Here is a 40,616-nt window from a genome sequence, read left to right on the forward strand (position 1 = left end):
TCGACCAGAGTTTTCTTGCTCCCCAGGCTCCCATGCTCACATGGTCTTCCTGAAACCCGGATGTGGGAATCGAGTCGGCAGAGGCCGGATGCGCAAGGGTCTTGTTCTCTGAAGCCAGTGCGGCAGCCGTGTACTGCCAGATCATGTATCCGGAATTGAGACCTTCTTCTCCGTTTGTCAGAAAGGCGGGCAGATCATTTAGCTTTGGATTTACGAGTCTGTCTATTCTTCTCTCAATCATATTACCGAGGTCTGTAAGAGCTATTGAGAGGAAGTCTGCCACTAGAGCTACGGGCTCCCCGTGGAAGTTGCCTCCGGAAATCGCGTCCCCGTTTTCGAATATCAAAGGATTATCGGTCGCCGAGTTGATCTCGGTCTCAAGGACGGTTTCTGCGTATTCGATGGTATCCTTCACCGCTCCGTAAACCTGAGGGATAGTCCTGAGCGTGTATGCGTCCTGAACTCTATCGCAATCGAGATGAGAAGTCCTTATCTCACTTCCCTCGAGAGACTCTCTAAGCTTTTTCGCAACATATGTCTGACCGCGATGAGGTCTTGCTTTGTGAACTCTCTCGTCAAATGGAGAGGTACTGCCCATCAGCGCATCGACGGACATCGCAGCTACAAGGATAGCTTGATCGAGTAGCCTCGACGCAGTATAGGTTGAGCACCCGGCCAATCCGGCCATCAGGGCGGTTCCATTCAGAAGGCTGAGGCCTTCTTTGGCCTTCAAAACAAGCGGTTCAAGGCATTTGCTGGCAAGAGCCTGCGAGGAAGAAACGAGCTTTCCGTCAACGAGGCAGTCCCCCTCACCAATAAGCGTCATCGCTATATGTGCCAAAGGGGCAAGATCGCCGCTCGCTCCAACGGAACCCTTTGCCGGGACAATCGGTACGATTCCATTATTTAGCAGATCGAGAATTCTCTGAACCACACACTTTCTAACTCCTGAATAGCCCTTCAGGAGTGAATTGGCTCTAACCAACATTATCGCTCTGACATGTTCTTCTTTCAGTGGTTCGCCCACTCCGGCCGCGTGAGAGAGAACGATATTTCTCTGCAGTGCGTCCAGGTCTTCCGGGGAGATCCGATGATCGGCCATAACTCCAAATCCCGTATTCACGCCGTAAATCGTCTTCTTCATGCTATTCGTTTCCAGAGATTCTCTTCTTTCATCGAGGAGTTTGGCAGAGAGTTCATTGATTGAGCAGAACTCATTTCCGAATGCTACATTGTAGAGACCAGAGAGTGTCAAATGTTCTCCATCGATTTGCACCTACCCACCTCCAGAGAGAGTTATCAAAATTGAAGAGTATGTTCGATCTTTCATCATCAGGCAGTCTCCATCAGAAAAAGACTTACCACAATCGCTCTATCTAACCCACTCGAGGCCCGGAATTTCGACCTTCTTCTCGAGTATGCTGAAAAGCTTTGTGAAGAAGAGAACCACAACGAGATAAATAACGCCAACCACGAGATAGACTTCGAAAAACTGGAAGTTTCTAGAAGCTATGAACTTTGCCTGGGCCATAAGTTCCGGTGCTCCAACTATATAGGCTAGAGAGGTGTATTTCAGGAGGTATATGAACTCATTTGTCCACGCCGGGATAACTCTTCTAAACGCTTGGGGCATAATAATCTGCATTATCGCCTGCCACTTTGTCATTCCAAGGGATCTTGCGGCTTTCATCTGGTTCCCCGCAATGGACTGAATAGAGCCTCGCAAATACTCTGCTTGATAACATCCGCTGTTTATTGCGAAACCGATTATCGCCGCGGTGAAAGGCGTTAGGTTCATTCCAAGGGGCGGAAGGCCGTAGTACAGAATAAACAGCTGAACAAGCAGCGGAGTTCCCCTGATCACTTCAATAATCGCCGTAGAAATAGCATAGAAGAACTTGTTTCCATATACTCTTGCGATTGCAAGAATCACCCCAATTACAAAGCCTATGACCACGGCTATAAGAGTCATTTCCAGCGTTACGCCGAGCCCTTCAAGGAGTTTTGGCCAGTGGTTGACAACGATCTTCCAGATTCTCTCCAATTCATTCACTCCCCGTACAGCTCGTTGAGCTTAAAGAGGAATTCCTTTGTGCGAGGGTTCTTGGGGTTCTTGAACATCTCTTCCGGAGAACTCTGCTCGACTATGTGACCGTGCTCCATGAAGATGATCTCGTCCGAAACGGTTCTGGCAAATCCCATTTCGTGAGTGACTACCAGCATCGTCATGCCGCTTTCAGCCAGATTCTTCATGACTGAGAGGACCTCGCCGATCAGTTCTGGATCGAGTGCAGAAGTCGGTTCGTCGAAGAGGATAATCTTCGGTTGCATGGCAAGCGCACGTGCTATCCCGACTCTCTGCTTCTGACCGCCAGAGAGCTGAGCAGGATACAACTTCGCTTCCTTCTCGAGCCCAACTCTTTTCAGCTCCTCCATTGCAAGGTCCTTTGCTGCGCTCTTTTCCATCTTCTTGACTTTTGTCAGGCCGACCATAACGTTTCTGAGAGCTGTAAGATGATTGAACAAGCCGAAATCCTGGAACACAAACCCTATCTCCTGACGAATCTTGTTTATGTTCTTTGCAGAAGTGATCTCTTCATTTTCAAGCCAAATTCTGCCGTCGTTTGGAGAGACTAGCATGTTGATACAGGCCAGGAGAGTGCTCTTTCCGGTTCCGCTCGGGCCGATTATCACTTTGGTCTCTCCCTCTTTCATTTCGAAAGATACACCCTTAAGGACTTCATTATCGCCAAAGGATTTCTTCAGGTTCTCGACTCTTAGCACGACTTTATCGTTGGTCATCTTACCGTCTCCTTTATATCGAATCCGGGTACTGCAAGGCGTTTTTCCACGCTTCCCAAACTCTTGTTAATAACGATCGTAACGACGAAGTACATTGCGGCCACTGTGAGGTAGATCAACATGGGCTCATACTTCGTGGCAATAATGTATCCTCCCTGACGGAGAAGCTCTGTAACTCCTAGAGCGTATGCCAGCGAGGAGTCCTTCAGTACGATGGTGAACTCGTTTGTCCAGGGTGGAAGAGCGATCCTCACAGCCTGGGGAAGTACGACATTGATGAATCCATTAAAATTGGTCATTCCCAATGATCTCGCAGCTCTCATCTGAGTAGAACTTACGGAGTTTATAGCTCCCCTGAAGATCTGGGACTGATAGGCAGATGATCGGAAGCCAAGCCCGATTACGACCGCGGCAAAGGGAGAGAATCTTATTCCAATTCTAGGAAATCCGTAGAATATGAGAAAGAGGATCACAAGTTCAGGGATGCTCCGCAGAACCTTTTCGTAGACCGCGATGAATACCTTAAGCCATTTATTGCCGTACACTTGACCAAAAGAAATGGGGAGGGCCAGAATCAGGCCCAACCCCAGAGTTAGAAACGTTATTTGAAGTGTTACCCACAATCCTCTCAGAAGTGCGGGCAAAGAATCGACTATTAATCCGAGTTTATCTATGGCTACCTCCGCCCTTCAATCAGAAGTGCTTTAGATTAAGTTCGTTCAGTTTTCCGGATTCTTCGAGCCTGGAAATCCCTTCGTTGATAAGCTCAAGAAGCTCCTTGTTAGCCTTGTTTACTGCTATTCCGTAATCCTCGTAAGTCTTGATTATAGCCACGATTTTCACTGGTCTGACCTCAGCGAAGCTTTCAGCAACCGGTGCGTCCAGAACTATCGCATCTACATTCCTGTTTACAAGGTCAGTCATGGCGAGAACGTAAGTGTCGTACCTCTTGAAATCGCCTGTGAGGATCTTCGTTTCAACAAGATTTTCCTCTACCCAGATGTCTCCGGTCGTACCTGTCTGTACCCCTATGTTATGTTTGCCAAACAACACAGTGACGCTCATTTCGCTGTCTTCTCGAACGACTACGCTCTGATCTGCTGTCCAGTATGGCTTCGAGAAAGAGACAACCTCTTCTCTTTCATCTGTAATAGTCATTCCGGAGATAACGATATCGAGGTTTCCCGACACGAGCGCGGCAATAAGTGAATCAAAGCTCATATCTCTGATCTCGACTTCAAAGCCCATCTCCTCTGCAATAGCGTTGATTAGGTCGATGTCGAAGCCTACAAACACCCCGTTTTCCACAGACTCGAAAGGCGGAAAGTCAGCGCTCGTTCCGACAACGTATTTTGCTCCAAAGGCAAAGCCTCCCAAAATCACCAGAGCAAGCATTACTAGCAATGTTTTCTTCATGATACCCCTCCTTAAACTGAAGATGAATTGATTGTATATCCATTAGCTTTCAATACTGAGAACCTGACTTTCTTCTTGCGCTATGGGTTCAATACGAAATAGAACCACCGCAGTTGAAAATCGATCGCCCGGGCTTTCAAAATCCGTTTTCGAGCTCGACTGTTGTCATCAACGGGTACCGAAACGGTGCCGAAAATCAGAGTGCGCAGCGGATCGCTCATTGATATTATACTCTTTAGCAACACTTGAGCCAAAAAACAGCTGTTAATATAGAGATGGTGATTATCATGAAATTAGGTATAGCATTGAGCGGGGGTGTCGACAGTGCCGTCGCGGCCGCTCGGTTAATTAGACAGGGAAACGATGTAATTGGTTATCACATGATCGTTATTCCGGGCAGTTCACTCGATAACCCGGCTGTACAAGAGGCAAAAGGCGTTGCCGAACACCTCGGAATAGAGCTGGTGATCGTGGATCTAAGAGAAGAATTCGAATCGATTCTCGAATACTTTGTTTGTTCGTATATGAGGGGAGAGACGCCCAATCCGTGCGTGGTTTGCAACGATTCGATAAAATTCGGGTTGCTGCTGGAGAAAATGAGCTCGTTTGGAGTTGAAAAGATAGCGACCGGCCATTACGCGAGATTGGTCGCGCACGATAATGAGTTATTCATTGCGAGAGCTCTTGATAATTCAAAGGATCAGTCGTATTTCCTCTCGCGAATCAGGAAGAGCAAGCTCGGGAGAATTCTCTTCCCTCTAGGCGACACGACAAAAGTGGAAGTGAGGCAAGAAGCCAGTCGGCTTTCTCTTCCCGTTCATTCAAAGAAGGACTCTCAGGAGATTTGTTTCATACCTCACGGGGATTACAGAAGCTTTCTCAAGTCTCGTGGCGTGAAGGATGAACCGGGGCCTATTGAGGATGAAATGGGTAATCTTCTGGGAAGACACACCGGGCTTTTCGGCTATACGATTGGGCAGCGAAAGGGGATCGGCATTTCGAGCGAGGGACGCTATTACGTGAAGAGGCTCGATACTGATAAGAACAGGCTTGTCCTCTCACAGAGGGAGAGATTAGTGTCCTACTCTCTCACGGGAAGAGATCTTAATTGGTTTGTTGATCCGGCTGAAGCGTTTGATTGCGAGTGCAAGATTCGGAGCTCGATGAGGTCCGTTTCTGCAAGAGTATTCTTAATCGGTGACGATAGAGTCAGGGTAGACTTCCCCGAAGGAGTTTGGGCGGTTACACCGGGACAGCTTGCGGTATTCTATGTCGATGATTTAGTAGCCGGCAGCGCCTTTATTGAAGGAAATAGCGTTCTTGAAAGTGAAGACGACACGTGATAGAATTCTCGAGACAGGAAGTAGTTCAGTTGGTAGAACGCTGGTTTCGGGAACCAGAGGTCCGGGGTTCAAGTCCCCGCTTCCTGACCAGAGCAGGCCCATCGGGGTCTGTTTCTTTTTTGTGAGGACCAGGGGCAATCTCCTTACTCTCCAGATGATCGTTTGTTTGAGTTGATCTGCTAGAATGTTCTTACAGAGAGTAGTTCTCTTTGTCTTCTCCTCTGATCGATCGATCTGGAGGTGGAACAAATGAAAAGGATAGTGTTCCTATTTCTGTTATTCTCTCTTCTCTTAACCCCAACTGCTTATTCGAGAACACTTGAATTCAAAAGCTGGCAAATATGGGATTTCAGCTACAACGGCATTCATCAGGTTTGTTGCTCTGTCAGCGCCAAAGACGGCGATGTTCCGGTTACGGGACTCTCAATCGAAGACTTCGCAATAACCGAGACTCTCGTTGACGAGTTTGGGAATGTCTTGTCAAAAGCCGAAATTGCTCCGTATCAGAGAGAAGACCAGTTTGGTGGCATCGGATTCTGGGAAAGATCAGTATCTTCCTCGAAAATCGACCTGGTCTTCCTGATCGATAAGACGGGCTCAATGGCGGGTCAAATCGAGTCGATCAAGTCAGAACTGAAGGAATTCGTGAATCGACTCGAAGACGATTCATGTGATTTCAGGGTGGCGGTTTTGCTCTTTGAAGCATCGTCACTGGAAGAGCCTGGAAGAAAATCACCGGACCATCCGTTCCATGGAGTTATGGAAAGGGACGAACTCCTTCTCGCTATCGAGGAAATCGAAACGGCCGGCGAATGGCACATAAACACCTGGAGTTATGACGCAATACTCTTTGGCAGTCAGCTTGACTTCAGAGAAGATTCAAGGGCAGTTATCGTTGTGATTACCGGAAGTGCCGTAAAGCCCCTTGCTTCAGCTATGGGGATATAAGGCACAACCGATTAGAAAACTGAAGTTTTTCAATCGGCTTAATTCTTCTATTGGTATTAGATAGTGTAATATGGTCTAGTACATGTATGAACACTAAATTTAAGTCGAACAACAATGTTGTACACTCTTGCAAGTACCATATAGTCTGGTGCCCTAAATATCGTAGGAAAGTTTTGGTTGGTGATGTAGAACTACGATTAGAGGAGTTGATTGTAAGTATCTGTGCCGAACGTCAAGCAGAAATCATCGAAATGGAAATCATGCCTGACCATGTTCACTTGCTTGTCGAAGTAGACCCGCAATATGGAGTCCATAAACTTATTAAAGCAATTAAAGGACATACTTCACGGATACTCAGGCAAGAATTTAAACACCTGACGACGAAATTGCCTACACTTTGGACAAACAGTTATTTTGCTGCTACAGTAGGCGGTGCGCCACTTTCCGCAATTAAACAGTATATCGAAAGCCAAAAAACTTCGCAAAGGGGGTGAAAAAGTGCAAATCACCGTCAAAATTAAATTAGAGCCGACTAGAGAACAGGATACTCTTCTTCAAGCAACAACTCAAGAAACTCCTATCCTGGAGTTCCCCCTTTTGGCAACGAACTCTCCTGGCTAAATTTCAGATCGTCTCAATCCGCTTCCAGACGAGGCAAGTGAACAACTGAAGTTATGTGGCCTCTCGCTTTGCTTTTTTTTGTTTCCTCCAAAGTGCCGTGGAGAGGTTCGCATCGATTCGATGGAGGCCCGCGTTATGTGGAGCTTTCGAAAACAGGCTTATATCGAGGTCCTTAAAGTTTCTTGGCAGTCCTAGTGTTCGTCTGAGCAAATGAACACGCCAAAGGCAGCTTACTGTTTTCGAGGAAGGTTCTGAGCTCAGACTATTGGTTCATGCCGGCGGAATTACTCCGATCGAAGTCAATGGAAGCGGTGCTTTGTGACAGTGACTCGATTCGGAGGTCTTTTCATATGCTAATATTTACAGAGGAGGGAGAAAATGAGAAGGACCTTAATTTTGATTGTCTTGCTTGCCGGAGTGTTTGTATGTGCAAGTTATTCGATTTCCGAATTGGAGAGATTTCACAAAGAAGACCCACAAAACATCGATCTTGCCATCGAGCTGGGAATTGCTTACCACGATGCCGGTCTGGAAGGTGACAAAGATTCCGTCACGAAGGCTATCAGAATCCTCGAAGATGTTCTCAAAAGAAGAGACCTGGGACTGGCCAGAGCTTATCTTGGGTCCTCATTCCTCCTCAGAGCGAGAGATGACTGGAACCCCTTTGGAAAGCTGTTGAATCTGAACCAGGGGATCGATCACCTGGATAGGGCAGTGGAAGGGAATCCTGACGATATCTTAATAAGAGTCATAAGGGCTAACGCTTACGCGAATATACCGGCTTTTTTCGGAAAGCTAGATGTAGCCATTTCTGATTTTGAGATCATAGTTCAGGTTTTAGCTGAGGAAGGCTTGAGTATAGAGATACAGCTGAACGCGAGGCTTAAGCTTGTTCAGCTTTATATGCGCAATGGCATGAACGATAAAGCTGCAACTCATTACGAGTGGTTGAAGGAAAACGCGCATGATTCTCAAGCAACGATTATGGCTGGTGAGGAGTTGGAAAGATGATTAGGGAAGTAGAAATCAAGAACCTGCCTTCAAGATTTGCGGAGATCTTCTCCGAATGTCTGGGAAGACCGGAGCAGTCCGAAGAAGTATTGAAGATGTATCGGGCTCCAGAGAGAAGACTCTTTGCTATGAGGCAGGGAGAAAGCATAGTTGCTGTAGCCGGTTTGAAGCTCCATGAGCTTGAAGAGCCCGAGCTTCTACATCTTGCTGTCAGGAAAGACAAGCGAAGGAGAGGCTTCGGCCGCACTCTCAGAAAGACAATGATAGATGCCTTTATCATAGATACTCTTGCAGTGTGGACAGACGAGGATGCCGTCGGTTTTTATGAGAAGATAGGATTCAATATTGTGAATGAAATCCAGACTCTGAATGGACTGGTTCGCTACAAACTCCGATTTTCTCGCGCTAAATCCCGTGGGAGGCAAGAAACGTGAAGATCCTATTCCTAAATAGACTTGACAGATACTGGGAAGGAAAAGTAGATGAGCTTGCGAGAGCATTTCCCGAACATTCTTTCATCTCGTACTCCAGCAACAGTGATCCGAAATCCCATATTTCCGATGCCGAGGTAATAGTAAAAGGGAATCTTTCGCAAGCCGACCTTGATAAGGCTAGAAATCTCAGAATGGTTGTGGTCCCTNNGGCGTTGATGGTCTGCCTCTTGAGCGGTTAAGAGAACGTGGCGTCATTGTTTCAAACACCCATGAGAATGCCGAGGTCGTTGCTGAAAGAGCCGTAGCTCTGGCCTTAGCTGTTACGGGAAGAGTGGTCGAACTTCATAACGATCTTGCTCAGGGAGTGTGGTTGGGTCGGCCATCCAATAAGGAGGCGACCTGGTACTCCATCATCGGGAAGCGGTGCTCTATTCTCGGCCTAGGCAGAATTGGGCAGGCGATAGCAAAACTGATCAGCGGCTTTGAATGCGAAATAACGGGATTCAAGAGAACGCCTGGCAGCGGGTTCCCTTACGTGAAGAGAATAACAGACGATATTTACGATGCCGTTCGAGCCGGAGATCTTGTATTCGTTGCTCTTCCGCTGACGAAAAAGACGGCAGGGATCATCGGTTCCGATCTGCTAAGTCAGATGAAGGACAAGTACCTGGTCAATGTGAGCAGGGGAAGAGTAATTGAGGAGCAGGCTCTGTATGATGCTCTGAAAAGCGGAACTCTCGCCGGCGCGGCAATAGATGCCTGGTACGAGTATCCCTCAAGTGATCGGCCCGCAACACTTCCATCGAGATATCCAATTCATAGATTTTCCAATGTCGTCATGTCACCGCACGTCGGAAGCTGGTCGGTGGAGAGTATGCAGTCAATGGTGAATGGCGCGTTAAAGAACATCGAGAGTTTTCTTCTTAAAGGAAAGCCGGAGGAAGAGATCGATCTTGACGAATTGTATTAGCCGCTTGAAGAAGTGAAGTCGCGGTCTCTTCAAAGAGCACGTTGTGGCTGAAGAGAAATCCTGTGTTAAAATCTGGTTGAGAAAGTTTTTCGAAGAGGGGTGTCCATAAGTGCCTTTGATGAGAGGTCCCAGCTTTGGTCTTTCCAAAAGATTGGTTGGCTTTGCTGCTAAACTATCCGGTCTTGCCGTCGTTGTTATTTCTGTCGTTCTGATTCTTCTTATGGGTGTTCTGCTTTCATTTGCCGAGATAGCCAGGGGAAGAAGGGAGTTTTCGGACAGGCTTTTGAGACAGGCAAGATTTGTCCACAGCGGTCTCAATTTGGACGAGCTTTCGAGGCTTTCAGGGAGCATAGATGATCTGGACAGGCCTGAATACTGGAGACTCAAGAGCCAGCTGGAGCAAGTAAGTGCGCTATTTCCTCAATACCGCTTCATCTACCTAATGGGACAGAAGGAATCTGGAGAATTGTTCTTTTTCATTGATTCCGAGCCTCCCGGTTTAGGTGACGAATCTCTTCCGGGAGATATATACGCCGATGCTACTGAGTACGATTTTGAAGTCTTCAGGGAGAAGAAGGCCAGAGTGCTGCCAGTAATTACTGACAGCTGGGGAACATGGGTATCGGTAATGGTTCCCGTAATTGATGAAAATTCAGGCAGACTCCTTGCCGTACTCGGGATAGACGTTGAAGCCAACGACTTCCGGAAAGGGATTTTATCATATGCGATTAAGCCCGTAGTTTTCTCTCTGGTTCTGATATTGATGGCGATACTTTCGGGATTCTTCATCATCCGCAAGGACAAGCTGCCACAAGAGAAGAAGGAAAAGAGAGTTCAGAGGTACCTTGAGGCTATCGCCTTTGCCGCATTTGGAGTCGCTGTCACCATCATGGTCTCATCTCTAGTTCATGACAGACAGGAGGCAGCGCGAAATGACGCCTTTGCAGATCTGGCCGCGACTCATGTAACTTCGCTTTCCAGGGCGATGAAGAATATTGAAGACTTTCAGGTCGAGGCTCTTGCCAGGTTCTTTGAGTCAAGCAGCTTTGTTTACAGGCAGGAGTTCTTGAACTACGTAGGTTCACTCTCGAAAAACAACGAACTGATTTCATGGTTCTGGATTGAGAGGGTTTCGCCGGGCGAGATAGAGTCGTTCGAAGAAAGTATCAGAAGTGAAGGCTTTCCGGACTTCTTCGTCTGGGAACCCGGTGAATCTGGCGGAAAGGAAAGAGTTCTGGATCGCGAGTCATATTACCCGATACAGTACATTGAGCCTCTAGAGAGCAACAGAAATCTGCTGGGGTTAGACCTGGGATCTCTCGAGTTGGTCGGGGAAGCAATTGAAAAGGCAGCTGCTTCAAAACTGATGTGGGCAAGCGATCCTGTCGTCGTTCCGACGGACGAAGAGAAAGGTCTCCACTTCTTTGTCTTCAGACCGATTGTCGAGGAGAGACCGCAGGGTCAAACTGGATTCGTAGGGGCTATCTTTCATTCACAAGCGTTTCACAGTGCCGTTCCGATTCTCCCCAGTAATGGAGATCCAACAGTTATTTTGGGGCTTTATCAGATCGACTCGGACGGAAATCCAGTACTGCTGTTTTCCTCGGCGCAGGAATCTGGTTTACATGTACATGAGTCTGCGGAGGCTTCCATATGGCACTATCCGGAAAATGAACAAAACATCGCCCTTCCGGTAATGCTGTTCGGGCGGCTTTTCGTTATTGTTGCCCATCCAGGGCCGGATTTCAGCGTCGTGTACCCCATGAACTACTGGATCTTCATCCTCGCGATCGGACTGACTGTAACTCTGTCGCTTGCGGTTCTGATCGGGTCACTGGGTAATAGAAGCTTCCATCTTGAAAGAGAAGTCGGAAAACGTACCGAAGAGCTAAGAGAGAGTCTGGAGACTGTTTCAAAAACGATGGAGGCATCGGTGAACGTTCTCGCTTCGGTCGTAGATCTCAGGGACCCTTATACCTCAGGTCATCAAAGGAGAGTCGCAGAGCTTTCTGTTGCAATCGGCAAAAAGCTGGGATTCGAAGAGAACAGGCTTACGGGACTGAGGCTTTCGGCGATGATTCATGATGTGGGAAAGATACAGGTTCCCGCGGAGATACTCAACACACCAAGAAAGCTGACCAATCTCGAGTTCGATTTGATCAAACTTCACCCGACGGCGGGATGTGAGCTTTTCAAAGATATCGAATTCCCCTGGCCGGTGGCAGACGCAATCTTGCAGCATCACGAGAGACTTGACGGAAGCGGTTATCCCGAAGGAATCTCGGGGGATCAGATTATTCTCGAGGCTAGAATAATAGCCGTTGCCGATGTTGTGGAAGCGATGGCGTCTCACAGACCGTATAGGTCTTCACTCGGTCTTCAGGCGGCGCTTGATGAGATCAGAAGCGGTAAGGGAAAGCTCTATGATGCAAGAGTCGTAGATGCCTGTCTCGAGCTGTTCGATGAAGGGTTTAACTTCACTGAATGATTTCAACTCCGCATTGGTGTAATGCATCATAATTAAATCTACTCAAGAGAGAGTGGTATCGACTTTTCAAGCCTGTATGTTAATATATGAGAGCTTGGCACTTATGAGATACTCGACTCTTAAATAATCACAAGCTTCTTCAGGAGAAAAAGATGGTAGATCTAGCTATCGCGCTCAGAGTGATAAGAATAAGACACTGGATAAAGAACCTGTTCGTTTTTGCTCCGCTGATATTCTCTTCGAGTCTTGTCGACCCAAACTCTCTTCTGAGAGCTACGCTGATCTTCGTTGCATTTTGCCTCGTTTCAAGCAGCGTCTATATTTTCAACGACATCAAAGACCGTGAAAGCGACATGCATCATGCCAGAAAGAAGAATAGGCCGATTGCTTCCGGTGAGATCAGTGTGAGAGATGCAGCAACAGTCGCAGCAGTGATGAGTGTTGTTGCGGTCCTGATTGCTCTCTTTCTTCCATACCTTGCTCTTGTTTTCCTACTTCTCTATGTTGTTGAGAATATCTTTTATACTCTGAAGGGCAAGGAGATCGTATTGATTGACGCCTTCTGCATATCTGCGGGATTCGTGATAAGAGTAATGGCAGGGGCTTACGCTATCGATGCAACTCCTACAGGATGGATAGTGGTTACAACCTTCTTTCTCTCGCTCTTTTTGGGTTTTGGAAAGAGGAGAAACGAGCTGCTTTCACTTAAAGAAGAAAGCAACAATCACCGAAAGGTTTTGAGCGTTTACGACGACAGATATCTAGACTACCTTATGGTTGCTACGGCCTCTGTTACTATCATCGCCTATACTCTCTACTGTCTTGATCCGGCGACGATTGTGAAATTCAGTACTGATAAGCTTGTCTACACTGTGCCTTTCGTAACCTATGGGATGTTTAGATACCTCCTTCTCCTTTTCAAGAATGGAGAGGGCGACCCGACGGAAGTCGTAACAAGAGACAGAGGAATAGCGGTTACCGTTGTTTTGTGGTTAGTATCTGTTATGCTGGCAATCTATCTGCCAATCTGGTTGTAAAGAGGGACGAATTATGAGTTTTACTGAGGCCATGATACTTGTCGTTGCAATAGTCTTCAACGCCGGAGCAAATGTCCTGTTGAAATACGGGATGCAAAATGCGCCTGACATAAACACCGTTGGACTTAAGGGGATGCTTATAAATTCAATCACAAACATCAGCGTCTGGCTGGGACTTTTCTCATTCGGAGTTGCCTTCATTTTCTACAGCGTAGTTCTGACGAAGATGAAACTGGGAGTTGCCTATCCGATAATGACGAGTGCCGGGTTCGCGATCGTTACCGTTGCGGCGGTTTTCCTGTTTGACGAAAGACTCAGCGCAATGAAGCTCATGGGAATAGCCGTCATTGCGGTAGGGATTTGGTTGGTTGCGATAGCGAAATAGCGGAGGTAGAAGATGAAAAAGACGAAAGTTGCGATTTTAAAGACTAGACCGGAGACTGTCCTGGATGACTATAGAAGGCTTGCAAAACTTGCCGGTATGAAAGAGGCTTTGGACGTAAGTGCCACGACAATCTTGAAGGACAACATTTCCTGGCATCTTCCAATGCCAGGCGCCAATAGCACGCCGTGGCAGCTAGAAGGCGTGGTGCTCGCACTGAAGGATGAAGGCATGAACGACATCGTTTCGGTAGAGAATAAGACTGTGGTTACGAGGCCGAAGTACGGAGAGAAACAGAACAAGTATGACATCGTCTATGAAAAATACAATATCCCCGTCCTGTATAACTTCGAACCGAAAGACATGTCATGGATTGAATATACGCCAAAAAGCAAACTGACGGTTCTGCCTAAGATCTTTCCCGAGGGAGTGAAGCTTCCTGACTACTTCTTCGGCAAAAACATAATTCAGCTTCCGACGATGAAGTGCCACATCTATACGACGACCACAGGCGCGATGAAAAACGCATTCGGCGGTCTCTTGAACGTGAAGAGGCATTACACTCATTCATGGATACATGAAACTCTGGTTGACTTGCTGAAGATACAGAAGGAGATTCACACAGGGTTGTTTGCCTTAATGGATGGAACGACTGCGGGAAACGGACCCGGTCCCAGAACACTGATCCCGGTGAAGGCAGACTACATACTCGCCAGTGAAGACCAGGTCGCTATTGACGCGGTTGCGGCGAAGATGATGGGCTTCAATCCGATGGACTTGAAATACATAAGGCTGGCCGATGAAGAGGGCCTTGGGAACGGCAGGCCTGAGAACATAGAGTTGGTCGGGGACGATGTGTCTGGAGTGAACCTGCAATTCCATGTGGGAGACAATTTTGCCAGCAGAGTCGGTGATCTGCTCTGGTTCAGCCCATTGAAGGTCTTTCAGAAACTCTTCTTCCACACGCCGCTTGTAAAAGTCTTTGTGGCCGCTTCAGATACCTATCACGATAAGCACTGGTGGAAGAAGCACGGTGTTCGGATTTTCGAGGAGTGGAAGAAAGAGAGCCCCTGGGGCCGTCTGTGGGAGAGCTATTGATAGAGAATTCACTATGGGAATGAAAGCTTGAGTGGGGGAATCATGGCCGATTATCACTTGAAATTCGCCCTGAGTTCGAAAGCAAGACGAGGCGCAGTGGTTTTTCTGTTTGTCTTTGTTCTGTCATACGTTTTCACCTCTGTCAGTGTCTGGACGACAGACAGCAGATTCATAACAGTGTCGAGATTCATCAGGGTATACGGTCACGAAAATCTAATCAGGGGAACGGGTTACGCTCCGGAGCAATATCGCTTTGGTGGATTTTATCTTGTGGAATACTTCTTCAAATACATTCCTCTGAAATGGTATGACGTATATAACAGCAGTCTCTCCGATTTGCTTACGAGCGAAGAGACCTGGACAGAAGAGATGCAGAAAACCGTGGACAAATTCTTCCCCCAGGATGACAGGGAAGAGATGATTGGCGAGATTCAGAGGGTGATTGACGAGACTCTAGAATCCTTCTTCCCGGGCAATGCTTTTGTTCAAAATCTTCTGCGGGGTATGATAGACGGTCTGCAATGGCAGAGCTATTTGACGAATGTCGAAGAGACCCTGCTCACTCTCGGAGAGATGATACCGGAAAATATCAGGAATCATTTGCTTGAGGACAGCGAAGAAACAAGACTCGTGAACGGATATTTCACGTCGAGATTCTTCCTCTTCATGATCCTTCTGACGATCATCTACTTCCTGTGCAGAGAGTTCCTGAACCCCGGCCAAGCGCTCTTTGGGGTTGTTCTCTTCACTGCTCTTACGCCGTTTGCTCTTCAGGACTTTTTGCAGGCGGAGACTCTGCTTTCACTGTTGCTGTTTACAGCGATGATTCTAATAACAAAGAGAGACGGCAGCAGGCTCATTCTAATTCTGATAACAGTATTGTGCTGTACCGCAAGAACGGATCATGCGCTGTTTGGCGCTCTAATATACGCTTCGTTAAGAGGAATAGATTCGTTAAGAAGGAGGGAGTGGTCGAAGGCTGTCTACGCCGCTCTGCTTCTCTTCATCCCGCTTGTTGCGACAATTCTGATTAGCGGGCTTCTCTTTCCCGAGGCAGAGTACTATGTGGATGTCTTTCAGCTTGAGTTCAATTTGACGCATGTTTGGAACCTGGTTTTTCCTCTTGTCTTTCTTTTGCTGCCTTTTGCTTTCATCTATCAGATCAAAGAGTTGACGTTCTACAGGAGAACGTGGTTCTGGATGCCACTGTTTATCGGAATGAACTTTGTTGTTGGAAAGACTGCGGAAGTGAGGCTTTTTCTTCCGGTGATAATCTACTCCATTCCTCTTATAGTTAGGGGTGCAATGCTGGCAATCGGCGTTGATTCGGTTGGCTTTTCGGATTCTAGAGAGTCTTAGGGATCTGGACAACAACGCGCTTGATTAATGGAACTCTTGATACAGGTTTGAGCAGATAACTGAGAAGGACAAGCAATGTTTCTTACGATCGATGATATGATTTTGACATTGGCGATCTCCTTTTGGAAACGCCGTCGGGGGGATTAAGTGTGAAAGACAAGAGAACCATACAGCGAGGGATTTTTCTGTTAATTATCTTCGCGTTACTCTCCTACATTTTCACATCAATGACCGTCTGGACAACCGACGGGAAGTATTTGCTCGTATCCAGGTACTTAAGAATTAACCAGCATGACAGAGTGGTTTCCGGAGAGAATTTCGCGCCTGATCAGTATAGATTTGGCAGCTACTACCTTGTCGAGAATTTCTTCAAATACTTTCCGATCAAGTGGCTGGATGAAAACAGCGAAGAGCTTTCGAGTATGTTGTTGTCGGCCGATTATTGGACGTCTGAAAAGAAGAGCATGGTTGATGCCTATTTTCCACTGGATGAAAGGGAGAGCCTTGTCTCTGACGCTGAAAAGGCTATTGCCGAGTTCGTTGACTCCGTTGCAGGGAACAGCATTCTCCTGAGCAATGCACTCAAAGCAATGNNTTGCCGGGCTGAAGTGGCAGGAGTACATTACCGATCCTGCAACCGCGGCGCTTCTAATTGGAGAGAGACTGCCCGAAGATGTCAAAGCTGCACTAGATCCGTCTAGCGAAGCGAATCGTATTCTTAATGGGCACATCACGGCGAGATTCTTTTTCAACCTGTTAACGTTGCTGCTTCTTTATGCGTTCTGCCGAATCTTCTCTTCACCTGTAGCATCGTTACTGTCTGTGGTATCATTTCAGGCCATAATGCCGCTCACTACGATGTACTTTGGATGGGAGACTTTTCACGGCCTTGCTCTTTTTGTAGGCGGGTTGCTCGTAATTGCCAGAAACGGCAGATTCTTTCATTTGTGTTTGTTGATTACGCTGGGTTCTCTTTTCAGAGCTGACCATATGGTATTCCTCCCCTTGATATATCTTCTGTACAATTTCAGAGGCGACATCTCAGGCAAGATTAAATTGAGGCTTATGTTGAAAAGCTTCATTGCCGGCTCGATTCCTGTACTGCTTATGTATATATTCAGCACTGTTCTCTTTCCTGATGCCAAATACTCGGTCGATCTGATACAACTTGGCTATAACATTGGTTACTTCTGGTCATGGATCTATCCTCTTGTGTTTCTCTTCATTCCACTGCTATTCGTGAGAGAGATAAGAGATATCGATTTCTTCAAGAGAACGTGGTTCTGGGTACTCCCGTTTGTCGCTATGAATTTCGTGGTGGCAAGAACCGCTGAAGTTAGGCTATTCACACCAGTACTGGCGTTCATGACCCCTCTTGTAGGTGTTGGGTTGCTCAGACTTCTTGCTTCTGAGACCAGAGGTTCCGTTGAAACCGAATGAGGTATTCAGTCTTGGCCGGGACGATCTCCGCGGGTACTTCGCTTGGCTGCCGTAAAGGCTTTGTGTTTCAATTGCTTTTCGGAGAGTGAATTCCTATTCAGTCATGGCATAATTCATATATGAACAAAAGGAGGTTTGTCTGGATGAAACGACTTCTGCTTTGCCTCATGATAGTGGTTTCGGTTTTGCTTTCTGCGAATAGCGGTCTTTTCCTTGGTTTCTTTCCCTCCCTTTCTCTCAACAACTTTGCTGTGCACGACAGGGACTACAAACCTACCTTTGAAGATCTGCGGAACAACTTTTCTTATCCTCCGTTTGCCCTTGCGGGCATTGAGTTTTCCGGTGATTCATATCGCGCGCTATTCAGGCTTGATTTCAGGCAAGATATAACGTCGTTTCTTCGCGGCAGGAGTTGGTCGAATTTCCCCATCAGATACAATTCGAATACCCTGTATATAGATACCGATCTGCCTAGAGTTGGTTTCGCCGAGTTTCAAAACGATCTCTTGAGGTTTTCTGCCGGCAAGAGAAGCCTTCATATTGGTCCCGCTGCGTACAACTTCGTACTCTCCGATGCGGTGCCCTTTTTCGAGCACATTTGGATTGACTTCTCATCGGACGTACTGTCAGGGAAATACTTCTACAGCTTCTTCGTAATCTCTTCGGATCGTTCGATATTCGACAGTCCCCGGACTCTTATCGGCCACAGCATAGGGTATCATGGTGAGTCTACAAGAGTCGGTTTTGTCGAAACGAACCTCATCAGCAACACCTATCCAGACCTTAAAGACATGAGCCCTTTCGTCATATTCCACAACAACTATGCCAAGAACTCAAACGTTAATGCAGGGTTATTCTTCGAGAAGGGCATTGGAGATCTGGGCTTGTACGGAATGCTCTACACAGACGACATCCTTATTCCGGGAGATAGAACCAGCAATCCGACTTCTTTAGGCTGGTTTCTTGGTGGAGAGTATGGCATAACCGGTGGAGAAAACTATAAGGGACCTATGCTATGGGACAATCAGTATGCTCTCAGAGAACAGACTCTCTTTGAAGAGTCTGGGGGTATGAAGATAAGGTATGAGCACTACCATAGCACGCCTTATTTGTACAATAGGAGCTTCGAGGAAGGAAAGCACATCAACCCAATCCGTTTCAACGCTGATGATATTGAGGGCGGGGGTTATCTTGTGATTAATGGGTTCTTCGGTTTCCCATACGGACCTGACGTATCTCTGGACCTTATAGCTGTGACTTTCGAAACTCGCAGAGTGCTCTCAGAGCTTCGTCTTGAGTACATAAGACAAGGTTCTTACCGAATCGACGATTATTACGGCGAACCATTTGAATTTGATTGGTATAGACTTGCCGAACCGATTACCAGAAGTGCCAAAGTAAGTCTTGACTTTCATTACAGCCCGGATGAGAATCAGGAGATATTCCTCTCAGCGTCGGCTCTAATAGGTAACAAGAATGAGTTTTGCTTCAAGATCGGCTACGGAAGAGTTTTGCGCTTCCTTAGATTCTAGTTAATTCGGAGAGGCTCATTCTCTGCAAGAAGCAACTGAGAGCTTCTCGTTGTCTTTTGCAAACCAGTGTTCTTCGAAGATCCTCAGGTCGTCACATAGAGAAGATCTGAAGGCTTCGTCACAGGAGCCAAAGAAATCGATGGGGCTTACCGAGATGAACCCTTTGTCGACATTTACAAAGTCAAGGTCTTCATCGTGAGAATCGTGGAGGATCTCCTTTCGCATCCAGAACTCCTCCTCACCCCATTCATTTACTTTTTTCTCAAACCAGCGTCTCTTTATGAGACCACCAGGTCTTGTGCAACTGATTCCCCGGATCTTGTCTCTAGGTATCGCAGGCACGTTAACGTTAAGAACGGTATGCTTCGGAAGCTTCTTCCAGTCATACTCTCTTACGAAACTTTCAGAGAAGTCCACAGCTGCCAGAAAATCTGGATTCTCCTCGCTAACCACGGAGATTGCCATGGCAGGTATCCCATGTACCCTGGCTTCCAGTGCTGCAGATAATGTTCCCGAGTACCTGATGTCAACCCCAAGATTCTGGCCATGGTTTATGCCGCTTAGCACAAGATCAAACCTGTCAATGCCGCTGATCGTTGCAGCAGCAACCACACAGTCTGCTGGAGTTCCGCTCGTGCAGAAGGAGGAGACGTTCTCTATTGTTTCCCTCTCTCTTATCCGTACCGGCGTCAACCATGTAATTGAGTGACTTACGCCGCTCCGGTTGCTTTCGGGGGCAACTATTATCACTTCGTGAGACCTTGAGAGTCTCTTCGCGAGTGACCTTATTCCAGTCGCCTGGATTCCATCATCGTTAGTCAAAAGTATTTTCAAAAGAATTCACCACCATCTATATTGTATCGTAAATGAAGGATTCTTTCCTGAAAGCCGCGAGTGAAGCTCAGTCATATTCTATTCCCTGATCACGTAGATTCGAGCTGTAAATGAGCTTCAGTGAGCTTCTGAAGAAAAGAAGGAGAGGAATAACCCCGATTACCGAGGCCGCTCCGAATAAATTCCAGGAGGTGTAGAAGCTCCTTACTTCACCCACGTAACTGTAGATCTTGAGAGAGAAAGGCATGAGTTCCTGACTGTTTAGAAGGATTAGCGGCATGGAGAAGGAATTGAATGCTGAGACTAGAGTGTACATGAGTAGTCCGCCGATTATGGGCATTGAAAGAGGAATAAGAACTCTCAATAAGTAGCCGGTTTCCGATAATCCCTCGAGGAGAGAGACTTCCCGGAGCTCTCTCGGGACAGAAGAAAAAAAGCCGCCCAGCAGCAAAATAGTTAGCGGCATTGCCTGAATACATACAACCATCCCAACTCCGAACAAGCTGTTCACGAGGGCCAACTTGTCGAATACAAAGTACATAGGGAGTAACGTATGCATTCCGTTGTAGAGGCTTCCGAAGAGAATCACTGAAGCTACAATCCTCACAAATATGTTTCTCTTCAAAGAGAAGAGATAGGAAAAGGGAACTCCAGCCAGAAGAACGATCACAAAGGCCCAAAAAGCGATCTTCAGAGTATTGAATATGTTGCCCGGGAGTCCGTCGGAGATCACTTTGCCGTAGTTTGCCAGTGTCAGTTCGGAGATTGAAGGCACAATGTCCGAATCGGAAGCGAAGGAGAGAAAGAGTATGTAGATCACTATCACTGCGGTGGGAACCAGACAGACAATAAGAAGCGCTCTCTTAAGCCATCCGGGAATGGAAAAATCGAAGTGAGGAAATCTGTATCTTATAGACAGAAGGATCATAGGCACGCTTAGAAGGGTGGCCGGAATGACGCCACTGATACCATTTTGAGCAACGCTCAGAATGAATATGACGACTTCGTATATCAACAGAACTCCCACTAGCCGTCTGAACGGCTTCCTGAAGCGGGGTATTATTAGCGGGAGTATCGAATATCCGGCAACAACGGGAAAAACGAGCCAGTTCCAGCCTGCGAAAAGCCCCAGAAGAATGTGTGCCGCGCTGCTGAGATAGAGAACCCGCCTGTGTCTCTTCGGCACTTCTCCTCGAGAAAAGAGCGCGCCCAGGATCCATATGAGTGCGAATACTCCTACGAATACCGCGTAAGCGGAGAGAAGTCCGTAATCCTTTGCCGTATTGAATTTCCTGAAGAGAACGATTCCGAGAAATGAAGTTGAACCGGTCAAGGTATGCGGAGTGAATCCCTCAGGCAGCAACGGACCGTTTCCGGTCATAAGAAAGACAGATGTGAACTCCTTCATCGATCTGGCAAGTTGAAACAAGAAGTACGGAATCAATAGATATCTTATCTCTCCAAACAGAATAGAGGCGGTTGTGAGATCTCCCGCACCGTCTATTTTCATTACATCATCCAGTTCCTTTGAAACTCTCCCTAGCATCCCGAGAATTATCATGGTCGAGAGAGGTATCGAAAGCCAGACGCTTACAAGTAGGGAAGAAAGAAATGCGTGAAGGGGGTTGAGAGTCACGTCAATACTTGTGCCAAGAAGGGTATTCAACAAAGAGTACCCTCCGTATCCCTGAACAAAGACCCTCCATCCGGACACCGTTATGAATGATGGTATAAACCAGCCTATACCCAAGAGCAGAAGAGCAGACTTGCTGTACCTGGTAGCTTTTCTCAACCTGAGCGCGATTAAGAAGGAGATTGAGACCTCAATTGCCGATTTCAGTGTCGACCAGAGGGCCGTCAGTTTCAGCGAGAGTTTGAAACCGGAATCTCTTAGCACAATCTCGTAGTTTTTCAGACCGGAAAAGACAGGTTCCGTCTGAAAGATGCCAAATTCAGTCAATGAGACATACAGAGCCCAAACCGTAGGAGCGATAGTCACGATTGCTAGAATGAAGGTAATAGACAAACCCATAGACCACTTCCTTCTCACTATAAGAGGAAGCAGTCCAAGGGTAAAGAAGATCGGTATCACGACCGACATACTAACTACCGGACAGAGTCAATGTAGGATTGTGCGCCCGTTAAGGCCTGATCGACGGTCATAGCTCCACTGAATATTGCCTGTAAAGCGGGTTCCAGAGCCTCAAACAACAGTGTCTGATATCCTGGAATATTTGGCATGAATTCTCCTTTATTGACGATTTCTCCAAGCTCTGGAAGCCAGCCTGACCCAAAAAGCGGGTACTTGTCGCATTGTATGAAGAACTCTTCGCTCTGCTCCCCAAGGAAGGCTATGAAGCTCATGCACTGTTCATAAGTATCGCTGTTGAAGAGAGCAAAACCTTTTGAATCGATAACTCCTCTTACCTCTATCCCCTGTAGATTGGGAAAGGGAAGCATTGCGAATCTAGGGCCCTTCTCTCTGAACTTCTCCGCCATATAGCTGCCTTGAAGCATCACGCCAATCTTTCCCTGTCTGAAAAGCCCATTCATGGCTGCCCTTTCAAGTCTGGAGATCACACCTGAATCGAAATAGCTCTTCACGATCGATACAGTCTCCTTGCTCTCGGGACTTCCGATCTTCAGAGCAGCCCTCTCCTCTCCGCTCAGAAGTGCCGAGACATAGGGAAACATTATGTAGGGTGACGTGAAATCGAATGCAATAGGATAGTCGACTATCCCTGTGAGCTTCTCCTTTATTATCTCGAACTGTACGAAGTCGAAGTCGTCTTCGAGATTCAAGCCTGCTTCTTCAAAGGCATCCAGATTGATGAAGGCGACTTGACTGTCTGCATAGTAGGGAACAGCGCTGACTTCACCGTTCCAGGTGAAGGCACTCAGATATCTCTCGGGGTAGTCTCTCAGCACAGATTCCGGGATAGGCAGATTCCTTTTCGAGGCTGCCACGTCGCCGACATAAGTATCCTTTATCATCACAGCATCAGGCAAGTCGCCTGTCTTCAAGCTCACATTGAGTTTCTCCTCGATCTTCGGGAAGTAGACAATCTCCACCGGAATACCCGTCTTTTCTGAAAATCTACTGGCCGCTGCCCTGTAGAAATCCTCTCCTTCCCAGCTCACCCAGAAGGTGATTCCAAATGTAAACGAGCAGAGCAGTATCACAAATAAGAATGTTGCCGTTTTTTTCATTTCACACCTCCATATTCAGTATCTCGAAAAGAACTCTTTCGCTCTTGAATGGCGCGTGTCTCAGTCGGATGCCCGCAGCATCAAAGATTGCATTGGAGATTGCTGGAATCGGTGTGTCGATACCTATTTCTCCTATGCTCTTTGCTCCAAACGGACCCGTCGGCTCGTAACTATCGACGAGACCGCATGTAAGCTTCCCGTAGTCCATTCTTGAGGGAACCTTGTAGGTGAAGAAATCATTAGTCAACATTCTTCCGTCCTTGCCGTAGATGATGTCTTCGTACAGCGCCCAGCCGATGCCTTGCATCGAACCGCCTTCAAGTTGACCCATTGCCTGTACTGGATTCAGTGCGAGACCGCAGTCGGCATATGAAACGAAGTTGACCAGTGTGATTTTTCCGGTATCTGTGTCAATCTCAACTTCAGCGAAGCTTGCGGCGAACGGTGGCGGGGACTCTTCACCAACATAGGAGGCCGACTCGGAAATCTGCTGCTGATTGAAGGTGTACATATGCATCGTACAGAGTTCCGATAGCGATACGGAAGAACCGTCTTTCCCGCGGATCACTCCGGATTCAAGCGTAAGTTCCGATCGATCCTTTTCCAGATACTCGGCCGCAAGATCAAGGACCTTTTCTTTTACCTTCTCGGCAGCAAGCCTAACGGCATTTCCGGAGACATAAGTTGTACTTGACGCGTAAGCGCCAACGTCAAAGGGAGTCAGATCCGTGTCTGATGAATAGACGATGATCTTCTCCAGAGGCACCGTTAGAACCTCGGCGGCAATCTGAGCAAGGATTGTGTCGCTTCCAGTGCCGAGGTCCGTAGCTCCCACAAGTAGATTGAATGAGCCGTCTTCATTCATCTTGATTGTGGCAGCGCCCATATCGATTTTCGGGATACCCGAACCCTGCATTGCAAGAGCACAGCCAACCCCGAGAACCTTGTTTCCATTTCTCTTCTTCTTTCCCCACTTACTGTCCCAGCCAATTGCCTTTCTTCCAAGATCGATGCACTCCTGAAGCTTGCAACTCCTCATTATTTGAGGGACGCCTTCCCTTCCCTCACCCATGATTTCAAATATTGGAGAGGTTTCGCCCTCTCTTATGGAGTTCATCTCTTTGAGCTTCAGCGGATCCATCTTCATCTCATAGGCAAGTTCATCGATAGCACAGTCGAGAGGAAAGAGCCCTTGAGGCGCTCCATAACCTCTATAAGCTCCTGCAGGAGGGAGGTTCGTATAAACTATGTCTCCGCCGAAGTGTACAGCGTCGACCTTGTTGTACAGAGGCAACGTTTTTGATCCCGAGACCATGAAAGTTGTAAGGCAGTGTTCTCCATAGGCCCCCGTATTTGAGATTCCGTGAAGTGAAATGGCCTTGATCTTTCCATCTCCAGCTGCTCCGACGATAACATCGTAGCTCATCTCGTGGCGAATATTCGTTGCCATCGAGACTTCCTCTCTTGTATAAGCAATTCTTGCGGGTTTACCGGTCTTGAGAGTAACGAGAGCGGCGTAAGGCTCTGCGATAACCGATTGCTTACCTCCAAATCCTCCGCCGATTCGCGGCTTTATGACTCTGATTTCTGCAATTGGCTTCTTCAGTATTCGAGAGAGAATTCTTCGGCAGTGAAAAGGCACTTGAGTGGACGAGATAACTACTAGTCTTCCGACAGGATCAAGATAAGTGAGAGCGTTGTGTGGTTCCAGTGCAGCATGGAGCTGAGTGTCCACATGATATGTTCTTCTGATAACGAATTCGCATTCTTCGAGGGTCTTCTCAACGTCTCCGATATCCATCACGAAGTGAGCGGCGATATTTCTGGAGTTGTCGTAGACACCCGAGCAGTCGCTTTCATCATGAATTATCGGAGAGCCCTCTTTTGAGGCTTCCTTCATATCAAAAACCGCATCCAGGGTCTCGTATTCGACCTTGATCTTTCTTAGTGCCTTGAGAGCCGCTTTTTCGGTAGTTGCTGCTACGACTGCCACAGGGTCGCCAACGTACCTAACCTTTCTGTCCAAGAGATAAGTATCGTAAGGAGAGGGTTCTGGGTATCCCTGACCTGCTCTGGTATAAGGAACTCTCTCCACATCTTGGTAGGTGAAGATGCCGACTACACCCGGTATGCTCAAAGCCTGAGAGCTGTCGATACTCCTAATAATTGCGTGGGCATGAGGAGACCTGAGAAGTTTGACAACTAGAGCATCCGGCATATCATAGTCTGGTGTATATGCCGGCTTTCCCCTCACTATTGCGAGACCGTCTACTTTCTTCATTGATTTTCCGATCGTCACGAAGGAATCATTCATCGATTTCACCTCGCATCACTTGGGCCGCCTTTTTTATGGCTCGATTCTGAGGCTCATATCCCGTGCATCTACAGATGTTCCCGTTGAGCGCGAGCCTTATCTCTTCGTCGGAAGGATCCGGGTTTTCTCTTAGCAGAGCTTCTCCCGTCATTACTACCCCGGGGATACAGTATCCGCACTGAGCTCCGCCCTCTTCGAGAATGGCCTCCTGGATTGGGTGCAACTTGTCTCCATCGGCCATGCCTTCGACGGTCTCAATGTTCTGACCATCAATAGAAACCGCAAAAGTTGAACATGAAAGTATCGGCTTTCCATTCAGGAGAACGGTACAAGTTCCGCAACTTGCAGAATTGCAGCTTCTTCTGACGCTCTTATAGCCTATCCTCCTTAGTACTTCAAGCAGATACTCACCGGGGTCAATATCGAGTTCATGAAGTCTTCCGTTCACAGTAAAGGCAATTCTCATAAAATCATCCCCTTCAGTTTTTCAGCAGCTCTCTGGGCCAGCACTGAAGCAAGGTGCTTTCTGTACTCGAAGGAGGCGGTCATATTCGAGCCCCCAATAAAGCTCTCATAAACGAGACTTCTTACTATTGAAGGCATCACATCGTTTATCTCTAGATCCACCATTGCCGCTTCGACACTTTCAAACCTTGCCGGATACTGCGGTCTAGATCCGCAAACAACTCTGGCCGCTCTTATTCTCCCGTGCTCCGGTCTGATCGAAAGGCCTACATTGACCGTCGCAATATCGAAAGTAGTCTTCGAGAACTTCTCGAAGGCCGTGAACCAGCCGTCTTTCTTAAGAATCGCGTGAGTGATCAGAGGTTTTTCACCTGCCGGTAGCGAGAAGTAATCAGAGATCAGCATTCGCTGGTAACCATCGACCCCGTAGATCATGAGACTTGAGCCAGCAGCGAGAAGACAGGTGCTTACGTCCGACCATCCAAGTTTTGGGGCGATTGAGCCGCCGATAGTCGCCATATTTCTAATCTGCCATGAGCCTACTAAAGAGAAGGCGTCGTAAAAGAAATCTCCGAATTCCCTTCTTATCAGTGGGTCCTTTCTGAAAGACTCGACTGTCGTTGAGGCGCCGACTACTATTTCATCTTCGGTGATCGATACCGTGTCAAGCCTTAGAGATTTCAGATCGATGATCTTCTCGATTCTTGAAGACTCCATAAGAGCTACAATCGTACCTCCGGAAAGAAATATCGAATGATCTCTGTCGCGTTGCATGAGTTCAAATGCCTCCTCGACGGTTTCCGGTCTGAAGTACTCATTCACGTTAGACAGCATTATATCCCCTCTTTCTCCAGACTTTTAGGGTTCTGAAAACTAGATTTCTGATAACGGTAGTTCTGTACCAGTGACTTGCTCGAACATCATCTATGGGAGAGACGCGCTTCATGGCCAGTTCGACGAATTTCGATTCATCGAACGAGCTCCTTTCACTCGAATAATATTCGCACGCCTCTTTCGGAACAACTACAATGGGAGCTACGGAGCCGAATGCGAGTCTGATTTCCGATTCAGATATCAAGGAGCCTACCGAAGCTATTGCTATGGCCATAGAACTTCGCTGACCAACTTTGTAGAACTGAGGAAAGAACCCCCCGGTTTTCTCGAAAGTTATGGATCTTACAAACTCGCCTTTTGAAAGAGATGTCACTCCTGGACCTTTGATGAAGTCGGCTAGACTCTGAATTCTCTCCCCGTACTGGCCCACAATCTGCAAAGTCGCGTTTGAGAGCAAGAGAGCAACGATTGAATCGCCTGCAGGAGATGCATTGACAACGTTCCCTACGAGAGTTGCTCTGTTTCGGATCTGTGGGCTGCCTACTTCTCTCAAAGCCATCTTCAATATTTTGCTATCTTCTCCAATTGTCTCGTTGCTCAAAAGCTCGGACATCGTTACTTTGCATCCGACCCTTATTGAGTCGCCGAGATCTTCTATCTTGCCGAAACTCCTCAAATGTCTCAGGCTCACGACATTTTTTGGCGCTATGCGTTTCAACCTGATTTTTACAAGTAGGTCGGTTCCGCCTGCGAGAATATTGCAGTCGCTTCTGGAGAGAATCGACATGAGTTCTTCTTCACTTGTCGGCATAAGGACACTGAATGACATCTCTTTCACCTCCGGAATCCTCCATTGCTATCAGTAATACCTAAACCATGGTCTGTACAATTCATACTCTCCGGAATATCAATATCGAAGACATTGTGACTTCGGCCTTCGATCTCGCGCATCTTGGCGAGCCCGCTTTTCACCAGTTGATAGGCACCTCTATCGCCGGTTATTCTGGATAGTCGGGAAAAGACCTTTCTAGAAATATATGTCGGAAAGCCTTTCTTTCCCTCAAAGACGTAGGAGACCATCTCGTCTTCAGTGGTTACCGAACCTACCAGGCGTTCCACATCCTCTTTGGTAATCAATGGCATGTCTGCAAGGGCCAGAACGATTCCTTCGCAGCTGTCGGGGCACTCTCTGAGTCCCCTGACGATGCTGGTTGAAATCCCATCTTTGTAGTTCTCGTTTATCACCGTCTGGAACGATCCGATCTCAAACATCTCCGGTTCAAAATCAGGATTGACCACAAGAATCTTGCCCATTGCGTCGATGGTTCCAAAACTGTCCAGCGACCACTGCAGAATCGGCTTGCCTGCGAAGTCCGCAAGAAGCTTCTCACTGCCAAAGCGTCTCGACTCTCCCGCAGCCAGAAGTAGCAGTACTATGGAATCACTTTTCATCTGTCTTAGCGAGGCTCTCTGTCGCTTTGCGGATTGCTTGGATAATTTTGTAGTAACCAGTGCATCTGCAGAGATTTCCCTCTATGGCTTCCATAATCTCTTCATCACTTGGGGCTGAATTTCTGTCCAGAAGGGCTTTCGCCGACATTATCATCCCCGGCGTACAGAATCCACATTGGACGGCCCCTTCATCAATGAAAGTCTGCTGAATCGGGTCGAGTTCGCCGCTCCTGGAAAGACCTTCGATTGTAACCACTTCAGAACCGTCGATTTCGGGAACAAGAACCAGGCAGGAGTTGACTGCTTTGCCATCAATAATGACCGTGCATGCTCCACACTCTCCCTCACCGCAGCCTTCCTTTGTTCCGGTAAGCCCCATTTCATCACGCAGAAAATCGAGTAATCGCATATCTTCTCTTACTTCCTGTGTATGCTTCTCATTGTTTAGAATGAAGCTGATCTTCATTTCAGTGCCTCCTCGATTGCATCTCTATCCGGCGGCAGAATCCGTACTTCGGGAAGAACCGCAGAAACGTTCTTGAGGTCCTTAAGTCCGTTGCCGGTGACAACTATCACTACTCGGTCCTTTTCACCTACGAGTCCAAGCTTCCTAGCCTTCTTGAAGCCCGCAAATGCAGTTGCACCGGCCGGTTCGGCGAACACTCCGGTTTCCCTCGCAAGTTCTATTATACTCTTAAGGATTTCGTTGTCCGAAACCGAGAGAAGGAGACCGTCATGCGCTTCTGTGTAGTGACAGGCCTTTATGACGTCTCTTGGTTTTCCAACACATATGCTGTCGGCTACTGTGGTTGCTTCAAGATCGATCGGTTCGAAAGGGAAGCCCGCTTCATAGGTCTTCTTGATCGCAGCAGAGCCTTCGGCCTGGATTCCGGCTATCTTCGGAACTTTCTCGATGAGACCCAACTCCTTCATATCCTCAAAGCCCTTGTAGAAACTTGAGAGAACAGTCCCGTCGCCGGCCGAAACGAATATGAAATCAGGGAGATCGTCCTCCATCTCGAAAGCGAGTTCCAACGCGCAGGTTTTCTTCCCTTCCAGTAGATAGGGATTGATCGCGCTGTTTCTACAATACCAACCCATAGACATCCCTATCTCCATAGAGAGATCGAATACTCTGTCATAACTTGCTTCTATCGCAAGAATCTTTGAACCATACACCTGCAGTTGTGTGATTTTCGCCACAGGGGCGGTTGAAGGCACGAAGATAACGCTCTTCAAGCCAGATACGGCCGAAAGTCCCGATAGAGAACTGGCTGCATTTCCCGTCGAGGCACAGAAGATGGTGTCGAACCCCTTTTCCATTGCCTTTGCTACAGCAATGGCGCTTGCCCTGTCTTTGAAAGATGCTGTCGGGTTTCTTCCGTCGTCTTTTATCAAGACTTCCCGAATTCCGTATTTCCTCGAAAGAGAAGGACTCTTGTAGAGCGGTGTATTGCCAACAAGCAGCTCAGGGAAATCGATTTTCCCTTCAAACGGCAGAAGGAAGTCAAAGGCCCAGATTCCCCTCTTTTGAAGAGAAGTCAAACTGAACTCAAATTCCTTCCTCACAAGCGCAAAATCGTAAACGACTTCGAGGGTCCCCTTACGATCATCGCAATCGGGGCAGTAGTAGTCTACTTCGTCTTTTGCGAATTCCTTACCACAAGTGATGCACTTCAGAAGATATTTGCTCAAACCAGTACACCCCCGATGGCGCTAACGGGACAGCGAGATTCGCAAAGCCCGCAACCGAAACACTCAGACGGATCCACTTCCACTTTGTCATCCAACCTCAGTGCAAAGTAAGGGCAAACCGCAACACACAATCCACATCTGGTACATTTCTCGTGATCGATAAGCGGATTTCTCACCTCAAAGGACTCTTTCTGTATTTCAGCAGAGTCGATCGCATCTATTACACTATCGAACCCTCTCTTCTCGAGAGCCAACGGAAGAGTGTCTACTATCCTTTTGAAGAGGTCTTTGCCTTTTATCAGAGCTCCAGAAAGCATCTGCACCGCGGATGCGCCGCAAGAGAGAAAGTCAATTACATCATCTGCGCTTTGAATGCCACCGACACCTATAATCGGCAGAGAACAGCCCTCGCGTATTCTCCTTACTGATGAGAGGGAAAGCTTCTTGATTACGGGACCGCTTATCCAGCCAAACCCATCACTGCTTCCCAAAAACGAACGATTCACCCTCCTGTCCAGCGGATAGACCGGTCCAAGCGAGTTTATTGCAACGATTCCGTCGCCACCGGAGTCCTGGACGGCCTTTGCCATTTCAGCCGGATCAGGCACAGATGGGTCGAACTTCAGAAAGACCGGCTTGTCCGTGCCTTCCTTAACGGCAGAGACCAACTCCTTCATAAGCGAAGGGTCATCGGCGACGTAATGAGTAGACAGCTCGAAAGCATCTGCAAACCTTGAGAATAACGGGACCAGCTTTCGAAGATCTTCAGGTGAGTAACCTAGACTGACTATCAGAGGAAGACTTGATGATTTCTTGTATTGCGGTAGAAACTCCTCAAACCACATGTCAGGAGGGAACTCGCTCCAAAGCTCAGTATTGATTACGAAGTCCTTATCCGCTACTATGCAAGGTCTCGGGACCTTAGCTGCTACTGTAGATATCGTCTTCGTAACCATAGCTCCGACTCCCATGGCTTCCAGTGCGAGCATCTTCCTATGATCCCCTGTAAGAGGACCGGAGGCAGGCATCAATGGATTCTTAAGGGAAATACCCGCCACTTCTGTCGAAAGATTCACGAAAGCACCTCCTAGAATCTCTTCTCAAATGCTTTGTACAACCTTCTTGCCTCTCTATAAATAATCTCTTCGTCGACTTTTGTCGGTACTCCTTGCGCTAGGACCCTCTCGCCACCGACGAACACATCGCTTACCGAAATGTTGTCGCAGATTCCAAAGAAGAAATGATCCACGAAATTCTCTGCCGTGATTTCGGTCGGACTTCGGTAGTTGAGTACGATCAGATCTGCGGAGCTTCCCTCGCGAATCGTTCCAATGTTTGCTCCAAACGTTCTGGTTGCAAGTTCGTAGTTCGCTCCAAAGAGAGAAGGGTTTAGATCTCCTGAATAGCTGGCTTTCGGATCGCGTTGGATGTAGTGAGGACCGAGAATCATGAACCTTACATCGTTGCTGAGATTGAATCCGTAACCATCGTTTCCTACCAGCACTGCAGCTCCCTCTTCTCTAAAGCGTTTCCATTCAGGAAATCCAACACCATTGTTGATATTCGACTGGCAATTTACCACGATGTAGCCCTTTGTGTTCTTTATCAGGCCCCTCTCAGATGGTGTAGTGTGAATGCAGTGGGCGTAGATTGAGTTCTCTGTCATGAGCCCGGCTCTATGGAAGCGCTCCAGTACTCTCTGGTCATATACGCCAATCGTGTGCTCCTGGTCCTCGGGGCCCTCTGCAACATGAACGTGTATGGGAAGCTTACCAGCTATCTCTTTTGAAGCCAGCGACAGTGTCTCTTTTGAGAGAGTGAAGGAAGCGTGGAAACCGAAAACCCCTTTCTTGTACTGCGTCGACTCCCTGCTGAACTCGAGATTCTCTCTTATTCCCCTGTCGCGTTTTTCCAATCCGTCTCTGTCCGAGACCTCATAAGCTCCACAGTACCTCAAACCGACATCGTTGACGGAAGCGGCGATTCTCTTCAGAGAACCATCTATCGCGTTTGGCGAAGAGTTGTGGTCGAAGAGAGATGTAACGCCTGCCTTAAGCGACTCGATTGAAGCCACATAAGCCGAGATCTCAAGATCTTCAAGAGTAAGGGCTTTATCCAGTCTCCACCACAACTCTTCCAGCAGTTTTGTGAACGAGGATGGATTGAAGGGAGAGACCCCCAATCCGCGAGAGAAAGTTGAGTAAATATGCGTATGGGCATTTACCAGCGAAGGCATCAAGAGCTTTCCGTCTAAGTGCAGATTCTCGCCATCATAGCTGCTTTCGCCTGAAGAGACCTTCACAATCTCCCCGTTCTCTACCCTCACGTATCCCTTTTCTATGAATTCTCCATCATTTGTGAAAATAGAAACTCCATTTATTTGCATGAAGCATCCTCCCAACGAATTGATTCGCGTTCGATGAAGCGTCCCGAAGCCCTGGGAAGCAGAACTTCACCGTCTTTGTAGGCGACTCTGCCTCTTTGAACTACCGCTTCCACCCTTCCCTTTAGCTTCATGCCATCGAAAAGAGAGTGGTCGGATCTTGTGAAAGGCGATCTTGAGACGGTAATCTCTGCATCCTTATCGACAACGGCGATATCTGCGATAGATCCGGGAGCCAGCAGCCCTCTCTTTGGAAACAATCCGAACGTCTTGGCCGCGTTTGTTGAAAGCAGAGAAGAGACTCTTGTGAGGTCGCCTTCAAGCAAAGTGTTTGCGGTGGAAAAGGATAGGCCTAGCGATCCAGAGCCGTTCGGCATCGACAAATAGTCATCTCGATTCTCGAGTTTCTCTTGCCTAAGGAATGGACAGTGATCCGTGCCCATCGATGAGATCTCCCCCTCTCTCAACGAAGAGACAAGAAGCAGTCGCTCCTGTGCGCTCCTTGGAGGTGGGCAGTAAGTATTAAGATAACCTTGCTCGCCGAGTAGCGGGCTATTGTCCAGCAGTAGGTACTGAGGACAGGTTTCAAGTCTTGTAGAGTCTTTCCAGTTGACATTGATCAAGCCGAGAGTCTTTGCGGTTTCGCCGCTGGAAAGATGTACGATGTACAGCTGGCCCTGTTTGTCCATAGACATCAAGGCGAGCTTGACTACTTCGGTCATCTCGCTAATAGTCGGTCTCAGATCCGAGAGATCTTTGAAAGTAGGACTTACGAAACCGGAAACGGTCTCAGTTATCATTTCATCGTTTTCCGCATGGGCCAGCAGAACGAACCCAAGCTTACTTGAGAGCGAGAGCAGGTTGAGGATCATTCCGTCGCTTGTTCTGCGATCGGAAGAACTATATGTCGTGAAGATTTTTATAGAAGGCATCTTCTCGGCTATTGCAGCTCTGGCTATCTCTTCGGCGGAAAATCCAGGACTTCCTGCAAGCGTTACGTGGAAAGCGTAATCTATCCTGCTGTCTGCTGCCGTCTGCATTCGACTCTTCTTTGCTTTCTCAAAGTCTAAAAGACTGGAAACGGGATCGAGAAAATCTATCAGCGTGGTTACTCCCCCGCTGATTGCAAGAGCAGATCCCGAATCGAAGTCGTCAACGGACGTATATCTTCCCAGATTCAACGAAAGGTGTACGTGAGGATCGATGAATCCCGGCAAGAGAAACAATCCGGAGCAGTCAAGGATCTCGCGTGCCGGGAAACTGCTCCGGGTTGCAGATATCGCCGCGATTTCCTCGCCTGAAACATAGAGATTGGCAGGAAAGACACTGTTTCCTGCGCAAATCGTACCGTTTTCCAGGGCGAGGTCGAAACTCACGGTCTTCCGCCCATAGTAAGCGCCATTATAGCCTTAGCTGTGTGAAGTCTGTTCTCCGCCTCGTCTATAACGATTGACTGAGGACCGTCTATTACCTCGTCGACGACCTCTCTGCCCCTATCCGCGGGAAGAGCATGCATGTAGACCGCTCTCCTGTTTGCAAGCTTCATTCTCTCAGGGGTGCAAATCCAGTCTTTATTCTTTCTCACTTCTTCCATGATTTCCTGAGGATCTTCTGAGACGTAGAAGCCACCCCATGACTTCGGAATCACAATATCTGCATCTTTGAATGCCTCATCCATGTCGTGAAGTATATCGAACTTGGCCCCGCTGTTCTCGGCGTTTTGCTTTGCCTGATCAACTATGTCGGGCATCAAATCGAAGCCCTTCGGATAGGCCAGCTTAACGTCCATACCGTATCTCGTGAAGAGAAGAATCTGGGACTGTGGAACGGAAAGAGGCTTGAGATGGCTTTCGGCATAAGCCCATGTTATCGCGACCTTCAGGCCGTTGAGATTCGTTCCAAATCTCTCTCTAATCGTCATCATATCGGCCATAACCTGCATAGGATGATAGACATCATCCTGCAGATTCAGAATTGGGACATCCGCGTGTTCGGCAAGAGATCTCAGATAAGGATTTCCCGCCTTGAACTTGCAGTGCCTTACAGCGATTGCGTGGCCGTATCTCGAAAGAATCATCGCGGTATCTCTAGGAACCTCTCCGTGCGCAGTCTGCATCGTCGAAGGATCCAGATAGTGAGCGTGTCCGCCCAGCTGTGTTATTCCCGCTTCCATCGAGTTGCGTGTTCTAGTTGATTGATCGAAGAACATCAAGAACACCGTTTGATAAGGAAGCAAAGGGGTCGGTTCGCTCGTTGCAAATCTCCTTTTCAGATCGGAAGATAGATCGAGCATCAGATCAATCTCCGTTCTGTCAAAGTCCTGTGTGGTGATGAAGTCTCTGCCTCTCAAAATGCTACTCATCCTATTACCTCCTAATCTATTGTGAAAGCCTTAAAGGAAGAAGAGCGTACATAGCCGCTGCCTTAACCAGATGGTCGACGGGGCACTGATCATCGGGACTGTGCGCGTAGATCTCGTTAGCGGGCCCGAATCCGATCGTCGGTATCGAAAAGACACCTGCTGTTGCTATTCCATTTGTCGAGAATGTCCATTTATCTACGAAGGGTTCTTCACCGAATACCTCTCTGTAAGCGCCAACAGTCTTCTTGACAATCTCACTTTTCTCGTCCATTACCCATGTTGGGAAGTACTTCTCGACGGGATACACAGTTCCCGTATAGGAAGGCCTTTCATAGAAGAGCTCGACGATTTCTGCCTCTTCTCCGGCCATTTGAATGGCCTCTTCCAGTTCTTTTACTACCGTCTCTTTTGTCTCTCCCGCCGTCAACCTCCTGTCTAGCTGGATGGTGCATTCGTCGGCCACTGCGTTTTGGGAGGGAGATTTGAAGAATATCTGAGTAACGGCTATCGTCCCCTTCCCTAGGAAAGCGTCATCCTTTATCCTCTCATTGAGCCTCTCTATCTCCTGTATGATACGGCCCATCTTGTAGATAGCATTGACTCCCCGTTCGGGTGCGCTCGCGTGACAGGAAAGCCCCGAGGTTTTTATTTGAAGCTCCATTCTTCCCCTGTGCCCCCTGTAGATATTTAGATTCGTCGGTTCGGTAATGACCACGAAGTCAGGCCTAATGCCGTCTTCCTGAACTATGTACCTCCAGCAGAGGCCATCGCAATCCTCTTCCATCACAGTTCCTGTAACGTAGAGAGTGAAATCTCCCAGCAGTCCCTCTTCTTTCATTATCTTTGCCCCGTAGACCATTGCAGCCATTCCAGCTTTTTGATCGGAAGCACCTCTCCCGTAGATTATGCCATCTCTAACAACTCCTCCGAAAGGATCTACCTTCCAGAGCTTTTCATTTCCCACTTCTACGGTATCGATATGTGCGTCCATGGCAATCACTTTCTTGCCCGATCCGATTCTACCCATGATGTTTCCCAGACCATCGACTATGACTTCGTCGAAGCCCACCTTGTCCATCTCTTCGCGAATTCTCTGGACAACCTCCTTTTCACCGGCAGAAAAGCTCTTGATGCTTACGAGATCGCTTAGAAAAGCGGCAAGTTCCTCACGGTGTGATTCAGCCTTGGTAAGTAGATGTCTTGACACGTTTGTCACTCCTATACACGAGTATTTTCTTTATTATAACTTCTTATACATTGCAAAAAAAAGTAACAAGAGAACCGACAGAGGCTTTGGTAATAGTATAGCTCGACTCGTTCCGGTTCTCAACGGAAGGCGATCAAGTCAGTGCAAGTATTCAGCATGAGGGAGTCTCAGGATGAAGGGCTTTGTCTTGCTCTGAAGCTATAATTTATGTTGGGGGTGATTGTATGAAGACTCTCGATGTGAAGAATCTGACAAGCAGGATCGGGAAGTTCGACCTCGGGCCTGTCGATCTATCAATTGAAAAGGGCGAAATCGTAGGTTTGATTGGACCATCAGGCTGTGGAAAGACTCTCCTGTTAAGATCTATTGCGGGGCTACACGAAACGCTCTCGGGTACTGTCGAGATCAACGGGCAGGACGTTACTTTCCTTGAGCCCCATCTCAGGGGCCTTGCTTTTGTCTTTCAGGACAATGCCTTGTTTCCCCACATGGATACCCATGACAACATTGCCTTTCCTCTCACAGTAATGAAGGACAAGGAGGCAAACGAAAAGGTAAGTAGAAGAGCCGATGAACTCGATGGCCTTTCTGACTACCTTGATCGTTGGCCGAAAGAGTTGCCGGCCGGAATGAAGAAGTTGACGGCATTCGCAAGAGAGACGGTAAAGAAATTCAACATCATCATGCTTGATGAACCGTTCGAGAGACTCGACAAGAAGATCAGAACCGAGCTGAGACTGATGATCAAGAGGCTGCTGATTGCTCTTGGAGAGTCTGTGCTCATAGTATTGAACGATCCCGAAGATGCGATGGCAGTTGCGGATAGAGTGTACGTCATGTATGATGGAGCAATAGTTCAGCATGGCCCGCCAACAGAGATATACGAAGATCCGACTTCGCATTTTGTGATGGAGCTCTTTTCTTCGATGGGAGTCAACAGGGTGGGTGATGCGTCCTTCAGACCCCAGGATGTTCAACTGGACGAAGAAGGGGAGGAATTCTCACCAGAACACTGCGGTCCTTTTGATTCGAGACGCATACTCTGCAGTGGAAAGCTCAGAGGGGAGAATGTCACAGTACTGCTTCCACTGGAGTGCAAAGACCTTGATTCGGTTTTCATAAGCATCACCAGGTCTTTCAGTCTATAATCAAGTGTGTTTTACCATCTCTATTGGCTGAAATTGCGACGAAAAACCTTCTGGTTGCGGTATAATCTACTTGGTGATGTGTAAAACGTTCTTATGAGAGGCCTTTCTCTAATGAGAAAGGCTTTTCTGTCTGCTCGAGAGAAGTTCTATTAGTCTGTCGGGATAATCCGTAATGATTCCATCTACTCCAAGGTCTATCAGTCTCTCCATCTCCAGGACCTCGTTTACGGTCCAGGGGATGATCTTCAGTCCGTATCTGTGAGCGCTCTCTATCCATCCCTCGGTCATGAGTGTGTAGTTAGGAGAGATGACACTGCAGCCGATACTGGCAAGCATCTTCCCTATGTCGAATCCGAAGTTCCTCAATCTCAGACCGGCAGTCCATATCGTTTTATCGAGATTTGTGCTTGAAATTAGGGCGACCGTTTCAACGGATGGTTCCAACTCCCTAGAAATCTTGATAGCTTCCCAGTTGAAAGACTGTATCGTTGACAGTTCTTCGAAGCCGAATCTGGAAACAACTTCAAGAACTTTTCTAACGTGTTCTCTAAGATCGACGGTATCCTGAGGTCTCTCAGGAAAGTGCTTGATCTCTATGTTAACTCTCACTTCCTTTGCAGACTTCTCATTGTGTTGCCGGACCAGGTCAAGAACCTCTTCGAGAGAGAGTATAGCCTGTCCATCCATTTGAAGTTGTTCGGGCCAATCTTCAGGATTGACAGTTCTTCCTATGTCGTACTTTCTAAGCTCTTCGAAAGTAAGGTCTTTTATCAATAACCGATCCTTTATGAATTCCCCGTCCTTTCTCGTTCGCTGTGTATTCAGATACGGCTCATGGTTAATGACGACAACGCCGTCACTGGTGATTACAGTGTCAAGTTCAATAGTGTCAACGCCCAATTCTAGTGCGTACCCGAAGGCGGCGATCGTATTCTCGGGCATGAGACCTCTGCAGCCGCGGTGCCCCTGTACATCGAACTCTGCGGTCGCGGAAAGTGCCGTTGAAATAAGAAGAATGACGATAATGGCCATTGATTTCAAGATAAGTCTCATAGTCACACTCCATTCAGTCTTTTTGAATTGCAAGTTGTATAATTTCCACTAGTTGCGTGGGGGGAGATTGCGTTGAATCTTAATATACTATTCTTTGAAGCTCTAATATATGCGAGCTTGGCGACTAAGAATCTGCTTAGTCAATATTTCGACATCTCCGGTTATTCACCAACCGAAATCGGAATACTGATGGCGGTACTGCCTGTCGTCTCGCTAGTTTCCAGCCCCTTGTGGTTTAAAATCAGCTCTAGACTTGGTCAGAACAAAATCTATTATATCGTATCTCTTTCTTCAGCCGTATGTATCTGGCCCATTTTTGCCACCAGCGATTTCTTGACATCCTTACTCTTCATGATTCTCTTCTCTCTCTTTTTTTCGGCAGTTGTTCCACTGGGTGATTCGATTATTATGACGATTCTTAAGACTACTGGAGGTCGTTTTGATCGTGTGAGGCTTTTTGGCACGATAGGGTTTGCAGTTACTTCTCTCTTGTTAAGCAGTCTCGTCGGGATCAGTTTCTTCTGGTTATTTGCAGCCACCTCCATTGTTCTGGCCTTCTCACCGATGTTCCTCAAGAGAAGACCCGGTGAATCGAGAACTGAAGCCCCGGAAAACCCTGCCAGTGCAGGTTCTCTTCTTCAGTTTTCTTTGATGACTGTCGGAATGTTTTTCGGAATTACTTTGAACTCCTTCCATAATTCTTTCATTGCGGTCTTCACAAGACAGAACGGTATGGATCCGTCGGTCGTGGGGGTTGTCTTTGCAATTACCGCTCTTTCAGAGATTCCTTTCTTGTTGGTTGCCGACAGGATAATCGAGAAAATCGGCAGTATGAAAATCCTGCTATTCGGCATGGCGGTAATTGGAGTCAGGATGATTCTTGTCTCCTTTGCGACAAACGTATATGCGCTCTATTTGGTGGAGTCTTTACACGGGTTGACGTATATTCTAATGTATTACTCCCTTTTTCACTTCATCCATTACGGTCTTTCGGGTAGGCGGATGATTGCTGCTCAGAGTGTCTTCTGGATTGTGAGGTCGGGATTGACTTTCATCGTGGGGTCAATCGGAGGAGGAATAATTATCGATAAATTCTCAGTCTTCTTTGCATTCAGACTCTTCGGATTTGTCGGGCTTCTATCTGCAATCTTAATGACGGGCGTTTACTTCGCGATTCTAAGATCGCGATCGAATTCCAGATGAAACCCACCGGATCCAAGAACTGAGATGTATCTCTCGAAATAATGTTTCATTGCTTGATGTGAGTCTCAAATAACCTCCGGGATGAATTGTGGATCAGTTTTTCGGAAGGGTTTGTGAGCGGTTCTTTCTTTTCAAATAACGAGAACGAAGCGGTATGCTGGGTCTTACGTGTGATATTCAACTCTGCTAGCTTCTTAGCGAGCTTCTTGCGGGGTAACTCTTGGTGTTATAATTAGTTTGGTATTCTGCTGTTTTCAATTTCTGAAAAGGGAGGGTTCTTTATGAAAAAGCTTCTTGTACTGGTTCTTCTGTGCTTGTCAATCTTTGCTTTCGGAAAGACCACTATCAACTTCTGGCATGCAATGAGTGGCAGCAGATTGGGTGCGGTCGATGCTATCATCGAAGGATTCAATTTGGAGAATCCTGACATCGAAGTAATAGCACAGTTCACCGGTTCATACGCAGAGACCCTAACCAAGGCGATCGCTTCGTATCGAGCAGGAGATGCACCTCATGTTGTACAGGTTTACGAGGTTGGACTTCAAACTATGCTTGACAGCAATGCGATCAAGCCGGTTTTTGAGCTGGCGGGTCCCGATTTCGACTGGGGAGACGTGATCGGCCCAATTCTTGACTATTACACAGTTGGAGACAAGCTTTACTCAATGCCTTTCAACTCGTCAAGTGCCATCCTATACTACAACAAAGACATTTTCAGAGCCGCTGGCCTCGATCCGAACAAACCGCCGTCGACCTTCGATGAACTATACGAGATGGGAAAGAAGATAGTCGAATCAGGGGCGGCACAGGGAGGAATCTCTTTTGGCTGGCCGGCATGGGTCTTCGAGCAGATGCACTCGGTACATGGCCAGTTCTACTCGAACAATGAGAATGGTAGAGTGGGCAAGGCAACGGAGGTTTTCTTCAACGGAGACTTCGGTGTCAAGGTCCTGGCGGAGTGGATAAAATGGGCTCAGGCGAAAGTCTTCCTTTACGGCGGCAGAGAGTATGACGCAAACCAGGCATTCCTTACCAAGCAGGTTGCAATGTTGATTCAGTCTACATCTTCTGTCAGCTCAATTGAGTCGAAAGCCGATTTCGAGATGGGAACAACCTTCCTGCCGGTTATGCCAGGTTATCCGAAGGGAAATTCCGTCATTGGCGGAGCAACGCTATGGGTAATGAAGGGTCATACAGACGAAGAATATGAGGCGATCTGGAAATTCTTCCAGTACCTTATGAAGACTGAAGTTACTGCCGAGTGGCATAAGTCGACGGGTTACTTCCCAACCACCAATAGTGCAGTCAAGAAACTCATGGACGAAGGTTGGTTTGCCGAAAATCCAAATCACCTTACCGCCTTCCTTCAGATACTTTCGGGAACGAGAATTCCCGAGGCTCAGGGAGTGAGACTCGGCAATTTCGTTGCCATCAGAGATGTCGTTGATGGGGCTATTGAAAAGGCTATACAGTACACCGGAACGAATTTCGAAGCAGAAGCGAAGAGAATTCTCGACGATGCGGCAAAAAAGGCGAACACTATTCTTGAAGAATACACATTGATCTACGGCAAGT

The 40,616-nt window shown here is 47.6% G+C and carries 37 protein-coding genes and 1 tRNA gene; 17 read left to right on the top strand and 21 right to left on the bottom strand.

The window, feature by feature from the left end:
- From hutH to B3N33_RS04185, 5 genes are all read right to left on the bottom strand, one after another.
- Window positions 1–1,276: histidine ammonia-lyase (hutH, locus tag B3N33_RS04165; RefSeq protein WP_292592243.1), on the bottom strand; the 1,276-nt coding region annotated here is incomplete at its 3' end.
- A gap of 96 nt (window positions 1,277–1,372) precedes the next feature.
- A complete protein-coding gene (locus tag B3N33_RS04170; protein ID WP_300980089.1) occupies window positions 1,373–2,044 on the bottom strand; it encodes an amino acid ABC transporter permease in 672 nt (223 codons plus the stop codon).
- Window positions 2,045–2,049: 5 nt separating this feature from the next.
- A complete protein-coding gene (locus B3N33_RS04175; RefSeq protein WP_099831111.1) occupies window positions 2,050–2,802 on the bottom strand; it encodes an amino acid ABC transporter ATP-binding protein in 753 nt (250 codons plus the stop codon).
- Window positions 2,799–3,446: an amino acid ABC transporter permease gene (locus B3N33_RS04180; protein ID WP_099831112.1), complete on the bottom strand. Its 648-nt coding sequence runs from the start codon at window positions 3,444–3,446 to the stop codon at window positions 2,799–2,801. Before B3N33_RS04180 ends, B3N33_RS04175 begins: the two co-directional genes overlap by 4 nt.
- A 49-nt stretch (window positions 3,447–3,495) precedes the next feature.
- A complete protein-coding gene (locus B3N33_RS04185) occupies window positions 3,496–4,218 on the bottom strand; it encodes a basic amino acid ABC transporter substrate-binding protein (protein WP_292590186.1) in 723 nt (240 codons plus the stop codon).
- A gap of 287 nt (window positions 4,219–4,505) precedes the next feature.
- Between B3N33_RS04185 and mnmA the strand changes: the two genes are divergently transcribed.
- From mnmA to B3N33_RS04255, 14 genes are all read left to right on the top strand, one after another.
- Window positions 4,506–5,561 (top strand): tRNA 2-thiouridine(34) synthase MnmA, encoded by a 1,056-nt coding sequence (mnmA, locus tag B3N33_RS04190; RefSeq protein WP_414674176.1) that lies wholly within the window; start codon window positions 4,506–4,508, stop codon window positions 5,559–5,561.
- A gap of 14 nt (window positions 5,562–5,575) precedes the next feature.
- Window positions 5,576–5,651: transfer RNA gene (locus B3N33_RS04195), tRNA-Pro, on the top strand.
- Window positions 5,652–5,810: 159 nt separating this feature from the next.
- Window positions 5,811–6,509 carry a vWA domain-containing protein gene (locus tag B3N33_RS04200; protein WP_292592245.1) on the top strand — a complete coding sequence of 233 codons (699 nt, stop codon included), beginning with the start codon at window positions 5,811–5,813 and terminating at the stop codon, window positions 6,507–6,509.
- 86 nt (window positions 6,510–6,595) lie between these two features.
- Window positions 6,596–7,003, top strand: coding sequence for an IS200/IS605 family transposase (gene tnpA, locus B3N33_RS04205; RefSeq protein WP_213918636.1), 408 nt, complete (start codon window positions 6,596–6,598; stop codon window positions 7,001–7,003).
- 505 nt (window positions 7,004–7,508) lie between these two features.
- Window positions 7,509–8,141 (top strand): tetratricopeptide repeat protein, encoded by a 633-nt coding sequence (locus B3N33_RS04210; RefSeq protein ID WP_292590193.1) that lies wholly within the window; start codon window positions 7,509–7,511, stop codon window positions 8,139–8,141.
- Window positions 8,138–8,575 carry a GNAT family N-acetyltransferase gene (locus tag B3N33_RS04215; protein ID WP_292590194.1) on the top strand — a complete coding sequence of 146 codons (438 nt, stop codon included), beginning with the start codon at window positions 8,138–8,140 and terminating at the stop codon, window positions 8,573–8,575. The genes B3N33_RS04210 and B3N33_RS04215 overlap by 4 nt, the downstream gene beginning before the upstream one ends.
- A 331-nt stretch (window positions 8,576–8,906) precedes the next feature.
- A complete protein-coding gene (locus tag B3N33_RS04220) occupies window positions 8,907–9,545 on the top strand; it encodes an NAD(P)-dependent oxidoreductase (protein ID WP_292592247.1) in 639 nt (212 codons plus the stop codon).
- Window positions 9,546–9,663: 118 nt separating this feature from the next.
- On the top strand, window positions 9,664–12,033 hold the full coding sequence (locus B3N33_RS04225; RefSeq protein ID WP_292592277.1) for an HD domain-containing phosphohydrolase: 2,370 nt from the start codon (window positions 9,664–9,666) through the stop codon (window positions 12,031–12,033).
- Between the two features lie 152 nt (window positions 12,034–12,185).
- Window positions 12,186–13,070 carry a decaprenyl-phosphate phosphoribosyltransferase gene (locus B3N33_RS04230; RefSeq protein ID WP_214060649.1) on the top strand — a complete coding sequence of 295 codons (885 nt, stop codon included), beginning with the start codon at window positions 12,186–12,188 and terminating at the stop codon, window positions 13,068–13,070.
- A 13-nt stretch (window positions 13,071–13,083) separates the two neighbouring features.
- Window positions 13,084–13,455 (top strand): DMT family transporter, encoded by a 372-nt coding sequence (locus B3N33_RS04235; RefSeq protein WP_099829356.1) that lies wholly within the window; start codon window positions 13,084–13,086, stop codon window positions 13,453–13,455.
- A gap of 12 nt (window positions 13,456–13,467) precedes the next feature.
- Window positions 13,468–14,550, top strand: a complete 1,083-nt coding sequence (locus tag B3N33_RS04240) for a DUF362 domain-containing protein (protein ID WP_292590197.1) — start codon at window positions 13,468–13,470, stop codon at window positions 14,548–14,550.
- Window positions 14,551–14,592: 42 nt separating this feature from the next.
- Entirely contained in the window at window positions 14,593–15,909 is a 1,317-nt protein-coding gene (locus B3N33_RS04245; protein ID WP_214060101.1) for a hypothetical protein, read from the top strand.
- 843 nt (window positions 15,910–16,752) lie between these two features.
- Entirely contained in the window at window positions 16,753–17,349 is a 597-nt protein-coding gene (locus tag B3N33_RS04250) for a hypothetical protein (protein WP_292592248.1), read from the top strand.
- A gap of 143 nt (window positions 17,350–17,492) precedes the next feature.
- Window positions 17,493–18,881: a hypothetical protein gene (locus B3N33_RS04255; RefSeq protein WP_214060103.1), complete on the top strand. Its 1,389-nt coding sequence runs from the start codon at window positions 17,493–17,495 to the stop codon at window positions 18,879–18,881.
- A gap of 15 nt (window positions 18,882–18,896) precedes the next feature.
- Here B3N33_RS04255 and surE read toward each other — a convergent pair whose 3' ends face one another.
- From surE to B3N33_RS04330, 15 genes are all read right to left on the bottom strand, one after another.
- A complete protein-coding gene (gene surE / locus B3N33_RS04260) occupies window positions 18,897–19,715 on the bottom strand; it encodes a 5'/3'-nucleotidase SurE (protein WP_214060104.1) in 819 nt (272 codons plus the stop codon).
- 67 nt (window positions 19,716–19,782) lie between these two features.
- Entirely contained in the window at window positions 19,783–21,816 is a 2,034-nt protein-coding gene (locus tag B3N33_RS04265) for an ABC transporter permease subunit (protein WP_214060105.1), read from the bottom strand.
- Window positions 21,817–21,821: 5 nt separating this feature from the next.
- Window positions 21,822–22,925 (bottom strand): sugar ABC transporter substrate-binding protein, encoded by a 1,104-nt coding sequence (locus tag B3N33_RS04270; RefSeq protein WP_214060106.1) that lies wholly within the window; start codon window positions 22,923–22,925, stop codon window positions 21,822–21,824.
- 1 nt (window position 22,926) lies between these two features.
- Window positions 22,927–25,239 (bottom strand): xanthine dehydrogenase family protein molybdopterin-binding subunit, encoded by a 2,313-nt coding sequence (locus B3N33_RS04275; RefSeq protein ID WP_292592250.1) that lies wholly within the window; start codon window positions 25,237–25,239, stop codon window positions 22,927–22,929.
- A complete protein-coding gene (locus tag B3N33_RS04280) occupies window positions 25,232–25,705 on the bottom strand; it encodes a (2Fe-2S)-binding protein (protein WP_102819332.1) in 474 nt (157 codons plus the stop codon). Before B3N33_RS04280 ends, B3N33_RS04275 begins: the two co-directional genes overlap by 8 nt.
- Window positions 25,702–26,538: an FAD binding domain-containing protein gene (locus B3N33_RS04285; RefSeq protein WP_099829366.1), complete on the bottom strand. Its 837-nt coding sequence runs from the start codon at window positions 26,536–26,538 to the stop codon at window positions 25,702–25,704. Before B3N33_RS04285 ends, B3N33_RS04280 begins: the two co-directional genes overlap by 4 nt.
- The gene (locus tag B3N33_RS04290; protein WP_214060092.1) at window positions 26,528–27,367 is read right to left on the bottom strand and encodes an FAD binding domain-containing protein; all 840 of its coding nucleotides are present in this window, start codon (window positions 27,365–27,367) and stop codon (window positions 26,528–26,530) included. The genes B3N33_RS04285 and B3N33_RS04290 overlap by 11 nt, the downstream gene beginning before the upstream one ends.
- 5 nt (window positions 27,368–27,372) lie before the next feature.
- Window positions 27,373–27,990, bottom strand: a complete 618-nt coding sequence (locus B3N33_RS04295) for a nucleotidyltransferase family protein (RefSeq protein WP_214060091.1) — start codon at window positions 27,988–27,990, stop codon at window positions 27,373–27,375.
- The gene (locus B3N33_RS04300) at window positions 27,980–28,456 is read right to left on the bottom strand and encodes a (2Fe-2S)-binding protein (RefSeq protein ID WP_214078237.1); all 477 of its coding nucleotides are present in this window, start codon (window positions 28,454–28,456) and stop codon (window positions 27,980–27,982) included. Before B3N33_RS04300 ends, B3N33_RS04295 begins: the two co-directional genes overlap by 11 nt.
- Window positions 28,453–29,685: a threonine synthase gene (thrC, locus tag B3N33_RS04305; protein WP_292592253.1), complete on the bottom strand. Its 1,233-nt coding sequence runs from the start codon at window positions 29,683–29,685 to the stop codon at window positions 28,453–28,455. Before thrC ends, B3N33_RS04300 begins: the two co-directional genes overlap by 4 nt.
- Window positions 29,682–30,761, bottom strand: coding sequence for a 4Fe-4S binding protein (locus B3N33_RS04310; protein ID WP_292592255.1), 1,080 nt, complete (start codon window positions 30,759–30,761; stop codon window positions 29,682–29,684). Before B3N33_RS04310 ends, thrC begins: the two co-directional genes overlap by 4 nt.
- Window positions 30,762–30,772: 11 nt before the next feature.
- Window positions 30,773–32,071 (bottom strand): amidohydrolase family protein, encoded by a 1,299-nt coding sequence (locus tag B3N33_RS04315; RefSeq protein ID WP_214060459.1) that lies wholly within the window; start codon window positions 32,069–32,071, stop codon window positions 30,773–30,775.
- Window positions 32,062–33,444, bottom strand: a complete 1,383-nt coding sequence (locus tag B3N33_RS04320) for a dihydroorotase (protein ID WP_292592258.1) — start codon at window positions 33,442–33,444, stop codon at window positions 32,062–32,064. The genes B3N33_RS04315 and B3N33_RS04320 overlap by 10 nt, the downstream gene beginning before the upstream one ends.
- A complete protein-coding gene (locus B3N33_RS04325; protein WP_103134160.1) occupies window positions 33,441–34,430 on the bottom strand; it encodes an ornithine carbamoyltransferase in 990 nt (329 codons plus the stop codon). The genes B3N33_RS04320 and B3N33_RS04325 overlap by 4 nt, the downstream gene beginning before the upstream one ends.
- A gap of 16 nt (window positions 34,431–34,446) precedes the next feature.
- A complete protein-coding gene (locus tag B3N33_RS04330; protein ID WP_349682096.1) occupies window positions 34,447–35,646 on the bottom strand; it encodes a YgeY family selenium metabolism-linked hydrolase in 1,200 nt (399 codons plus the stop codon).
- A gap of 215 nt (window positions 35,647–35,861) precedes the next feature.
- On the opposite strand from B3N33_RS04330, the gene B3N33_RS04335 reads away from it, so the two are divergent.
- Window positions 35,862–36,785: an ABC transporter ATP-binding protein gene (locus tag B3N33_RS04335; protein WP_292592262.1), complete on the top strand. Its 924-nt coding sequence runs from the start codon at window positions 35,862–35,864 to the stop codon at window positions 36,783–36,785.
- Between the two features lie 108 nt (window positions 36,786–36,893).
- Here the strand turns inward: B3N33_RS04335 and B3N33_RS04340 are convergent, their stop codons facing one another.
- Window positions 36,894–37,838 carry a glycerophosphodiester phosphodiesterase family protein gene (locus B3N33_RS04340; RefSeq protein WP_292592264.1) on the bottom strand — a complete coding sequence of 315 codons (945 nt, stop codon included), beginning with the start codon at window positions 37,836–37,838 and terminating at the stop codon, window positions 36,894–36,896.
- A gap of 72 nt (window positions 37,839–37,910) precedes the next feature.
- On the opposite strand from B3N33_RS04340, the gene B3N33_RS04345 reads away from it, so the two are divergent.
- Window positions 37,911–39,041, top strand: a complete 1,131-nt coding sequence (locus B3N33_RS04345; protein ID WP_292592266.1) for an MFS transporter — start codon at window positions 37,911–37,913, stop codon at window positions 39,039–39,041.
- A 281-nt stretch (window positions 39,042–39,322) separates the two neighbouring features.
- Window positions 39,323–40,616 (top strand): ABC transporter substrate-binding protein (locus B3N33_RS04350; RefSeq protein WP_292592268.1); only part of this gene is annotated, 1,294 nt, incomplete at its 3' end.

Source organism: Mesotoga sp. UBA5825 (assembly GCF_002432955.1).
Lineage (GTDB): Bacteria > Thermotogota > Thermotogae > Petrotogales > Kosmotogaceae > Mesotoga.

Bases quoted from the DNA above. Each gene is read 5' to 3' on its own strand.
- B3N33_RS04250 (WP_292592248.1), top strand. From the start codon at position 16,753: ATGCCGCTCACTACGATGTACTTTGGATGGGAGACTTTTCACGGCCTT.
- B3N33_RS04245 (WP_214060101.1), top strand. From the start codon at position 14,593: ATGGCCGATTATCACTTGAAATTCGCCCTGAGTTCGAAAGCAAGACGA.
- B3N33_RS04240 (WP_292590197.1), top strand. From the start codon at position 13,468: ATGAAAAAGACGAAAGTTGCGATTTTAAAGACTAGACCGGAGACTGTC.
- B3N33_RS04185 (WP_292590186.1), bottom strand. From the start codon at position 4,218: ATGAAGAAAACATTGCTAGTAATGCTTGCTCTGGTGATTTTGGGAGGC.
- B3N33_RS04270 (WP_214060106.1), bottom strand. From the start codon at position 22,925: ATGAAAAAAACGGCAACATTCTTATTTGTGATACTGCTCTGCTCGTTT.
- B3N33_RS04275 (WP_292592250.1), bottom strand. From the start codon at position 25,239: ATGAATGATTCCTTCGTGACGATCGGAAAATCAATGAAGAAAGTAGAC.
- B3N33_RS04265 (WP_214060105.1), bottom strand. From the start codon at position 21,816: ATGTCGGTCGTGATACCGATCTTCTTTACCCTTGGACTGCTTCCTCTT.
- B3N33_RS04290 (WP_214060092.1), bottom strand. From the start codon at position 27,367: ATGTCATTCAGTGTCCTTATGCCGACAAGTGAAGAAGAACTCATGTCG.
- B3N33_RS04280 (WP_102819332.1), bottom strand. From the start codon at position 25,705: ATGAGAATTGCCTTTACTGTGAACGGAAGACTTCATGAACTCGATATT.
- B3N33_RS04255 (WP_214060103.1), top strand. From the start codon at position 17,493: ATGAAACGACTTCTGCTTTGCCTCATGATAGTGGTTTCGGTTTTGCTT.
- mnmA (WP_414674176.1), top strand. From the start codon at position 4,506: ATGAAATTAGGTATAGCATTGAGCGGGGGTGTCGACAGTGCCGTCGCG.
- B3N33_RS04295 (WP_214060091.1), bottom strand. From the start codon at position 27,990: ATGAAAAGTGATTCCATAGTACTGCTACTTCTGGCTGCGGGAGAGTCG.
- B3N33_RS04325 (WP_103134160.1), bottom strand. From the start codon at position 34,430: ATGAGTAGCATTTTGAGAGGCAGAGACTTCATCACCACACAGGACTTT.
- B3N33_RS04335 (WP_292592262.1), top strand. From the start codon at position 35,862: ATGAAGACTCTCGATGTGAAGAATCTGACAAGCAGGATCGGGAAGTTC.
- B3N33_RS04175 (WP_099831111.1), bottom strand. From the start codon at position 2,802: ATGACCAACGATAAAGTCGTGCTAAGAGTCGAGAACCTGAAGAAATCC.
- B3N33_RS04210 (WP_292590193.1), top strand. From the start codon at position 7,509: ATGAGAAGGACCTTAATTTTGATTGTCTTGCTTGCCGGAGTGTTTGTA.
- B3N33_RS04225 (WP_292592277.1), top strand. From the start codon at position 9,664: ATGAGAGGTCCCAGCTTTGGTCTTTCCAAAAGATTGGTTGGCTTTGCT.
- B3N33_RS04300 (WP_214078237.1), bottom strand. From the start codon at position 28,456: ATGAAGATCAGCTTCATTCTAAACAATGAGAAGCATACACAGGAAGTA.
- B3N33_RS04285 (WP_099829366.1), bottom strand. From the start codon at position 26,538: ATGCTGTCTAACGTGAATGAGTACTTCAGACCGGAAACCGTCGAGGAG.
- B3N33_RS04215 (WP_292590194.1), top strand. From the start codon at position 8,138: ATGATTAGGGAAGTAGAAATCAAGAACCTGCCTTCAAGATTTGCGGAG.
- B3N33_RS04200 (WP_292592245.1), top strand. From the start codon at position 5,811: ATGAAAAGGATAGTGTTCCTATTTCTGTTATTCTCTCTTCTCTTAACC.
- tnpA (WP_213918636.1), top strand. From the start codon at position 6,596: ATGAACACTAAATTTAAGTCGAACAACAATGTTGTACACTCTTGCAAG.
- B3N33_RS04235 (WP_099829356.1), top strand. From the start codon at position 13,084: ATGAGTTTTACTGAGGCCATGATACTTGTCGTTGCAATAGTCTTCAAC.
- B3N33_RS04340 (WP_292592264.1), bottom strand. From the start codon at position 37,838: ATGAGACTTATCTTGAAATCAATGGCCATTATCGTCATTCTTCTTATT.
- B3N33_RS04230 (WP_214060649.1), top strand. From the start codon at position 12,186: ATGGTAGATCTAGCTATCGCGCTCAGAGTGATAAGAATAAGACACTGG.
- B3N33_RS04315 (WP_214060459.1), bottom strand. From the start codon at position 32,071: ATGCAAATAAATGGAGTTTCTATTTTCACAAATGATGGAGAATTCATA.